The organism is Spirosoma validum, assembly GCF_014699035.1.
Taxonomy (GTDB): Bacteria; Bacteroidota; Bacteroidia; order Cytophagales; family Spirosomataceae; genus Spirosoma; species Spirosoma validum.
In genome coordinates this window covers 692,057-749,727 of the sequence record NZ_JACXAA010000002.1, presented here as the reverse complement: position 1 = coordinate 749,727, position 57,671 = coordinate 692,057, and the positions used below count along the sequence as shown (strand labels likewise).

The following is a 57,671-nucleotide window of genomic DNA, read 5'->3' as shown; positions in this document are numbered from 1 at the left end:
TTCCTACTTTACCCTGAGTCAGCGAGCTAATTAAAAATTGACCCGTTGTGGACGTAAACGCAATCCCTTCGGGATACTGGCGTGTGGCGGAGAAAGCAATACGTTCGGGAATGAGCGAAGCATTAAATTCAGGGTCATACGTATTACAAGCGGCAAGACATACACTTACGAAAACCAGTTTACAGGCCGACCGAATTGTATTTATCATAAGAGGTTATATTGGTTTATCTACGTAAGACTATACGGCATCGGAATGTTTTACAGGGCCAGGTCATTCACAAAACCAGGCAACGGTAAACCATCCGTCTGGTTTTGAGTTGTATGGCTACACTGAGTGCTTAATATTGCTACGATCATGAAACATTTCACCACCTTAACCGAAGCGATGGAAGACCTTCGGAGTCGCGGTTATACACACGAGTTCGGACCGAAAAAAGACTTTCTGGAAGAGAAAAGCACAGAGACCAAATTAAAGAGTGAAGAATTCAACGTCGATGAGTTCCATCGTTTTGAAGGCACCTCGGACCCCGGCGATGAAATGACGTTATATGCTATTACAGCCTCGAATGGCATGAAAGGTGTTTTCGTCTCTGCACAAGGCACTTATGCCAACGAAGTATCTTCTGAATTGATGGCAAAATTCAACGTTTCTGATCGGGCGCATGTTAACACCGATGGCGCCGTCAAGCCAATCGACCCCGTTGAAACGCACCAATAAGTTATTTTTACGATATTTGCAAGAAAAACAGCCCGGAGATGTACATTTTTCCGGGTTTTTTACTATATTTGCGGCCTTTATAAAAAACGCATTGTTCTTTTTCGTGCTGATATACCATGAAGTTATCCGAATTTAAGTTTGATTTACCCGAAAGTCTAATTGCCAAATACCCAGTTGAGCGGGGTGAATCGCGGCTGATGGTCGTTGATCGAAAAGCCAAGACCATTGAACACAAACAGTTTTCGGATATACTGAGCTATTTTGATAATGGTGATGTAATGGTTATCAACAATACTAAAGTATTTCCGGCAAGACTCTACGGCAATAAAGAAAAAACAGGTGCCAAAATCGAAGTTTTTCTGCTCCGTGAGTTGAACCGCGAAATGAAGCTTTGGGACGTATTAGTAGACCCAGCCCGCAAGATTCGCGTTGGCAATAAGCTTTATTTCGGCGATAGCGATCTGGTTGCCGAAGTCATTGACAATACAACCTCGCGTGGCCGTACCATTCGTTTTCTGTTCGACGGTAATCACGAAGAATTCATGAAAGCCGTGGACGAACTGGGTGAAATGCCGATTCCACGCGAAATCAACCGGGAGGCCGAAACAGCCGACCGTGACGATTATCAAACGGTTTTTGCGCAACATGTCGGTGCTGTAGCGGCTCCAACTGCTGGCCTTCATTTTACCCGCGCGATGATGAAGCGTATGGAAATTAAGGGTATCGATTTCGCTCCAATTACGTTGCACGTTGGTTTAGGTACGTTCCGTCAGGTGGATGTTGAAGACCTGACCAAGCATAAAACCGATTCCGAGAACTATCGTATTCCCGAGGAATCAGCTCAGATCGTTAATACGGCTCTTGATGCGGGCAAGCGGGTGTGCGCCATTGGTACTACGTCGCTGAAAGCGATCGAATCGTCGGTATCGGCTAACAGTCGTTTAAAACCCGTTGAAGGTTGGACGGATCGTTTTATTTTCCCGCCTTACGATTTCAAGATTGCGAATTCATTACTGACGAATCTGCACTTGCCGGAATCAATTCTGATTATGATAACCAGTGCCTTTGGTGGCCATGAACTGATTAAAGAAGCCTATCAGCAAGCCATCAAAGAAAAATACCGGTTCTTTAGCTATGGCGATGCTATGCTGATAATTTAAATCAGCCAGTTGGTTCGTCAGTGGATCAATGAGTACTTTTGAGGGGCTGGAAAGCCCCTCATTTTTTTAGAACAGATTGACTCGTGAACTCGCAGCCTGACCAATTATTTGCCATTATCGTTGCCGGAGGAAGCGGTAGTCGAATGAAGTCGGATGTGCCTAAGCAATTTTTGCTGCTCAACGGCAAACCTATTCTTCAGCACACTATAGAGCGATTTCTGGCAATCTCGTCCCCCGGCGATCAGCCAGGCCAGCGAACAGCGATTCAACTTATTCTTGTGTTACCGGCAAGCGATTTCACAACCTGGCAAGCCCTGTGCGAACAGCACAATTTCCACCCTCCTGTTCAGATGGTTGCTGGCGGAGCTACGCGCTTTCAGTCGGTACGTAATGGTTTAAACGCCATTGATGCTGTGAAGGGATTGGTTGCTGTACATGATGGTGTTCGCCCGTTTGTGTCGCCTACTATTATTCAAAGCAGCTTTGAGACAGCCGCCCGTACGGGTTCGGCGGTTACGTGCGTTCCGGTAAAAGATTCGGTTCGGGTGGTCACTGCTGACGGTGTGAGCCAGGCGGTTGATCGCGCTCAGTATCGCCTGGTGCAGACCCCCCAAACCTTCGCGCTAAATTTGTTTCGGCAGGCTTTTCAGATCAAGGAGCAACCTTTCTTCACTGATTGTGCGAGTGTTATGGAATACTCCGGGTTCCCAATTACCTTAATAGAAGGATCTTACGACAATATAAAGATTACTACGCCAGATGACCTAAGACAGCCCGGCGGTTCAGCAGACTATAGCTGATCGGTAGGTTAATCACATGTTTAACGAAAGCGAACGACGAAATCCAGTCAATCCATAAATCCGCTAAATCCCGGCTACGTCGGCAGTCCGATCTGAATGCGCCCCCGACTCTCTCTCGATCAGTACGTTAACGGTATTCTCAGTGGCGATCATCTGCTGCTGAGTCGGGCCATTACGTTGGTTGAAAGCCGCCGGGCAGACGATCAACGGCTGGCTCAGGACGTATTGAAGGCAATTTTACCCAAAACTGGCCATTCGGTACGTATCGGAATCACGGGGGTTCCGGGGGTTGGCAAAAGCACCTTTATTGAAGCGTTTGGTACGTATCTCACGACACTCGGTCACCGATTAGCGATCTTAACGGTTGATCCAACCAGTCAACGTTCCGGAGGCAGTTTATTGGGCGACAAAACACGCATGGAAACGCTATCCATGAATCCAAACGCGTATGTTCGCCCCTCTCCTGCCGGTAATTCATTAGGCGGTGTAACCCATCATACCCGAGAAACTATGCTTCTCTGTGAAGCAGCTGGATTCGACGTACTACTTGTTGAAACAGTTGGTGTAGGCCAGTCTGAGACGGTTGTTTATGATATGGTCGATTTCTTCCTGCTGCTCATGCTGGCTGGTGCTGGCGATGAGTTGCAGGGCATGAAAAGAGGCATTATGGAACTGGCGGACACGTTGGTTATCACCAAAGCAGACGGTACTAATCAGACAGCTGCCAACCGCGCCCGCGTTGAGTACCAGAACGCACTGCATCTTTTTCCGCCTACCGGCACAGGTTGGTTTCCGCCCGTATTAACCTGTTCGGCTTTAACAAACACAGGCATAACCGACGTCTGGTCAAGCATTCAGACTCATCAGCAGCTTACGAGTCAGAATGGCTATAGAAACCGCAGACGGCAGAATCAACAGTTAGCGTGGTTTCGATCATTACTACGTCAACAGCTTGAACAGCGATTTTATGCACAACCTTATCTCCGCAGTCAGCTCGAAGTTCTTGAAGAGCAGGTTCAGAAGGGTGATCTGTTGCCGGTCACTGCCGTGCAGACACTATTGAGTCTTGCACCAGATTCACGTTAGAGTCAGTACTTTTTTGCTTTTATAGATATGTGCAGATTTTTATGTCTATTGGGTGTACTGCTTTCGTCGCTAACCGTACAAGCCCAACGCGATACGTCCATTACCATTTCGTCGGTAGGTGGGTTACAGTTCGACCAAAAACGTCTGATTATCAAGCCGAACACTCGTCTGAAACTTATCCTTGAGAACAAAGACGACATGGAGCACAACCTCGTTGTAACGCGACCTAATTCGCGGCTACGCGTGGTTGAGTTTGCGCTGGCATTAGGGAGTAAAGGCCCGGCACAACACCACGTACCGATTATGGAGGAGGTGCTGGCGCATACGGTGAGCGTTGAGCCGGGTCGTACCGATTCGCTAACCGTTATGTTGCCTGAAGGTGCTTATCCGTTCGTCTGTACCTATCCGGGACACGGTTCCGTCATGTATGGCGTTATCTACGCCACTAACGAGCCCAAGCGTCTGCCCCCGCCCAAGCAGGATTTGAACATTCCTAACCCAAACCGCACAGCCGAAACGGCTCACGAACACCACCAACCGGCCGCATCAGGGCATCCCTACCCGCTGAAACTTCCGGCAGTTTATCGAACCTTCATGCCCGATTGTGGCCCGGCAGCTATTGCTGTAGGCTTACCCAGTGCTGACGGTGTCCAGTCGTATGTGTTCGATGCGGGCCAATGCCGGTTACGCTATGCCTGGTCGGGTGGGTTTGTTGATAATGCCGAGCAGTGGGACGGCAAAGGGCAGCGATTCACTAAAGTTGTGGGTGAGATTTATTTTCGGGATACGGATCAATTTCCGTGGCGCGTGGGTAAGACGTCCACATCGCCCCAGTTTAAAGGGTATCGACTCGTCAATCGGTATCCTGAGTTCCGCTACGTAGTGAATGGCGTTGACGTGCGTGAGTTAATCAAACCATTGGCTACCGGTCGTGGGCTTATTCGCACGTTTACACTCAGTGCGACAAAACAGCCTATTTTCTTCCTTGTTTCTGCACAACCTGGCATTCGCCTGAAATCATCGGTTGGGAATTTACAATATGGTGAAGTAAGTCTACCGCCTGGCACGCGTCAATTCACGTTGACCATGTCAACAAACTGATTCTTTTGGATTTAGAACGTAGTAGCCATACGATCGAGCATCTTTTCCTATCGTCATTATGTTAGCGTCCATTCTTCTTTCTACGCTCCTTTCCGTTTTTCCAGCCGATACCATTTCGGATTATTACGAAATCGAGACGATTCCGACTCCGCCTGGTTTGGTCGCCGAAACGGGTGGTTTGTCGTTCTTACCCGATGGGCGCATGGCCGCCTGTTTCCACCGGGGGGAAGTAATGCTGTATAATCCCAAAACTAAAACCTGGAAACTTTTTGCGGAAGGTTTACATGATCCACTGGGCGTATTAGCACTCAGCAACAAAGAGTTACTAATTGTTCAGCGTCCTGAACTGACTCGGGTAACCGACACCAACGGCGATGGCGTCGCTGACCTGTATGAAACGGTAACGGATCAGTTTGGTATGTCGGGAAATTATCATGAGTTTGCTTTCGGCCCCGTGCGCGATACAAAAGGGAATCTTTATTTCAGTCTCAACACCGCTTCTAATGGGGCGGGTATTCGCGATGAAGTGCGTGGGCAGTACGATGCACTGGGAAGACAGGGACGTATGTACGCCTGTGTACCCTACCGGGGATGGGTTATGCAACTCACAGTTGATGGCAAATTAAAACCCTATGCCAGCGGTTTTCGATCGCCTAATGGCATCGGCTTTGATGCAAAAGGACGACTGTTCGTTACGGACAATCAGGGCGACTGGCTGGGAACCAGCAAACTATATCATGTTGAAGAAGGGAAGTTTTATGGTCATCCGACCAGCTTGGTCTGGCGACCAGGTTTTCCGGCTATAGATCCCTTGACTTTGCCTGTACCAACTCTGGATAGTATGCGCACAGTAGAAAGTGTAGCGTTTCCACACGAGATCATGGCTCATTCACCAACCCAGCTTGTTGTTGATAATACCGGTGGAAAATTTGGTCCGTTCACGGGTCAGTTATTTGTCGGCGAGATGGACTTTGCGCACTTACTACGTATTCTGCCCGACGAGGTAGATGGTCAGATTCAGGGGGCCTGTGTTCCGTTTTTCGACAAGGCAGGTTCAGATGGGGTAGCGTTACGTATCGGAAACAATCGGCTGGCTTTCGCTCCCGACGGAAGTTTGTATCTGGGTCAGGCCGATCATGGCTGGCTGGGTGATCGAGGAATTCAGCGTATACGGTACAAAGGTGGCAACCCACTCGATATTACGGCAATGAAACTAACACCAACCGGTTTCGATCTAACGTTTACCCAACCGCTCGACGAATCTACCGCCCGCGACTTGGCTAATTATCGTTTCCGAAGCTACTATTATGAATATCATCAAGCGTATGGTTCTCCACAGAAGGATGTGCAGACGGTAAACGTCTCTGACGTTACGTTATCAGCTGACCGTAAAACAGTGTCGCTGAAACTGGCCGAGCTAAAACCCAAGCGAATTTACGAATTGACCCTGGGTAAGCTACAGGCCAATAACGGTCAGAAAAAAATTATGAATCACTTCGTTTGTTACACATTAAATCGTTTGGCAAAGTGAATCATAAGAAACGGGTTCTATCAATAGCCTGAAGCCACTAATAGAACCCGTTTCTTGTATTAATCAACTTAGTTACTACGCATTTCCGAGTGTACGTTCTGGCTCGTTTGCCCGAGTAGCGGGAACGTTTTCATCAGCCGAAAGCTGATTCCAGTTAGCATCAGTCGTAGTAGAGTCATCGTCGGTTACTGGAGCCTGACCCCAGGAAGCGCGTTTCGACTCCTCAATGTCCTCACTTGTAATGTCATCACCTGCCTCTGCATCGACCTCAGCTTTAGCAGCATCGCCTGGTACGTCGGTATCGTTGCTATCAGCGACCCGTGAAGGCAATTCGTTATCCAGATTCTTATCATTTAGTTGAGCCAGTGCGGGGGGGATACCCATCGTATTGTGCATGGCCTGAGCCGCAAACGACTCTGTACTTTCTTTGCGGGATTTGCTACTTACGCTCATAACGTTGATTTGTTAAGTGGTTGAGAATTAGTAAAAAAAGTCTTTTGGTCAATACGTAGGCTTATTGTTTAGATCCGTACCCGTTTCAGCGACATCATCATGCTCTTTCTGGGTCGTCTCTTCAGTCAATTTATCTTCGTTCTTTTCTTTAGCCGCTTCCTGCGCTTTGGGCGTTTCTACTTCATCAGCCGAACCATAATCGTCAGGTCCGTGGGTCGTTACATCTACCGTAGCGGTGTTCGTTTTTGAGTCACCAGCAACAGCGGAATCAAGCCCTTCCTGGGTTACTTCCATCGTGCTATTAGCGTTATCGCCCATGCGCAGAACTCCGTTCTTGCTATCCATATCCGTACTTCCTATACCCCGGTTGTTACGACCATCTTGGCCACCGCGTACCTGAGTGCTATCAAGACCATTAGCCGAATTTTCCTGTTCGAACCGATTTTTATTGTCTTCGTTCGGCCGATCAGCATCGGTATCATCTGAGCCAAAGGGCCCATCAGTCCGTCCAGTGATCTGGGCGTCATCGCGTTCTACATCGTTTTCGTCTTCCATGATTTTGAGTACGTTAATTATGTAGAATAACTGTCCTTGCGGCAAAAAGTTTGGGGTGTTATGTATATGGTTACTAATCCTATTTCTATTTACATACTCAATCTTGCACTCGTCTCTTCCATCAACCAGCAAGCCTTAGTCTGAGCTACTTTATCTACCGAAAAATCAATATATATACCGATAAATATACTTTTTACGCTTCCCTCGGGATAAACCCTTAGATTTCAATTCGAAATGATAGGTGTTGTATTACTATCGACTATCCTGTCACATGTGCATATGTCTACTTTTGTTTCTGATGCAAAAAATATAGACCCGCACAACTAATTCTTTTGAGATTTTACACCTTAATAGTTGGATAAAGCGTAATGCAGAAAGCGGACCGATCTTGTCGATCCGCTTTTTTTAATACGTAAAAAGCCCAACTCTCTCAAGCTGGGCTTTTTGTACTGTATGGTTCTGATAGGGCTTACTGCTTATCCCACCAAACACGCGTGTACTGATCGTCTTTCCCCTGGCTGGTTGTTACAGTGGCGTAGTTAGCCGCATTCAGGGTTGTTTCCGTAACCGGATACGCCAGACGACGGGGAATATCTGTTCCGCCATTCAATGGACTGGCAGCTGGTTTCAGCACAGGGAAGCCAGTCCGGCGCCAGTTATTCCAGGCTTCCGTTCCCTGGAAGAACAAAGCAATCCACCGCTGATTACCGATTACCTCAAGTGCTTTGGCATCCGTGTAAGCTACATCAGCTTGGGCAATGTATGTATTGAAAGCAGCGTCGGTATAAGCAGTACCTAACCACTGTTGCATCGACGCTTTAACCGCCGATTCATACAGGGTTTTAGCGTTACCGGTTGTCCAACCAAGTTTAGCCGCTTCAGCCTGTGCGAATAAAACTTGCGCGTAGGTAATGATATTCACCGGTGCAGTCTGCGCGCTGATTGCCGAAGCTGCCAATGAGTAATCCTGTGCTTTACCTGGTGCTGGGAATACAGCATAAGGCGCTCCTACAATGTCACCTTTCAGATTAGGTGCTGCATAAACCGGCAAGCGCGGATCGCTTAACTTCTTGAGATAGTCGACAAACGTATTGCTCAAGGCAAAATCTTTACGATTCGACCGAACGTAGTTTGTATACAGCGGATTCTCGTTGTTAGCGTCAGCCAAAAATTTGTACTGTACGTTATCAGCATTAGACGTTAAAACACCATCAGTCAAGGCAGCATTAAACTCAGTTTTACCCGTAGTTGGATCAACTTTAGATAATCGCAAGGCGGCAATTAAACGTAGCGAAGCGGCAAACTTCTTCCAGCGAGCGGCACTGCTTGACAGGATAATATCCCCTGCTACCGTTGAACCCGCGTCGAATTGAGCTGCTGCTTCTTTCCATTCCTTAAACAAATCGGTGTAGATCGCCTGCTGTTTATCAAAAGCGGGTGAAAAATTCTGATCTGCTTTTAATGCCTGACTATACGGCACATCCCCCCAGCGATCCGTTATAAACTGAAAAATATAAGCCTTCAGAATACGGGCAATAGCGATCTGGTTGGCATTCGAGCCATAGTTGGCGGCAAGTCCTTTTGTTCCTGTGTTCGTGTTTTGATCAATTACCTGCTGAAGGTTTACCAATGGCCCCGAATATAATCCATTATAGCTGAAGTTAATGGTCTTATACCGCGAATCTTCGATGTAGGTCACGTCGGAGAATTGCTGTACATATAAAGCTGGAGCTATATTAAAACCACCAGGACCTACTTGCGAGTTGATCGTACCAACAGCGCGCTCAGCACCCGTCAATAAACTAGCCGTATTAGGATTCAGAGCGCTATTGGGGTTTACGTTCAAATCCCCAAAATCATTACAGGCTGCAGTGGTCATTAACAGCCCTGCTACTAGCGAGTATGTATATCCTTTCATTATTTTATACTGTCGTTTAAAAGTTAAACACTAAAAAGAAGTCGTTAATTCTTGCTAATGGCTTCTTTTTAGTGTCTCTGATTTAGAAGCCAAACCGGACGTTAACACCAAACGAGCGAACCGGTGGCAACTGACCACCTTCGTACCAGATCGTCTCCGACTCTGAAATATCAATGCCACCGCCCACTGCACTGTAAATCAACACAGGGTTACGAGCGATCAACGAAATATTTACCGACTTAGCCCATTTACTGATCAGGCGATTGGGCAAATTATAACCGAATGACACCTCCCGCAGTTTAATGTACGTTTTGTCATAGATCCACCGTTCGTTAAGCGCAAACAACCAGCCTTCATATAGGGTCTGAGCATCTACGCGAGTTGTGTTTTGCTTACCATCTTCCGTGACACCATCCAGCAAGACACCACCACCCGTAGCAGGGTCGTCACGCAGAGGCTTGCCTAATTCATTCAAGCCAGCCGTTTCAGCGGACAGACCAGAACCCGCGTTGAACATTTTGGTAGTCGAGAAGAATTTACCGCCAACAACGAAATCAGTGTTCACCCGTAACGACAGGTTTTTATAGGTGAACGTATTCAACCAGCCCCCTTTGAATTTTGGTAAAACCGAGCCTAGTTCAACGTTATCCTGTTTGATATACAAACCTGCATTTGGACCGCTACCGTAAACCATATTCCGACCATTCGCATCTTTCTGAATACCCTGACCTACCAGCGTACCCCAGTCACGTGGCGTACCATCGGTACCTGTGCGGGCATTTAACGTAAGTGTACGCCATTGAGGCCCGTCAACCTGATAATTCGTCAGACCGCTGGCCAGTTCAACCACCTGCGTACGGTTTCGGTCGGCGTTAATATCGAATTCCCAGTTAAAGCCCGACGATGAGCGAATCGGATTAGCGTAGATGTGCAGTTCCAGACCCGACGTGCGAATCAAGCCAGCATTCACGACAGCATTTGTGTATCCGCTGGTTGGCGCAACCGGTAAAGGGATAATCTGATTTTTGTTGTTGTTCTGGTAAGCAGTAAACTCCAAGCCAATCCGATTATTCAGGAATTTCAAATCAATCCCACCTTCAACCGACTCAGACAAACCTGGCTTAAGGTCACTATTGGGTAACGTACCGGGCAAGAAGGCCGTCGCGCTATTACCATACGGTTGACCTGCTGTATACGCCAGTGATGTTTGATAAGGCCCTACATCTGTTCCTACCTGCGCATAGCCAGCCCGAATTTTACCGTACGACAGAATATTGCTCTTTGGCAGGAGTTCAGTAAAGATTAACCCGGCTGAAAGCGATGGATAAAAATAGGAGTTGTTCGCTTTAGGCAGCGTTGATGACCAGTCGTTCCGGATAGACCCCTCCAGGAATATAAAATCCCGGAAACCTAAACTTACGTTTGCAAATACGCTATTGACTTGGCGTTCAAACAAAAAGTTATTGGCTACTGGGCGGTTAATCGAAGCCGCAATGTTGTAGAAGCCTGGAGCAGATAAGCCACCCTGCGTAGCCTGGAATAGCCCATCAATACGGTTATACCGAATGTTACCACCACCGTTAGCTACAACTGACAGGTCTTTGAAATTTTGATTATAGTTCACCAAAACTTCGTAGTTATTTTCACGCGTGTTAGCACTCAGCGTAGAGAAGGCACCTAAACCACCTTCATTCAACGTACCAATAGCGACTTTACCCTGTTGATAGTAAGCGCTTTGGTCACGACGTATCGTAGCAGATGCTTTCAGAGCGGGCGTAAACTGATACGTCAGACCAATATCACCGAACAACCGATCACCCCGGTTTGTGTTGGTGTTCTCATAAGCCTGCGTAAATGGACTGTCCCAGTATTTCGGCTTTGGGTCAGTTGGTCCACCGATATTCCAGCTTCGGAACGTACCATCCGGATTTTTGTAGTTCCGTAGATCGTCCATGTTTAACTGACGCTGAAACCATTGATTGAACATCCCAATAGTCTGGTTATAGCCGTTCAGGGTTGAATTGCTTACGCCAAACAGGTTGTTACTTACACCCGTACCCCCTGACGAGCCATACCGGTCAGCAGGCTGGTTTTTCGTATTGGTCGACGTATAGTTAATGTTCAGATTCGCCGTCAGGTTCTTAGAGAACGTGATAGAGTTTTTAGCACTGATATAATCTCTGCTTTGTGATGAATTCGGAACAATCCCGTTATTGATGATGTGCGTATAGGAAATGCGGCTCTGAAAGTTGTCCGTTCCCCGCGAAAAGGCAATGTTTGTGTTATTGCTGATTGGTTTCTCGAAGAAGTCGCGCACGTTGTTGGGTTGTGGCGAAAACGGAGTCAACTGACCAAACTCCGATCCGGGCTGCCAGGAAAATGCCGAGCGGTGGGGCGATCCGTCCATACGAGGGCCCCAGCTTTCGTCAGCGGAATAATCCAGAATTTTCTGACCATTAAACGAAGCCCAGTTAGCTGGGTGAATTTTCGGATCGTACTGAAACGTTTCCCACTCCTGCGAATAACCACCACCGTACTCATTCTGATACTTGGGCAACAGCGCTACCATGTCCATCGTAGTGCTATGGTTAACATCTAACCGTGTTTCACCAGACTTAGCCCGTTTTGTCGTAATGACAATAACCCCAGCCGAAGCCCGGTTACCATACAGAGCAGTAGCCGAAGGGCCTTTCAAAACCGTCAGGTTATCAACGTCATCCATGTTTACCTGACTGATATCTGTTGGTGTACCATCCACTACGTATAATGGATCACCGCCCGTCAGGGAGTTAACCCCACGAATACGGATGCTTGGATTACCGAATTTGGCTGCTGACTGTCCCAAAATCTGTACGCCAGCGACCTTACCGGCTAAGGCATTTCCTACGTTCTGATCACGGGCAAAGTTCAGTTTGTCTGCTTTAACATCCTGAACAGAGTAGTTAAGCGCCTTTTTATCGCGCGAAATACCCAATGCCGTTACAACAACCTCCTGCAATTGAGAAGCGTCGGGATTTAGCACTACGTTGATGTTCGTGCGATTACCAATGGCAACTTCCTGCGTTGTAAAACCGATGAAACTAAGAACCAGCCTTGAATTGGCTGGAGCGTTAAGCTGAAACGAGCCGGTCGCATCTGAGCTGGTTCCGCGCGATGTGCCTTTTATAGTGATGTTAACACCAGGCAGAGGAGAACTATCTTCTGATGAAGTGACCTTTCCCGTAATGACCTGGTCCTGAGCCATCAACGGAATAGCGAATAAACACAGTATGAACTGCGTTAATAGAAATTTACACATAGAACATCGTTTAAGTTAAGAAGTGCACTATTTACGAAAATGCCACCAAATATACTGAATTCTTTAATATTACGCCTATGTTAAATTTTATGAGAGTGCCCTATTAAGGTATATCTTAAAAGGATGCTGGCCATTATTAAAATAATATATGCCAAAACAAATGTTTCTCACTGTTCGGCGCTTAAAAAACCAGGAGCGTATGTCATTTAGGATAACTCTATTTGAATAGAGTATTAACTGATGTGGCAGTTACTTCGCCTGTCAGGTAATCTCATCATTTCTATCAGTTCGCAGATTTGTATCTTACGATCAATTCGAAATCAGATTCGTTTATTGCTGGAGCCTATAAAAACACACCTATTTCATTTTATTTGTTTACGAATCCAGCTAGTTCAAAACATATGTCTTTGTTTATTTCTGGAACAGATCAATCAATATTTTTTTAAACAGACATAAACGATAGTTGCAATCGTATTTCGTTTCATATTTATCTACCTCATTACCAAATCTTTAAAACGATATCTAATTTAATATACTATACTTTCGCAAAACTTAAAATTCGCACGCATTGAAGCTCCGCAATGTGCTGACAGCCAGTACTTAAAAAAATAAATAATAAATAAAATTTCTTATACTATCACTTTTCCTAGATCAGATGTACTTAACACATTCTGAGAACTTTTAATAACAAATTAGTATTTTTACTCAGTCACGCTTTTATATAAATTGCCTGATTTCATTAAAATTAGGGTTGTCTTAACTGCATTACTATTAATTAGACAAGAAATTTATATTTTACTTGACAACGTCATGGTTGACTTGCTTATACAATCTAAATATATAGTCAGAAAAAGACTATCAGCAATATAGTAAAAATACTTAAGCAATTTTAATCTTGGTTCAGAATTATAGTTTTAATCAATATCAGAAAACTGACTGATTATTCTTGGCTATGTTTTTTAAAGAAGTTGCTTGTACGAAAAACAACGAACACTGTTGTATATATGTAAAAAATAGTAAGTTTGTTACTTCTTAACTTAATTACTAAGGCTCTTCCTTTACCATTGACGCTATAAGCGGTAACAGGAAGTGGTGCTCTGTCCGATCAAATAAAGCAGAACACACATGAATACAGATAAAGTATTGTTGTACTCATCCTTTCCGACTAAATGCCTGTGATTAATTCCTAATCACATTCTTCACTTCAGGTATTATTTCCCAATCATCAAGGCTATCTGGCCTTCTTATCAGGCATTTCTGCTGTTTCTAACTAGCCGAAGTGTTCTGCCAGCCTGTTCCTAAAGAATAAGTATGGCATCACCTGATAACTGGCTTTTCGGGCAAGACTATTCCATTATAGAGTGGTCTTTAAAGGTGTTAACATCGTGTTAACTGTTAATTGTAAAAAAAGTTGTGTGATCATTCATTAACAAAACAAATCAATTTATGAAAAAGCTTTTATGGGGACTAGTGCTGCTTAGCTCAATAAGCTTTGCTTATGCACAAGATCGGACTGTGACCGGAAAAGTCACAACCGCCGAGGATGGGGGTGTCTTGCCAGGAGCCAACGTCCAGATTCAGGGAACATCGCGAGGTACGAATACCGACGTTCAGGGTAATTATAGCATCAACGTACCTGACAATACCACGCTTATTTTTAGCTTTATTGGTGTCGAATCGCAGCAAATCAAAGTTGGCTCACAAACAACAATCAACGTTGCACTAAGAGCTGACACGAAACAGTTGAATGAAGTAGTGGTAACGGCTCTGGGTTCCCAGCGGGATAAGCGAACACTGGGTTATTCAGTTTCTAACGTATCAGGCGATGCCCTAACCCGATCCGGCGAGCCGAACGTCATTCAGGGACTAGCTGCTAAAACCGCTGGAGTCATCGTAACAAGTGCGTCCGGAACGCCGGGCGCTTCCAGCAAAATTGTATTACGTGGCCCTTCGACGTTTACGGGAGAACAACAACCACTTATTGTGGTCGATGGTGTCCCAATCAACAACGAAACCACTACGTCGTCGGCTGGTGATTATCCATTTAATGCCAACCTGGGCGGTGTAAACAACTCAAACCGGGCGCTGGATCTGAATCCTGACGATATCGCATCGGTAACCATTCTGAAAGGACCAGCCGCAGCAGCCCTGTATGGTGCCCGAGCGGGCAATGGTGCCATTGTTTACACAACTAAAAAGGGGCAGAAACGCAATGGAATTGGCGTAACGGTTGGCTATCGTGTGGAGCTTTCAGAGGTAAATAAGTTGCCTGCCTTACAATCGTCCTACGCACAAGGCACCGGAGGGCAATACGCAACAGCGGATGCCGGACCCGACCAGAGGCATGGTACGGACGACGATGGCCCTGCTGGTACCCCTAATAGCTGGGGACCACTGATTTCGAGTGTTCCGACGTTACAATCGTATGATAATCCGGGTAATTTTTTCAAAACAGCCGTATCACACACCACAAACGTAGCCTTAGCGGGAGGCAATGACAAAGCCAATTTCCGTATTTCCTGGGGCAACCTGATTCAGAATGGGATTATACCCAACACAGATTATAAGCGTAATACCATTCGGGTAACTGGTGAAGCTACGATGGCCGAAAATCTGAAAATTGGTGGAACCGTCAGTTATATCAAGTCGGGAGGTAACAAATCCCAGAATGGAAGCAACGTAGCTGGGGTTATGCTGAGTTTACTACGGGCACCAGCTTCCTACGATCTTCGGAATTATCAGTTTCCGAAAACCGGCTATAATGAGAACTACTATGCGTTCTACGATAATCCCTATTATAGCGCTTACAAAAACCCATTCACGGATGATATTAACCGGGTACTGGGCAATATCTATCTGAATTATCACCGCTCAGCTCATCTGGATCTAACGTATAAGATTGGTGTGGATGCTTATTCGGACGCCCGGCGGCAGGTTTTTTCGGTCAGCTCGAACGGAGACGATAATCAGCAGACGTACGGACAGGTTAATTACGATAACATTACCAGTCGCGATGTGTATGGTGATTTAATTCTGCGGGGTGAACACCGCTTCAGCGACAAATTCGGCGTCAATTATACGGCTGGTCATAATATTACCTCGTTCAATTTCACGGATAACTTCGCCCGGGGTCGGAATCTTTCCATTCCTAACTTCTACAACCTGGGTAATGCCGCTGAATTATATGCATCGAATAGTGGCAATTTACGCCGACTGACAACGGCCGTTTTTGGGCAGCTGGATTTTGATTACGCCAATCAGTTGTATTTGTCCTTCACTGGTCGGAATGAATGGTCGTCAACGTTTGATCGGGCAGTTAAAAATAACTTTTTCTATCCCTCAGCTTCGTTGTCGTGGGTGTTTACCGAAAGCGTCCTGAAAAACACGCCCATATCGTTCGGGAAAGTACGCCTGGCCTACGCCGAATCCGGGATTCCGCCTGTTCCGTACCGAACACGGACCTATTTTAGCAAACCATCATTTACGGATGGATTTACCAATGGCTTGAATTTTCCGTATGGTGGGGTGAATGGCTACGCTTTTTATAATGCTATCGTCGGAACGGCTGACCTCAGACCTGAGCGGGTAAAAGGGCTCGAAGCGGGTATTAATCTTAAGTTTCTCCAGAACAAAATCGATCTGGACGTAACGGCCTATCAGCAAACAACCGTTGATATTCTTCTGCAGCAACCTACCGCTCCGGGGTCAGGCTTTACAGCTAAATACATCAATGCGGGGCAGTTACGTAACCGGGGTATTGAAGTTATGCTGGGCATTAACGCCATCAAAACACCCGCTTTCTCGTGGGATATCAATCTGAACTGGTCGAAAAACGTCAGTAAAGTGCTGGCGCTTACCGAAGGCGTAACTGAGGTGAGTCTGGAATCAGCTTTCAACGGCATTGGCGGGTATGCGATCGTTGGCCAGCCCCTGGGCGTATTGTATGGTACGAAATGGCAACGTAACGACGCGGGTCAGTTAATTATTGGCTCGAATGGATTACCACAGTTGCAGGGTGCTCAGCAGAACATTGGCAATCCGTACCCAAACTGGCTTAGTAACATCCGGAATACATTCACGTTCAAAGGAATTACACTGACTGCCCTGCTCGATATTCGTCGTGGTGGCGCCATATGGAACGGAACTTACGCCCGTTTACAGCGGATCGGCCGTACGCAGGAGTCTGCCGACCGCGAGCATACCTACGTAATACCGGGCGTAACGGCAACGGGCGAAGCCAATACGAAAGCCATTTCAGCGCTGGATTATTACAGCAAGTATTTGGGCGATAATGGCGGAGCAGCCGAGCAGTTCGTAGAAAATGTGAACTGGTTCCGGGTTCGCGAGGTGTCGCTGAGCTACCGTATCAAGCTGAAAAAATACATCGATTACGTGGACGTATCGGTTTCCAGCCGGAACCTGTACCTGAATACGAACTACAAAGGCGTCGATCCGGAAACGAGTCTGACAGGCGCTGGCTCGAACCTACAGGGTTTTGATTACTTCAACAACCCTGGCACGAAATCATACATTTTCGGCATCAATTTCGGATTCTAACTTCTCAAAAAAACTGTTCATCATGAAGAAGACATTTTTTGCTGCTCTGGCCCTGGGTATCATTGCCAGTTCGTGCAGTAATCAACTGGATGAGTATGCCATTAACCCTAACTCACCTGAAGCAGCCTCAGCGCCTACGTTATTATCAGGCGCGGAACTATCTACGTTTGCTACGTATGGGGGTCAGATTGCCCGAATCAGTAGTGTATTGGCACAACAGGCTGCAGGAAATCAGTTTCAGCTGCAAACGTTCGGGCAGTATGTTATCACGGAAGCTGACATTACCAACGAATGGGCAACGATTTACAACGGAGCGCTCATCAACACGAAAACCCTTATGGATCAATACAGCACGGGTAACCCTTACTACGTGGGTATGACCAAGGTGCTGATGGCCATGAACTTTGGCATTGCAACCGATTATTGGGGCGATGTACCCTTTACGGAAGCAGCGCAGGCACTCCAGGGAAATTTTCAGCCTAAATACGACAAGCAGGAAGACGTTATCAAAGGGATTCAGACCTTGTTAGATGATGCCATTACCAATTTGAGCCAGCCCGTATCGGCCAATACGTTCGTACCGGGTACGGACGATATTATCTTTAAAGGAAATGTGCAGGCCTGGATCAATGCTGCTTATATTATCAAGGCGCGTTATGCCAACCGGCTTAGCCAGGTAGATCCAACGGGCAGCGCTACACAGGCCTTGGCGGCACTAAACAAAGTGTCGGCTGATCAACCCGATATGAACGCCATTTTCTATGATGTAGCCGGTAACTATAACCAGTGGTATGATTTTCTGTCTGTTCGGGCAAACTACATTAAGATGGGTAAGTTCTTCGTCGATTATTTGAAGACGACGAATGATCCCCGACTTCCTTATCTTGTCTCATTAGACGAAAAAAAGGGTTATTCAGGCCTGGCGCCCGAAGAGTCGGATAATTCGGCTGCATCTGACCCGGGTCCTGCCGTTGCTTCTTCAACTTCGCCCACTCCGCTGGCTACCTATTCGGAAGCCAAATTTATTGAAGCGGAAGCGCAGTTGCGTCTCGGTAAAAAAGCTGAATCTGCTGCTGCTTATAATACAGCTGTTGCTGCTTCCGTGAAACGGATAACCGGTTCCGACATTCCGACGGCTTTCAGGCAGGCATTGGCTAGCGAAACAACTACGTCGATTACCCTGGAAAAAATTATCAACCAGAAATACGTAGCTCTGTTCACTTTGCCGGAAGGGTACAATGACTGGCGTCGGACGGGTTTCCCAGCCTTAAAAGCGAATCAGGATTCTGACAAAAAAGCCATTCCACTACGTTTGCCAACCTCACAGGATGAACGGAATTACAATAAAAATGCTACCGTGGTCGATGATATTTACCAGGCTGTCTGGTGGGACAAATAAAGCTGAATCAATAGACAAACAAAATCGCCTGCCGCTACGTAGCGGCAGGCGATTTTGTTTGTCTATGCGTCTATTTTACCTGTACTTCTTCCGGAGCAATCACCTCTTCCAGTTTGCTTTTGCCGGTTAGTTCCGCCAGGAGTTCAGTGACATTTACCGTGGCAAAGCTGCTGGCGTAATCTGACATGGCATAAGGAATGATCAGTTCGCCGTTGTTGATAAGCCCTCCGCAACTATATACTACGTTCGGTACGTACCCTTCGCGCTCATTTTCATCCGGGCTAAGAATTGGTTCACTGGTACGGCCAATTACTTTGCTGGGATCATTCAGATCGAGCAGGAAAGCGCCGATCGCATATTTCCGCATAGGCCCAACGCCGTGACTAAGCACTAACCATCCTTCCTCGGTTTCGATGGGCGAACCGCAATTACCCAGTTGAACATACTCCCAATGATACGTTGGCTTCAAGATCAACTCTTTAAGCTGCCAGAAGTACAGATCGTCGGAATACATCAGGTAGATGTTCTCACCATCCTGCCGCGAAATCATGGCGTATTTTCCGTTGATTTTACGAGGAAACAACGCCATGCCTTTGTTTGACACTTCAGCTCCATTCAACGTGCTGACGCTGAAATGAGTAAAGTCCTTCGTTTCCAGAAGCTGCGGGAACGTTACGCGCCCGTTGTATGCCGTATACGTAGCGTAATAGGTCACTTCACCGTCATCGTCAGTAAATTGCACAAACCGGGCATCCTCAATCCCGTTCGTTTCGTTCGGCGACGTTGGAAAAATGCAGCGTTCGTCTAAACTCTGATCCTCTTCAAAGTGTATTTCGTAGTTTGATTTAGCCAGAGCTAACAGACCACTCGCAATTGTCTCATATTCAGCATTGTAACGATACTGAGCCGATACACGCTTGATCTGGGCTTCAAGTTCGGAAAGATTGAATTCATCGCCCAGGCCCATCATCATCTTCTCCTGGATGCTATTTTCTAAACGCAGCTCATACAACTTACGCTCAAACTGAGACCGGCTGAATTGATGATTCTGTACAATATCGGGGGAGGTTACGTAACGCGATGGCTTACGCAACACGATCTTCCCGGCTTCATCGATATAGCCCATTCGAAACGAAATGGACGATACGTGTCCCTCTCCCGTTGCCCGCAGGCTCAGAATAAATCGTTTATACCCCGGTGGTACGTTCGTCTGGTCGGGGTGCCAGATCATCGACGGGTTGAACAGCGCAGCCGACTCGAGTGAATATTCCATCGTGAAATACGCTCCCAGCAACAGTTTACGCTCTTCCGTTAAAGGCTCATCCGTCAACAGTTGCGATTTTATCTGATCGAACCGCTGGAGCAGGAATCGCTCCAGTTTATAGTGACGACCGCCAAACTCCCGAATGACTTCATCTAGTTTACGTTCAGCTTCTTCATCCGTCATGCTCCCAACCCGGGCAATGATCTTTAAGGTACGGGTTGTACTGCCCAGTTCAAACGGGCGAAACAAAACCCGAGTGGGATCGGGTCGAAGCACTATGCCGGTGCGGGTGGCTTTTATACTCATTAGCTGTCAAAAATTGTGTTTTTCGTCGACACAAAGTAGAACGAATAAGACGCCGAAAACAAGGTAATAAGGCAGTTTTATCCTTAAAATTTGTTTTCAGCGTCTTCTTTTAAGCAAATGCGTGATCCTCTGAGTAGTCACCGAACCAACGACTATCGGTAATCAATCAGAGTCTATTTACTAACTATCTTTATCCATTTGTTAGGGCTGGCAGTACAACTTTCATTGGCTTTACATCGGCACGCCGTTTCTGGCTCATGTATAGCTCAGCTAACGCAATTAAGTAAGATAGAGTCGATTCAGCACCCTGATTCTGGTTTACACGGTCAATGTGCAAACCATCCCGACAACCGCCCGTCTGCTGATCGTAGAGTGGAAGACCCAAATCATTAAGCCCTGAGAACCACTTGAAAATTCGGATTGCGGTACGTTGCCACTCGTCATCGCCCGTTATCTCGAACGCCGTTAAGCAGGCTGACATGGTGCTTTGCGCTTCCAGCGGTTGCTGATCAAAATACGCACGCGGCTGACCTCGCGTATAAAAACCGTTTGAACCGATCGGCTGGAAATGGCCATTGGGAGCCGTTTGCAGGTCAACCAGCCAACGTAGCGAGTTGATTCCAATGTTGATCAATTTTTCGTCACCGGAACGTAGCAGGCCATGAGCCAGCACGGCGTTGTCGTATGATAATGTATTTTCAAACCACGGCCAGTCTTCCGTTGCCGTTTCTGTATAGCGAAATATCAGTTTGTCGAGCAACTGACGCTGTATGTTTTTGGCCAAGCGATCATCGTTAAACTTTTTCTGATATTCATGAATACCCAGCAACGCAAACGCCCAGGCACGGGGCGATGACATGCTCGCCATAGTAGGTAGTACTTTCTCTAACAGGCTCATCGCCCAGGTTACCGTATTCCGTTCTGTAGCCCGACCAATGCACGTACCAAGCGCCCAGATCGTCCGTCCGGTGCTATCATCAGAGCCAATCTCTTCGAGCCAGCGACGGTCATAGCTCATGAAGTTCCGGAACCGCCGATACTCATCCGTGTAAGCATGGTTGATAAAAGCACAGTAGTTATCAGAAGCCTTCGATAGTTTCTGATCACCCAGTCCAGCTTCCTGCAGGATTTGGGTTAAAATAAGTGCTCTGGCGTTGTCATCGGTGCAGTATCCTTCCTCGTAATACGGCAGGTGATGGCGCGCATGCTGTACGATACCCGTTGAGTCTGTCAGTCGGAACAGATGATCCAGCCGAAGCGTAGGCAATTTAAACGCCAGAGTGCTGTGTGCGCCCATGCTATACGGAATCTGGCTGTTGATATTACTCATCCGCTCCTGACGAGCCTGTGCAAACGAATGGGCGTACGACTGAATGACTTGTTCCCAGATCATCTCACGACCCATTAAATACGCTTTCTTACGCATAGCGTGGCGCGTCGGTTCGTCTGTTAGCAAATGGATCAGTTGGTCAGCCGTAGCTTCTGAGTCGCCGAAAGGTACTAACACCCCCCGACCATCAGCCAGAAGTTCTTCAGCATGCCAGTAAGGCGTCGATACGACTGCTTTGCCACAACCAAACGCATACGACAGGGTACCCGACGTAATCTGAGCCGGGTTCATGTAAGGCGTAATGTAAATATCGGCCGAACCCAGATACTCCAGAAGGTCTTCTAACTCGACGAATTGATTATAAAACCGGACATTGTCCCGGACGCCCAGATCGGCCGCCAGCTTTTTCAGGCTGTTCCGATAGGTTTCGCCTTCGTGCTTTAATAAATGTGGATGTGTTGCACCCAACACCATATACACCACGTTCGGATGCTGTTCGACGATGCGCGGCAACGCTTTGATTACGTTCTCAATTCCTTTGTTGGGCGATAGTAGGCCAAACGTCAGTAAGGTCTGTTTGCCTTCCATGCCGAACTTATCCTTGTAGAAATGTGGATCAACAAACGGCATATCAGGAATTCCGTGCGGTATCAGATCGATTTTGCTTTCAGGAATTTCGTAGATATTGATCAAAAAATTTCGTCCCTTCTCCGACATACAGATCACCCGCGACGATAAATCGGCAATACTTTTCAGCACCAGCAGTTGCTCTTCATTCGGGTCTTTCAGAATCGTATGGAACGTAGTGACCACGGGCATGGTCAGGTTACGTAATAAGGTCAAGATATAACTACCCGCTGGTCCGCCAAAGATGCCATACTCGTGTTGCAGACACACCACGTCGACATCTTTCGAGTTCAGGAATTCAGCCGCTTTTCGATAGGCTTCCTGGTCGTGCTGGTAGAAATCGTACCGAACTTCGCTGGGGTAATCGTAGCTATCAATTGTATCATTTACGGATACAACTAACGGGTTAGAGTCAGGGATGAACGTATCGTAGGACTTATACAAATCAGAGGTAAACGTAGCGATTCCACATTGACGGGGTAGATAGTCACCAACGAATGCTACGTGTTTAGGATTGTGACCCCATACCGTTGACTCTGTTCTATCAGGAGTAGAATTTTTTTGCGGCTGAACGCCAACGCGGTTTACATTATTTGTCATATCTATCAAGTAATCAATATAGCTATTGTACAATCTACTACTCTATAAGCAGCTTACAGCCCCTTTTGTTTAGCCGAACGATGCAATTTGACTCTCTACGAAGCTACTCCACTTTTTTAGCAGATTATTGTCCAACTAAACCTCGCTTTTGCCCTATTATCGATTAGCTGTACGCTCAGACTAAGAGCATAAATTACTATCCGCATGGCTGCGTCCGATAACCGATTGTCAGGCAATAAATGGGTATCGAACCGTTGGTGACTGCTTTTAAAATAATACAACGCAAGTCCCAGACGAATGCGTTTCGGCAGGCATTACGGCAACTGGCTACGCGATTCGATAACAGTCCAATACGTTTCACCAGAACGTTTTTTACTCGACCGATTAACCCGATGAAAACCAGATCATGAATTCGCCCTTTTCTCACTCCCTGACAATGCCCGTCGGTACCACCCTCGACCGGTATATTATGCAACGACAACTGGCTTTTGCTTACGCAACCGGTGAGCTATCCCAGTTACTACGCGACCTTGCGCTGGCCGCTAAAATTGTTCACCGGGAAGTAAACCGGGCCGGGCTAATCGATCTGACGGGCGGTATGGGACTGCAAAACGTTCAGGGAGAGAGTCAGCAAAAATTAGATGTGGTTGCTGATATTCGGTTCCGGCGGGCACTCACCAACGGGGGCGAAGTCTGCGCCCTGATTTCGGAGGAGGAAGAAGACATTATCTACACCGGAAATAATCAGGGCAAGTACGTTGTCGCTATTGATCCGCTGGATGGTTCCTCTAATATTGATGTGAACGTATCGATCGGAACGATCTTTTCCATCTATCGACGCGTAACGCCCATTGGCACAGCACCGACGGTTGAGGATTTTTTACAGGGCGGCCACGAACAGGTAGCGGCTGGTTATATTCTGTACGGTTCCTCAACGATTCTGGTTTACACGACCGGGCATAGCGTAGACGGCTTTACGTATGATAACTCACTGGGTGAATTCATTCTCTCCCACCCCGACATTAAAACGCCGACCGACGGGGCTATCTATTCCTGCAATGATGGCAACGTTGATACGTATGAACCCGCTATTCAGACGTATTTGACGATGTGCCGACGAAAGGAGTACACGGCCCGCTACATCGGTTCTTTAGTCGCTGATTTTCACCGAAACCTGCTAAAAGGGGGCATCTATCTCTATCCGCCTACTTCGAAAAACCCGGATGGTAAGCTGCGGCTATTGTACGAATGCTATCCACTGGCTTTTCTGGCAGAACGGGCGGGAGGCAAGGCCATTACGTCATCAGGTTCCGTGCTGGATGTTCAACCTCAGTATCTGCACCAGCGCGCTCCCTTATACATTGGCGCCCCTTCGATGATGAACGAGCTGACTCAGTTGTTACGTGCTTAACGTTTTCATTCGTAGTACTTCTTCATGAAAAGAACCTTGTCCATAGTTTATTTTCTGCTGTTGAGCAGTCTGGTTTTAGCTCAAAAAACAGCCCCCGTTTATCTGTTTGCCTACTTTAAAGACAACGGTCAGGACGGGCTGCATCTCGCTTACAGTAACGATGGCTATCAATATCAATCCCTGAAAGGCGATAGTTCGTTTCTAAAGCCTACGGCTGGTAAAGACAGGCTCATGCGTGACCCGTGCATCATTCGGGGAGCTGATGGCAAATTTCACATGGTCTGGACGGTAAGTTGGAATGAGAAAAGCATTGGTTACGCATCATCTGAGGACCTGATCCACTGGTCGGAGCAGCAGACCATTCCGGTTATGGAACATGAACCGGATGCACGGAATTGCTGGGCCCCCGAACTGCTTTACGACAGCCGTACGAAGGACTACATGATCTACTGGGCAACAACCATCAAAGGGAAATTTCCGGAAACGCAGGACAAAGCTGAAAACGCTTATAACCACCGGATGTACTACGTTACCACAAAGGATTTCAAGACCTATACGCCAGCTAAGCTGCTCTATGAACCCGGTTTTAACGTGATTGACGCGACAATCCAGACAGACGGTCAGCAATACGTAATGTTCTTAAAAGATGAAACACGAACCCCTCCTCAGAAAAATCTACGCGTAGCGTTCAGCAAAACCAGTACGGGTCCCTATACGAAAGCCAGTCCGCCCATTACGGGTAACTATTGGGCAGAGGGACCAACGGTTGCAAAAGTTGATGGTCAGTGGGTAGTTTATTTCGATAAATACACAGAGCACACCTACGGCGCTGTAGCGTCAAAAGACCTGCAAACCTGGACTGATATATCGGACAAGATTCGTTTTCCTAAAGGCACCCGACATGGTACGGTACTGACTATTTCGCCAGCCGAATTAGCTAAGTTAAAACGGTAATTAATTTTCAGAAAAGCGATTCTGAGCAACTTCGACAAACTATACATCTTCCAGCAACGTATCAAACGACACAAACTGATTGCCGAAGCGGTGCTGAATGCGCTTACGTAACGTATCGGCGTGAAGCTCCTGATAGGCGAGGTAATCTTCCATCGCCGAAAAATTGAGCTGAACCGAATACGTGACTCCCCCATTATCGAGTTCAGTCAGCAGACGGAGAATTTTGTGTTCAACAGGCAATTCAGTAGCCATAGCAGCTGGCAGAAAGAATAATTTCATCCAGCGAAGCCAGTCAGTATCGATCTCAGTAGCTACGCTATACGTGGTGTTGTAAAGAATCATATAGCGCAAACAACAAACAAGCGGTGTAAGTTGGCTATTTGGTTGTTTCTTTGCCGATCAAATCGTTCGTTAAACATACCTGACTTATGTATTCTGGATTAGTACATGCTCACTCGGGGCTGCGCTGGATTGCCCTTATTCTGTTAGTAGCGGCTGTAGCAACAGCGATCAGCCGGTGGCAAGGCCGAAACAGCTTTACCGATGGCAATCGCAAATTGAACCTGTTCACCCTGATTTCGGTACACACGCAGTTGATCATAGGCTTGCTTTTGTTGTTCATCAGCCCAAAGGTTAATTTCGGTATGATGAGTGAAAAACTCTATCGTTTCTACAGTGTGGAGCATACGGCCGGCATGCTGATTGCCATTATACTCATTACGATTGGTTACTCACGCTCGAAACGAGCCAGCAACGACACAACAAAGCATCGGTTGGTCAGTATTTTTTATGGATTAGGCTTGCTATTAATTCTGGCCTCTATTCCCTGGCCCTTCCGGATTTCCGGTGCAGGCTGGTTTTGATTTCACAGCTGATGATCCGATAAAGGTGGTTGTTGGGCATAGACAACATCAATGAAGAGCGGCCTTTCTGGCGTGGTACCTATCGTGTGTACCATCCGAAAAGGCCGCTCTTTTTGTACATGAGGAATCAGTTAACAAATTAAAATCCAATAGTTTCAATCGGCATTTTTTGCTTTAAGCTCTTTTATAGTCAGTGACTTAGAGCGATTGGCATAAAAAATTTCCTTTAACATTGTAGAAAATTTTCCTCATATAATAGGTAGTATTAGTAGTAAGCGGTACTTTTATAAACGTAACTTGGATTTGACCCTTACTTTATGCTACGAAAAATGCTCCTGACAGTTGTCTGTACTGTCTCGTTTGGCATCATTAAAGCGCAAAACGTACCCACCGTACTTGAGGTACCCACCGTAACGTCAAAAAAAGAAAAGTTTTACGAAAGCATCCCGATCGTAAAAGAAGTAATCAGCTTCGCCAAGGACCATCTATCGACCCGTTACCGCTCTGGCGGAACGTCTACCCATGGGTTCGATTGTTCTGGCTTCACTCGTTTCTGTTATAAACATTTCGGCGTCGCGCTGCCTCATTCCAGCGCGGCTCAGGGAAATGTTGGCGAGGCCGTTACCAAAGGCGAAGCCCAACCCGGCGATCTGATCCTGTTCAATGGGCATAGTGCAGGCGGCAACCGAATCGGGCACGTAGGGCTGATTACAGAAGTTATCGGCGATCAGATCAAATTCATCCATTCAGCCTGGAATGGCGGAGTTCGTTACGATTACCTGCATGCCAGTTATTACCAGCGTCGATTTGTTGGCGTTCGGCGCGTTGCCCATTTACTGGCCGAGAAGTAACGCGACCGGTCGGCGTTACTTTCTCAACGTGGTTCCAGCGCCTTGGCTGACGGCAGTACCCACCTCGTCAGCGTGACAGATTATGACTTTCGATACGCCACTTTCCAGCGCCTTGAAGGCATTGTCTAATTTGGGAATCATTCCTTTGTTGATGGTGCCAGCCATTTTATAGTCAGCGTACAAAGCGGGGGTCAACTCATTGATGACACTTGTATCGTCATTGGGATCTTTCAATACCCCTTTTTTCTCGAAGCAATACACCAGCGTTACGTCGTTGTGCCTGACCAGATCCACCGCAATTGCCGAGGCCATTGTATCAGCGTTGGTATTGAGCAAGTCTCCCTCTTTGCTATAGGTAATCGGCGCAAAAACGGGTGTTAAGTCCTGACGAAGGAAAAATTGAATCTGCCCGGAATCTACCTCTTCTATGTCCCCTACCATGCCATAGTCAATGTCCTTAACTGGCCGCTTCCTGGCCAAAACGGTGCCGCCGTCAGCACCTGTCAGGCCAATTGCATCAACATCCAGTGCCTGAAGTTTAGCAACGATCTGTTTGTTAACCAAGCCGCCATACACCATCGTCACTACGTCGAGCATGGGCTGGTCGGTAATACGTCGACCATCGACCATGGTGGTTTCAATACCCAATTTGGCAGCCACCTGCGTGGCCACTTTTCCGCCACCATGAATAAGAATTTTAGCGCCGGATATAGTCGAGAAAGCGGTCAGGAAACGTTTCAGAGCAGCCGGATCATCAATAACGTTCCCGCCTATTTTGATTACAGTGAGTGTTTGCATGAGTGAGGGAGTAAAGAGAGGAGGGAAGAAAGGGACGAGAGGGGTTTCCTTCTACCCTGTCTTCCCTCCTCCCTTTACTCCTTATATGGTTGATAGTATTTCTTTCAGTACCGCCTGTGCCGACCATTCCCGGTTAGCAGCCTGTTCGATAACGAGCGAGCTGGGACTGTCGAGTACTTCATCGGATACTTTCAAATTCCGTCGAACAGGCAGGCAATGCATGAATTTACCGTCGTTCGTTAAACGCAGATCATCCATCGTTACAGCCCAGGATGGGTCCTGCGTGAGTACCTGCCCATATTGTGTATAGGATGACCAGTTTTTGCCGTAGATAAAATCAGCCCCTTTGAAGGCTTCATTCTGATCGTAAATCACCGGTGTATTACCGACAAATTCAGGCGCAAGTTCGTAGCCTTTCGGATGCGTCACGACAAAATCAACGTCACCTGACAGGGCGCGGGCGTTCATCCACTCGCAAAACGAATTAGCAACCGCCTGGGGCAAGGGTTTGAAATGAGGTAACCAGGTCAGCACAACTTTGGGGCGTTTTACCGTCTTCGATTCCTCAATGGTGATACAGTCGGCCAGAGATTGCAGCGGATGGCGCGTAGCAGATTCCAGATTAACGATCGGCACTTTCGCATACGTAGCAAATTGATGCATCACCTGCTCCCGATAATCCTTGTCCCGATCCTGCAATTCGGCAAACGCCCGAATCCCGATTATGTCACAATATCGACCCATCACGGCAGCAGCTTCCCGGACGTGTTCGGCTTTGTCAGCATTCATTAGTACGCCCTCTTCCATTTCCAGACCCCAGCTGTCCTGCCCGACATTCATTGTCATGACGTTCATTCCCAGATTCTGAGCGGCTTTCTGCGTACTTAACCGCGTCCGCAAACTCGAATTAAAAAAGATCAGACCGATGGTTTTGTTTTTACCAAGTTGCTGGTCGGCAAACGGGTTGGCTTTGGCATCGCGACCAGACTGAATCAGTGCGTCAACATTCGTGACGTCGGCGAGGGAAAGAAAATTGGTCATTAGTAGTTAAACGCAGAGGCACAGAGAATTGAGTAACAACCCCAGCCAGGGCTAATTCGTTAAACACCCTGATGAGACCATTATGATAAAACACTTATTTCTTTACGTAATGCTTCCAGGAATTGATCGGCTTCGTCGATACCGACGGCCAGCGAAGGCAGCAGCCGGATAATCGTTTTACCCGCCACGCCCGTAAACTGCTTGTGTTCGAACAACAAGGTTTTACGTAGTGAATCGACCGGAAAGTCATACTCAATACCGATCATCAGGCCCCGGCCACGCAAGTCTTTGTAGCCACCAATCTGCCGAATACCATCCATGAAATAGGTACCCATACGTGCGGCATTTTCCATCAGCCCTTCCTCTTTCATGATGTCTAAAACCGCAATACCGGCCGTACAGGCCAGGTGATTTCCACCGAATGTAGTGCCCAGCAGGCCATAACTGGCTTTAAATTTGGGGGAGATCAGGATGCCGCCAATGGGAAAGCCATTACCCATACCCTTCGCCATCGAAATAATATCCGCTTCGATGCCACTGAACTGGTGCGAAAAAAACTTACCTGAACGTCCATACCCACACTGAACACCGTCCAGAATTAATATGGTACCCGTTTCGTCGCAGCGTTGACGAAGTGTCTGCAAAAACTCATCCGTCGCAACCTGAATACCACCTACTCCCTGAATACCTTCGACAATCACCGCACAGGTATCTGACGTAATACCTGCTCGTGCGGCTTCTGAATCGTTATAAGGCAGGAACGTAACATGCTGATTGTAATTAACGGGGGCAACAATCGCGGGGTTATCTGTAGCCGCCACAGCCCCGGCAGTACGTCCATGAAAGCTTTTTTTGAACGCAACGACTTTTGTCCGTCCATTGTGGAATGACGCGAGTTTCAGCGCGTTTTCATTCGCTTCAGCCCCCGAATTGCACAAAAAGAGGGCATAGTCAGGTTGATCGGAAAGAGCGCCTAGTTTATCGGCCAGTTCCTGCTGCTGCGGAATCCGGACGGAATTGGAATAGAACGAAATCTTATGCAGTTGATCGGTCAGCGCCTGTACGTAACGCGGATGCGTATGACCAACGGAAATCACGGCATGGCCACCGTAGAGATCGAGATAGCGGGTACCGTTAGTGTCCCAGAGATAGCTACCCTGCGCCCGAACGGGTTCAATGTCGTATAGCGGATAAACGTTAAATAATTCAGCCATTCTTTTAAACGATAAATCGGCGGGACCCATTTCAGCCCAGCCAATAGCTCCTCATAAAATAAGATGCAAGTTTACGGATAATCCCTTGAAAAAGGGGTTAAAACACAAAAAGGAAGCCTGGTCCAGCTTCCTTCTTCTTAGCAACCGGTCAGCCTTAAAGCTGGTTGATAAATGATTTCAACACGTTTACAGATGCTTCCGGTTGTTCAACCATGCCTAAATGCCCGGCTTGTTCAATTGGCGCTACGCTTATCATAGGGGATAAGTCAGCCAGTTTGGCCGTTTTTTCAAAAGGAATCACCTGATCATCCCGACCCAATATCAGCAGCACCGGGAATCTGGCATTACGCAATACATTTGTTCGGTCAGGGCGGTTAGCCATAGCGGTCATACCGGCAATGAGTGCATCGGCAGACAAACCCAGAAAACGATCGATCAATGCCCGCGTTTTTTCAGGTGGGTAGCTGGACGCTACCATCTTGGGCATTTGTTTCTGAATGAATGGAATTGTACCCTCGTTTTTCAGTCCTTCAATGGCCTGACGACGTATCTCCCGCCGACTTTCGTCATCGGCAGTAGCCGTTGAATGAAACAGGACTAGTCCCTTCACCATCTCCGGATGCTGGTCAGCGAAAGCCAGTGCGATGTACCCACCCATCGAATGCCCAACCAATACAACCTTTTCAACCTGTGCCGACTGCAACTGCGCATACAACTCTTCGGCATAAGCCTCAACGGTTATATGGCTGGTAAGCCGGGAGAAATCAGGTTTCAACACGGTAGCATATGATGCTAAATCGGCGTAGATGCCATCCCAAATGGAAGCATCTACGCCGTGTCCGTGAATAAGAATCAATACAGTCCTATTCGTTTGCATTCGTATGTCTAGGTATTAACCAAGCCCAAAATGACAAGTACGATACCAACAATGAAGCCAATCAGACCAATTACGCCCAGAACCGTACCACCGCCCAATATCCAAAGCAGCAAACCAACGAGACCAATGATAAGACCTAAACGCATATTAGAGCTCATCACCTTTGTCTCCTCAGGCGCTACGTGGTTTTTAATTTTCTTATCAAGTTTCTTCAACATCATTCGCTGCATCAACGTTGTTTTTTGGGTCGATGCGGCATTAGGCGTAAGGGTCGCTTTAGTGCTGGTAGTCGTCAGTAACTGATTAAGTCGTTCCATGCGCTTGGTCAGCTTTTTGTTGGAGGCCAGTTTGCTGTCGTTACGCACATACGCTTCTACCTGACTGATAGCCTGCTTTGCCTGGGCAACTTGTTCTGCTGGGGTGGCGACTAGGGCGGGGGCAGGCGTTTCTACGGGCGAGGCCTCAACAGGTTGAACTGGTGTAGCAACCGCAACTGCTTCTACGGGAGTCGACTTAAATTGTTCCCGAGCCTGGGGTTGGAAATAAGCAACCGGACGGCTGCAGGAAGAGATAATGGCGGTACCCAGCAGGGCGGCAAAAAGATGCTTAGAAAGCGTGCTCATAGATATGGCGTTTAATGTGAAGAAATGAGTTACCAACCTCATCAACTACAACTCTGTTCGTTTGTTAGCACTCTTCATAAAAAAAGTATCAAAATTGTCCAGGCGTTTTATCGGCAGGATCGCCTTTTGTTAGCCCTTCTGTACCAAAATCGGCGTAGACACTTTTGTACCAAGTGTCTACGCCGAGGAAGGATGCAATAGTAAAAATCTCTGTTGTGGCTGCGATACGTAATCTGCCTCGCGACTTAACGTATCAAGTCGACCAGAATCAGCGCCAAGCCAACGATCAGAGCAATGAGACCAAGTGGCGCAGCAGCATTAAGAATTAATAGGATCAGACCAATGATACCGATAATCAAACCAATTGTCAGCAGTGACTTGGCCATTGGCTTCTCAGGCGACAAATGATTTTTGATCTGTTTGTCAATCTTTTTGAGCATAAATCGCTGCATCAGGGTAGTTTTTTGAGCGCCTGCTGTTTTCGTAGCCGACATTGCCTGTGGATTCGCAGTCGTTAACAACTCACTTACCCGACTCATGCGCTTGGTCAGCTTTTTGTTGGAGGCCAGTTTGCTGTCGTTACGCACATACGCTTCTACCTGACTGATAGCCTGCTTTGCCTGGGCAACTTGTTCTGCTGGGGTGGCGACTAGGGCGGGGGCAGGCGTTGCTACTGGTGCGGCCTCAACAGGCTGAGCGGGTGTAGCAACCGCAACCGCTTCTACAGGAGTCGACTTGAATTGTTCCCGAGCCTGGGGCTGGAAGTAAGCAACCGGACGGCTGCAGGAAGAGATAATGGCGGTACCTAACAAGGCGACCCAAACGTGTTTGGAAAACGTTCTCATAGACATGAATTTTTGTGTGTAGGATTGAGATATCACCTCATCAACTACGACGCTACTTATTTGTTAAATTAATTGATTAAAAATTCGGTGTTTTCGATGTGGTCCTCGCCAGATGAATGCACTATCGACTTATAAAAGCTCCAAAGCCATTCATTATGCGGAGCTACAATAACCCTATCAGAAGAAGTACTAATCCCCCTAGAATCGACACAACGCCGATGGTTGCGCCGGTGCCCGTTGTCAGCAGTAAAAGGATAATACCGGCCAGCACCAGTATAGCGCCAATTGCCAGAATTCCTTTAATAGCCATAGCCTTCTCTGGACTTGCGGGAGCTAATTGTCTGCTGATTTTTTTGTCAATTTTCTTCAGCATCATCCGCTCCATTAGATTCATCTTCTTTGGCGCGTTGGTCATGCCAGGTGTCATTGCTGCCCTAGCCGAATTTGAGGCTAAATATGTCCGAATGCGATTGAGTCGTTTCTGAACGGTTTTGCTGGCGGCTAATTTGCTGTCATTACGTACCATCGCATCGACCTGCTCCAGGGCAATATCCGCCTGAACCAATTGTTGAGTTGACGTATTCACTGTCGATAGTACAGGAGACACGGGTGCAGAAGTCGCTACTGCGCCAATCGATGTTTCTGTAACGGGTGTTGCATTAAAATGCTCACGTGCACTGGGTTGAAAGTAAGCTGTCGGGCGGCTACACGAGGCAAAAAGAACGATTGCCGAAAAGAAGAAGAACAGACACTTGAGAAGTGTACGCATAAACATAAGATTTAACGTGAATGACAGAACTATCATCCCTTCAACTACAACTCCACCAATTTGTTGACATTACCTGTTTAAAATGTGGTGCAATAAGTATCGCTAAAACGACAAATCCCCGCGGGCACTGTTTTGCCCACGGGGATTTTTGAATAAGGGTCTATCAACTAATTAAAGTAACCCGATGAGCAAACATACCAGACCGGCTACAATCATAATCACACCAATCGTTACGCCTGTGCCTGTTGTTAAGAGCGTTACCAAAAGGCCACCCAATACCAGTACGGCACCGAGGGCCAGAACGCCTGTAATAGCCATTGCCTTGTCCGGGTTCGCAGGTGCCAGCTGTTTGCTAATCTTCTTGTTCATTTTTTTCACCACCAACCGTTCAACCAGATTCATTTTTCTCGGTCCATTGGTTGCATTAGGTGTAAGACTTGCCTTGGCAGATGTAGTTGACATCAATGTTCGGATACGATTGAGTCGTTTCTGAACGGTTTTGTTGGACGCCAGTTTGCTGTCGTTACGTACCATTGCATCGACCTGATCGAGAGCGACTTTTGCCTGAGAAAGCTGTTCGGCAGACGTAGCGCTAATAGCCGGGGCCGGTGTTTCCGTACTTACAGAAGTAGGCGCTTTCGTTACGTTTTGGCTTTTGGCAGACGTGGTCGTGAAATGTTCACGGGCGCTTGGTTGCAGATAAGCCACCGGGCGGCTACAGGCAGCGAACAAGGCGATCATGAACAGACTGGCAAGAATTGGCTGTGTAGTAAATTTCATACGAAGCGATTGGTTAAATTAGGTGGAACAAATAAGTTATCAATCGGTAAACCGACTAAGCACATATTTGTTAGGACCCCTGTACTAAATTTCGATCAAACAAAAGCCGCCAACTTTCTGATTGAAGTTGGCGGCTTTTGTTTGGGTAGTTAGATTCTATGAATTCGACAGTTCCTTTACGTCGGCAAATGCGTTCTGTTTGAGTTAGAGCTACTTAATAGTCCTTTTTTATCCACTCGCTTAGGCTACAGAACGAAGCATATGCGTACTGGATTTGCCAAATTTTTCGCGGGCGTATTCCAGACTAACGGTCAACTCCTTAACAGCTGTTTGGGAAGGCATCTCAAACATGGCATCCGTAATGATCGATTCGCATATGGAACGCAGGCCGCGAGCGCCGAGGCCGTATAACAATGCCTGATCGACAATGTAGTTCAGGGCACTAGGGTCCCAATGGAGCGTAATGCCCTCCATCTTAAACAGCTTGTCATATTGCTTGGTGATCGCGTTTTTCGGTTCCGTCAAAATTTGCATCAGGGCCGAACGATCAAGCGGTTCGAGGTGTGTTAGTACAGGCAAACGACCAATAAGTTCGGGAATCAATCCAAACGATTTCAGATCAAGCGCTGAGATATAGCGCATCAAATGCCCTCGTTCGAACGTATCGTTCAACCGCCGATCGCCCGAAAAACCGATCGGTCGGGTGTTGATCCGCTTGGTAATGTGCCGTTCGATACCATCAAAAGCTCCTCCGCAGATGAACAGAATATTTTCGGTATTCAACGCAATCAACCGCTGGTCAGGGTGTTTGCGACCGCCCTGCGGTGGTACGTTCACAACCGAGCCTTCAAGCAGTTTCAACAGTGCTTGTTGAACCCCTTCTCCGCTTACGTCGCGTGTAATGCTGGGATTATCGGATTTGCGGGCGATCTTATCGATCTCGTCGATATATACGATACCTCGTTCGGCCGTTTCAACATTGTAATCAGCGGCCTGTAACAGGCGCGTCAGAATAGTCTCGACATCTTCACCGACGTAACCGGCCTCCGTAATCACGGTCGCGTCAGCGATACAGAACGGTACTTCAAGGATCTTAGCAATCGACCGAGCGAGATACGTTTTTCCCGTACCCGTTTCGCCCACCATGATGATGTTCGATTTTTCAATCGTTACGTCGTCATCGGTTTTTGGCTGCATCAATCGCTTGTAGTGATTGTACACCGCTACTGTGATGGCTTTTTTGGCATCATCCTGCCCGATAACATACTGATCGAGGTGCCGTTTCATATCGACGGGCTTGATCAGATTAATTTTCACCTCACTAGGTTCGCTACGTTTGGGGCGCATTTCTTCCAGCACCACCTGATGGCCCTGCTCGATGCAGTAATTACAGATGTGCGCGTCGATGCCCGACAGGAGCAACATTACTTCGTTTTTGCGCCGTCCACAGAACGAGCAACTAATTTGTGGCATGAAGGTTTGCAGGGTAATAAGCTGGTTTCGCCGGACTCAGAAGAAGTAACTCCCCTACGTCCGGACTTGGTTCAACAGTAGGTTACGATGATTTTACCTTAAACTTCGTCAAAAAAAACGACTCAGGCGAACCTGAGCCGTTGGTATGTTACAAAATTATTAACTGGTAGAGAAAGTGTCAACAGGTACCACGGACTTTAGTCCGTTCTAGTATTTTAAAAGAACGGACCAAAGTCCGTGGTACCTGTCTTATTTTTCCCGACGTAGTACTTCGTCGATCAGGCCATATTCCTTGGCTTCTTCAGCGCGCATCCATTTGTCGCGATCCGAATCTTTTTCGATCTGCTTAACGGATTTACCGGAATGAAGCGCCAGGATTTCGTACAACTCTTCGCGTAGTTTAACGATCTCACGAGCTGTAATTTCAATATCAACCGATTGCCCCTGCGCACCACCCGATGGCTGGTGAATCATAACGCGGGCGTGTGGAAGCGCCGAACGCTTACCAGCAGCACCACCAGCCAGCAATACAGCGCCCATCGACGCAGCCAGGCTCGTACAAACTGTAGCTACATCCGGACGAACGTATTGCATGGTATCATAAATGCCTAGACCTGCATACACCGAACCGCCGGGGCTATTCAGGTACATCAGAATATCTTTCTTCGGATCAGCCGATTCCAGGAACAGCAGCTGCGCCACGATGATGTTAGCAATGTTGTCGTCGACAGGCAGACCCATAAAAATAATACGGTCGGCCATCAGACGCGAGAACACGTCGACTTCACGGAAATTCATCGGACGCTCTTCAATGACTGAACGGGTCATGTTCTCAACCGTATGCTGATTGTTAACGGTGTGTTTCACGTAACCGTCTACCGTCAGGCCATTGAGGCCCATGTGGTGTACGGCGAAATTGCGGAATTCTTTTTCGTAATTCATAATTAGGTTTACTCCTTTGATTTGAAAACCAATATCACTTGGCGTAAGTTCGAGAATCGTTTTGATACAAAAATGCGTTATCATACCGAAAAACCCTGTCAGTTTTGCTTTAGAATTTATCACACTTACTTGATATGAGCATTCTCACCAATCGTGGCCCGGCAGAAAAAATACGCCTACAGCGTCTCCAGCGCGGTTTATCACAGGAAAACATGGCCGATCTGCTCAATCTGTCGACGACAGCGTATGGCGACATCGAGCGCGGCAAAACTGACCTGACCCTGTCCCGACTAACCCAAATTGCTCAGGTTTTAGACGTAGCACTCCTGACGCTCCTTACCGATGAAGCCATTCCGGCGCAGGTCATTGACGAAAAACCCGAGGCTCTGACGATTCATGAACTCGAAACCCTGCGTTTAACCGTCGAGAAACAACAGGTTGAGGTAGATAAACTGCGTTTAGAAGCCGATTACTGGAAGCGCAAATACGACGAACGTATCGCCATGGAAGTCCTCCGGTCAATGGGCGTCGAGCAGAAGCGGGAGCGGATTGGGTTTTAACGATTTCATTTTATTTTGCGACTAGAACGCAGTCAGACGGAGTTCGGATAGGTATATTCTTTTCCGTATGGATTGCGTTCAAACTATAATTAGCCCTACAGAATGAACGAACAGAGTAAAGAATTCCTGTACAAATACCTCAACAATGCCTCTCCCACCGGCTTTGAGTCATCGGGTCAGCAGATTTGGTTAGATTATATCAAGCCCTATACCGACGAATACATTGTCGATACGTATGGAACCGCCGTTGGCGTGATCAGGTCGAACCGCACCGGCGGACCGGCGACTCCGGCCGGCAAAGAATACAAAGTGGTGATCGAAGCCCACTCCGACGAGATTTCCTGGTTCGTCAATTTCATTTCTGATGACGGATACCTGTTTGTCCGACGTAATGGCGGCTCCGATGCACTCATTGCGCCTTCCATGCGCGTGAATCTGCATACGAAAAAGGGTGTAGTGGAAGGCGTGTTCGGCTGGCCCGCTATCCACGTCCGCGACCTGGCTAAAGACGTAGCACCCAAAGTGACCGACCTGTTCATCGATGTAGGAGCAGCGACCAAGCAGGAAGTTCTGGATATGGGTATTCACGTGGGGACCGTCTGTACGTTTGTGGATGGGCTTCGGGAAATGAATAACCGGTACTACGTTGGACGGGCGCTGGACAACCGCATGGGTGGTTTCATGATCGCCGAAGTGGCCCGACTTCTGAAAGAAAATAACGTTACGTTACCTTTTACGCTCTACGTGGTCAATGCGGTTCAGGAAGAAATTGGCTTGCGCGGTGCCGAAATGATAGCCCGCCGACTAAAACCCGACCTCGCGATCTGTACCGACGTAACGCACGATACGCAATCGCCCAAGTATGACAAAAAAGAACAGGGCGACCTTAAATGTGGCGATGGACCAGTGCTTTGCTACGGACCCGCCGTGCAGAACAACGTACTGGAATACCTGATTGCCGTAGCTGAACAAAAGGAAATTGCGTTTCAGCGGCAGGCCGTCAGCCGCTCGACCGGAACCGACACCGACGCTTTTGCCTATGCTACGGAAGGTATTGCCTCAGCCTTGATCTCACTTCCGCTCAAGTACATGCACACAACGGTCGAAACCGTTCATATGGACGATGTACAGAACGTAATAAAACTCATGTACGAGACGCTGTTGTCGCTAAAAGGAACCGAAGATTTTCGGTATATAAAATAGGCAGAAGCAAGAAGGCAGTCAAATGAATTTTGGCTGCTTTTGTGTACTTTGTACCACTTTTACGAGTACCGTCCATGAAAGAACTATTTTTTTTGGTTGAGGAAGATCCGGAAGGCGGTTACACCGCTCAAGCGGTTGGCGAAAATATTTTTACACAGGGCGAAACCATAAGCGAACTGAAAAATATGATTCGTGACGCCATTGATTGCCATTACGATAGTCCATCGCAATGGCCACAACTAGTGCGCTTACATTTCGTCAAAGATGAAGTATTTGCCCTGTGAAAATTCCCCGCCATTTAACAGGTATTGAACTGGTAAAACTATTGAAGCCCTTAGGTTACGAAGTGGTTCGGCAAACAGGTAGTCATATCCGGATTCAAACGATTGAGAACGGTCAGCATTATGAAACCATCCCACGACACGATCCGATTAAAATAGGTACGTTAAACAACATTTTGAAAAACATTGCCGAGCATTTTGGGCTGACAAAAGACGAATTAGTCAAACAGCTATTTGGTTGAGTTAATTATAACAAGCTCACATAGAACGCTACTGTGCTTAAAAAGCAACAAAATGAGAGCCCCCACTTACGAAAAAGTGGGGGCTTTTTTTATGCTTTCTTCACTATATCTCCCATAAACTGATTAAGCGTACCGCTCAGTCAATTGTGTCGATTCAGCGTCTACACAATTAACCTGTATAGTACTTTTGACCCTTGATGGGAGGTGTCATTTTCGACTTGTACCCTATCTCTTCATATCCAAATTCCACCAATCAATTTATCTCTTTATGAAACTATCGTTTATGAAATCGCTGCTGATGGTCATGCTGTCGGCACTCGGCTGGGCCTGTATGGATCACACGGTCCCGTCAGTTCCTTCACTGGAAACCTCCTGGATCAACGGCTGGGATTCTCAAAAAGTGCTGGCCATACAAAAAGGCCAACGCCCCGACCCGTCGGTGTACCTGCAAACGTCTTACATTACGTATCAGCTGACGTTGTTCAAGAATGGCGCATCTTACTTAGTTACGAAAAAGGCACTGGACGATTACGGCCGGGATTTACTGGGTTACCCAGACAATACGCAGTTCGTGATGGCGAAGCAGGAAATGGACGCCATGCTGCAAAAGACGGTAAAGAACGTAGCGGCTATCGAAGCAGAGCTAGGCATTCCGGCGGGCAGTTGGCAGGGAAAACCACTAGCCCGAATCGATATTCCAAATCCAGAAGAATTACACGTTCGTATACCATCAGGAAATGAAATGGGCGCGAATAATCTCTGGTTACCCGGTGGCAAATTGCCGACAGGTTATTCAGAAGCCGTAGTTGACCGGATTCCAAAAGGAAAATATGTTGAGTCGGATTTATAATGAATTTGTTGTAGTACGGGTGGAACTCTGCGTTTCAGCTAATAATAGCGGGGGTCAATCCGTACTACATGTAATTGATCTTTATGAAAGAATTGGCCAAAGAAAGCTGGAATTATACACTGTCCGAAACGGAATCGGGCGAATTAATTTTCAGGGTCGTGAGTGGCTCCGTCGGCTTATATGACATTAAGGTTCGCTTGACAGCGGACGAAATCAGCCATTACAAAAAGCAGGGAAAATCTTATCTGGCCACGCTGGCCAATGATATACGGACTCATGAGTCTCGCTTTGCTTCCAGAAAAATTGCTGATTAAAGCTCAGGAGTATCCGTTGAACCTTGTTCATTTTTCGGTACACAGGCCAGAATCGACTCTTTTAATACGTTAATCAATCGAGTCTTAACCTGTTCGCGGTTGACAGCCAGACACACCTCACGGGTAGGCTCCGGATACTGGAAATTTCGTATGTATTTCCGACGGTCTTCCGGCAACTCGCGTACGGCCAGCTCGGGCAAAATGGTGATCCCGCCGTTCCGCTCGACCATCCGCATCAGGGTTTCGATGCTTCCAGACCGATAATTAAAACTGGCACCTGTTGTACTACTCCGGCTTAATTCGCAGAGCTTCTGAATTTGCGTACGAAAACAATGACCTTCCTCCAGCAGCCAAAGTTCACTGGGTTCTATATCGCTGGGCAAAATATATTGCTTATTATACAGCCCTGTTTTCTCCGATACGTATACATAAAATCGCTCACTATAAAGCGAAATCTCCTGTAACGCCGAGTCGTCCGATAGTGAGGCTACAATGCCAACATCCAGCTTTCCGGTCTTCACTTCAGTAACGATTCGTTCGGTGATCATTTCTGAAATATGGAGCCGGATATCTGGATACCGATGGATAAACGACTGCACGAAGCGCGGCAGTAGGTACGGAGCGATTGTTGGTATGACACCAATGTTCAATTCACCCGATAAATCTCCGTTGTAATGTTTCGCCATTTCGCCCAGCCGACCCGTTTCCCGAAGAATGACTTTACTTTGGTCAATGATCTGCCGACCGATGGCTGTCGGAATGATGGGCTGCTTAGTACGATCAAAAATCTTTACGTTCAGTTCATCTTCCAGTTTTCGAATCATCATCGACAGCGTGGGCTGCGTTACGTTGCAATGCTCAGCTGCCTGTACAAAATGCCGGAAATTGTCTACAGCTATGATATACTCCAATTGCTGAATATTCATTAGATGATCGTATAAAATGTCAATAGAACCTTAATCTATTGCAAGATATATCAATAATACCTATTGGATTATAAAAACTATAAATTTGAGTGATAATACTAACTCTTCTATTATTGCGTGGGTAATTCGTTCTGAATTGACAGTACGTCATACTGAACCCATTGTTCTTTATGTCGGAACTTAATAAGGAAAGCAACGACGAGAATGGTCGAAAGCAGCATGACGCACGCTCTTTACTATTATAACTACACTTGATTGCGGAAAGGCCACATGATTTCGTGTGGCCTTTTTTAATACGTCTCGTAGGTATACGTCGTTACATCATCAATGTAATTTCCTTTTTTCACGCGCTTAACCAACAGACCACGCTCGTCATGAAAATGTGTCGTGCTGGTGTTAATCAGGTTGTTTTTATTGAAAGAGGTAATGCCGGGATAAAGCGCAAAAAAGTTTGTGTAAACGCCTGGCGCATTGTCGAACTGAACGTCATACTCAAAGAAAGTTGGTTCAGAAGAGCGCGCATTGGTTATGGTTAATTTCACATGAACCGCGTTACCATTCAGGAAGTTGTACACATACACGTTACGTTCCGATAAAGGCGCAACTCCCGAAATAATCAACGCGGCAGGCAGATTGTCAGGCCCATATTCATACTGAAACGTTTGCGTTAGCCGAAAGCTTTGAAAATTAGCCAGCGCTTTCAATTCACTGACAATGGCAATGCGACCCTGTGTATCATAGACAAACCGACGTCGGCTTCCATAAACGAGTTCTCCGCCATCCAGTTCGGGTTTCGTAAGTTTTCGGTCGGTGTAGTCGAGATAAGTCGGCGGGGTAGCGTCATAATGCACAATGTGTTGCGCCGTTGGAACTGCCTTTGCGAACGTATCGGCCACGACCGGATACTCGGTTACGGTACTGAGTCGATTCTGATTGTCGTATTGATACGTTGTTGTCAGGTTACCATCGAAAGCGGTCTGCACAGCTTTGACAACCCGATAGTGAGCCGAGGGCGTAGGGTCGTCTTTTTCCTGGCGACAGCTTACATGCACCAGAATCAGCAGGCAGATGAACAACCAACGATATAGGATGAGGCAGTTTCTCATCAGTCAAGAACAACAAAACGAATCCGATCTACTCAATTGAATCTACCCCGTCCGCTTCCCTGTCCCCGGCCTTCACCCCGATTGCGCTGTTCAAATGGATCTCGGGGAGTTGTAACGCCTGCCCCAAATCGGCGCAGGTTATACACGAAACTGACCATGAAATAGCGGTTCAGGACTCGGCTTTGGACTTCCTCAGTATACGTATCGGTTACGTTCCGGACAATGCTCTGGTTCTGATTCAACAGGTCAAATGCCTGAAACCGGATTTCTGCCTGATTTTGTTTAAACAACTGGCGCGATAAGGTCGCATTCCAGAGAGTATACGACTGATTATAGCTTGCCGAACTTCCACCGTAATGATTGTAATAAACATTGGTCGAGAAGGTAAATCGGAGCGGTAGTTGGTAAAACATATCCAACGTAACGGACTGATTCAGAAAGCTCGTATTCTGATTTGGTTGCAACGAGTAACGCGCCGATTGCCAGTTGATATTCGCCGACAGATTCAGATCGAGTTTCTCCGTAAAATTTGAACTCAGACTGACTCCCTGCCCGATCAGCCAGTTTTTCGATTGGTTAGCCTGCTCATTGATAAAGCTTGTTCCGCGGTTATGCGTTAGGTTCGTTGAGAGGTTGAGGTTTGATTTCTGAGCGCCTAATTTTACGGGCTGTCCCCACACCATCGACCCATTGATCGTATAGTATCCGTCAGTATTAACTGGTCTCGTTGTCTGTGCGCCTGCCTGCGTAAATGCGGTCGAATTAACGATTTTGTTATCCGTTCGACTGGCATTCACAAAAACAAACAGATTGCGGAACGTAGCGGCATCGAACCGGTTGAAATTTACGGAAAGATTATGGCTGTATTCGGGTTGCAGGTCCTGGTTACCAAGCTGAACATTAAGTGGGTTTGTGTTGTTCGGAACCGGCTGTAATTGATTGACTGACGGTGCATTAACGCGTGTTCGGTAGTTGACCCGTAACCGCTGTCCTTTACCAAAATTATAGGTAAAGAGCGCGTTAGGCAATAGGTTGGTGAACGTCCGGTTCAGGTTGATATCGCGACTCAGATTATCTGAATTCAGACTTGCCTGTTGACCATCAACCCCCAGGGCGTAGGTGTATTTCAACCGCCGGGTTTGCCAGGTCAGGCCCGCCCGGTTCGTCATATAATCATTGATAAAGCGATTCGTCAGCGTCTGGTTCGGTGTATCGTATTGACTCGTCGCTTCATTAAAATCATTCACAAATCGGTTCGACGTATTATGATTGTTCGAGAGATTGTAATGAAACTCAAGCGTTTGCCGAAGTGAAAGCGGTTCGGTATAACTTATGCTTACGTTATTGGTCATCGAACGGGTCTGCTGGTCATTCCGCTGGTTGATTTTCTGCGTAAACAATCCTGTTGTATCGACTTGTCCTACGGCGCTGGTTCCCGAGCTGACCGTTGTCGATTGCGGCAGGTTAGCCCGGTTAAACTGATTAATGGAGTTATTAAAACCCACACTATTCTGATCATTCACCGCTACGTTGTAATTCACCGAAAAGGTCCGTCCTTTCTTCTGAAATTTACGCAGCAGCAGCAGCGAATTATTTCCGTTAAAACCACTGCCGGTCGAATTATAGTTTGTCTGGCTGGTGTTGGTCAAAACGCCCTCGCTGTTTGTCGTCTGCGACTGGCTGTAATTGTTATAATTTGAATTCAGCCATGACAGACTCGGAATCACCCGAATGGTGGTTAACGTATCGAGTCGGTAATCGAGCCGGAGATTGACGCGATGGTTAGTATTCGTATTATCCGATCCGTTTTTCTGATTCCGCACGAATGATGAATCGCTTCGGCTGGTGCCCGAACCTGACGTAGTACCTGATGGCAAAACGTTTTCCCGACGGCTACTCTGGTCGGTGAGGGTGTTGGTACTGCTGGCGTTATAACTGCTGACGACGTCAATCTTTTTCCCCCAGCCATCGCGGTAGTTGATCCCGGCCGCCCATGACTGCGTGATAGCACTACTACCAACCTGTCCGCTCCCGTTGCCGTTCCCACCGCCAGCACCGCCCCTTACTACGTTACCGCCACCACCGGCTCCTCCACCCTGCCCTTGACCGGCGCCACCGAAGTTACTGCCAAGGCCCAGATCCTGCGCCGTAAACCCCTGCTGATTAACGTTATTGGCCATGCCCAGCACCGAAATCTGTCGACCATTATTGAAGTGGCTCAAACTAACCCGTCCGGAGTAACGCGCGTCATCGCCGGGTTTTGGACCAACGCCAATCGTCTGCTGGCCAAACGTGCCTTTACGCTTGTCTTTTTTGGTTGTGATGTTGATGGTTTTCTCCCGGTCGCCGTCGTCTACGCCCGAAAATGCCGACTGTTCCGAGGCCTGATCGAAGAGCTGTACTTTATCGATAATGTCGGCAGGGAGGTTTCGGGTCGCCATTTTCGGATCATTACCAAAAAACGGTTTTCCATCCACCAATACTTTCGTAATCGACTGACCCTGCGCTTTTACGTTACCATCGCGGTCAACTTCAACTCCCGGCAGTTTTTTGAGTAAGTCCTCTACCTGAGCATTCGGGCGGGTTTTAAACGAGCCCGCATTAAATTCAAGCGTATCGCCTTTTACGGCAATGGGTGCTCGTTCGCCCTGTACCGAGACTTCCGTGAGCGTTTGCGATTGGGCGACCAAATCAATCGTCCCGGTATTGACGCTCGGGTCATCTTTCGTTACGGAAACTTGCTTAACGCGCCCACGGTAACCCACATACGTAACCAGCACCCGGTATTTTCCTTCCGAAACTTTAGGAAACACAAACTTACCGTCGCCATCCGTAATCCCGAATGTAACGAGCGATGAATCGCGGGCCAGCAGCAACGATACGGATGCTTCCATCAACGGTTTACGCGTCAGTGAATCCACTACGTTGCCCTGGATACTCTGCGCAAAAGCGCTGTTTATGAATAATGTACAATAAATTATAATGAAGGCTACGCCCTGTAAGGATCGTTTCAGTATAGTCCGGGAAGTATTCATGTTACATTATCCATTCTTGATATTTCAGGTTTTCTATTCCAAACCGTCGCGCAGCTGGGAACAGAAAACCTATCGATTCATTCAATTTCTGGGCATTGGCATATTCTGCATCATGCGCTGCCGCATATCAGCCATACCTTTCCGACGTATCTGATCCATTTCCTCCGACGTAACGGTTTTGGCATCTTTGGGTGGCTGCACACTCGCTTCGGCAATGGCTTCCATCGATACGTTCGTAGCTTTATACGATTCGGTATCCGATTCAATCAGCAGCACAACACCTTTGGGCGGGGTCAGGTCGGCAACGGGCGAGTATGTAATCGGAAGATCCGTTGTGTACCAGATTGTATAAGGCATTTTGCGGTGCGTAGCGGTAGCTTTGTGGCAAACGTACCCGGCAATCTTTTTGGTTTTGCTGTCCTCTTTCCAATCCGTTACGGCAGGTAGCGGCCGTTCAGTTCGATACGTCTGACTGGTCACAGAATCTTTCTTGACAGTCATTACGTCGATCCGCTGCCGATTTGCTAAATCAAGAAAGGTCGTTTGTTCAAACGGGGGCGTCATGCGCTGCCCGTTCCCTCCGCGCCAGGGCCGACTTCCATTGCCCCCTCCACCAGGACCATTCTGCCCCGCGGCTCCGCCATCGCCCATATTCCGTCGGAACATCATATTTTGCGGACGGTCGCGTTCTTCCTTCGCCATTGGACCTGCAAAAACAAGTTTCTGCGTAAAGTTCACGACTTCAGGCGCTCCTTCGGGCGCATCGGATGCATCACCCGGTCGAACTTCCTGTCCGTTAATTACCCTACGCATCTGCGAGAAATCAATCTGGCGCATGCCTTCATACGTAATTTTACCGGAAACCGGGGCCGACGTTTGCGCCTGTGCGTTTGCCGCCAACAGGCCAGGAATGAGAAGAGTTAAAATAGATCGTTTCATGGTAGCAATGAGCTATTTTGCGTATAAACGTTGCACATTTTTTTTTACTGTAAGCTTAAATTTTCTTAAAAGCGGTTAAATCGATGCTGAGTCGGTTTTTTTGGCAGGTGAGTGCCTGACTTAGTAATCTGCTACGTATCCTTTCTGCCGCAAGAGCATGTGTCGTTACGACAATACCATTTTAATTCCGGCTTATCGGATAAAATTACTCATAAGATAACTAACCTCTTCATAACCAGAGGATAATTACGTATAAAACAGACTTAGTGAACAGAGTATCTTTCGTATAGTTGAACGAATATGGCGTCTACAAAAACAGCAGTCTATACCGCTTTAGCCGCAAATCTGGCTATTGCCATCACCAAATTTATTGCAGCTGGCGTTACAGGAAGCTCAGCAATGGTTTCTGAAGGTATTCATTCTCTGGTCGATACGCTCAATGAGGTGTTATTGTTGCTGGGCATGAAACGAAGTCAGCGCCCGCCCGATGACAAAAGGCCGTTCGGCTACGGACGGGAATTATATTTCTGGTCGTTTATCGTCTCGGTACTGATCTTCGCCGTGGGTGGGGGCGTATCATTCTACGAGGGTGTCACGCATTTGCAGCACCCAAATCCGATCGAAAATCCGACCTGGAACTACATTGTCCTGGGCGTTGCCCTTATTCTGGATGGTACCTCACTAGTTACGGCACTTCGCGCGTTTAACGAACAGCGCGGTAGTCAGCCATTCTGGTCGGCTGTGAAGAGCAGCAAGAACCCCGCTACGTTTGTGGTTTTATTTGAAGATGCGTCTGACGTATTGGGACTCATTATTGCTTTTCTGGGGGTGTTTCTGGGACATGAGTTGAACAACCCGTATTTTGATGGAGCTGCATCTATTCTGATCGGTATTCTCTTAACGGCTGTTTCTGTTTTGCTGACTCGCGAGAGCCGTAGTTTATTAATGGGTGAAGCGGCTGACCCAACTATTGTTCAGAATATTATTACGACAACAGAGGCTAATCCCGGTGTTCTTCGATCAATACGGGCGATTACGTTTCAGATGGGGCCCGACGAAATTGTGGTGATTCAGCAAGTAGCGTTTCGATTCGATATAAGCAGTAAAGACACTGTCCAGGCAATGGCTCAGGTTCGGCAGGCTGTTCAGGAATCAGAACCCTCCGTTCGGCAAGTTTTCATCGAACCCGTCTTTCTCTCGACTAGCAATGGTTGATCATTTTAACGTTAATCAATGAATTCACTACGTATCGTTTCTGTAGTCCCTTCCCAAACCGAATTACTCTTTGACCTCGGCTTAGATGCTGAAATCGTTGGCCTGACAAAGTTTTGCATTCATCCAGCAGATAAAGTAAAGAACAAAGCCATCGTGGGCGGTACGAAAACGCTAGACCTTGCTAAAATTCATGCGCTACGGCCAACGCTCATTCTCGCTAACAAAGAAGAGAACACGCGGGATCAGATCGAAGAGCTACAACGCCAATACGACGTTCACGTAACGGATGTCAACACGCTGCCCGACGCGCTCAGCATGATCCGGAATGTGGGTGTGCTGGTTGGAAAAAATTGGGAAGCCGAAGTAATGGCTCAGCAGTTGGAAGCCTCCCTCTGCCCCCTGCCCTCTGCTCATCCCCTTTCCGTCGCTTACTTTATCTGGCGTAAACCGTACATGGTTGCGGGCAACGATACGTTCATTCATTCGATGCTAGAAATAGCCGGTTTTCGGAACGCGTTCGCTAAGCAAACACGCTATCCGGAAGTGACGCCCGCTGATGTACAAGCCGTCCAGCCTGATTTGATTTTCTTATCTTCTGAGCCGTATCCATTTTCGGAAAAACATGTTGCCGAGTTACGAGCTATTTGCCCATCGTCACAGATTCTACTGGTCGATGGCGAGCTATTTTCCTGGTATGGCAGCCGATTGTTGCATGCGTCGCACTATTTCAGGAACTTGCGTAACGAAATCGCCCGTCATCAACTATGATCACCGACATCTCGCAACTGGACCCGAACGGTACGTATTCCTATGCTGATTATCTGAAATGGCAGTTTGAGGAGAGCGTTGAACTAATCAAGGGAAAGTTATACAGGATGTCTCCCGGCGTGGATTCGCCTGCGCCAAAGCGGAAGCATCAGTTAGCTGTCAGTCATTTGCTTGTCGATATAAGCGTTTATTTTGGTGAGAAAGGCTGCGATGTATATACAGCTCCATTTGATGTGCGCTTACCCGTTCGTAACGAACGTAAACCCGATCAGTTGCATACGGTTGTTCAACCTGACATTTGCGTCATATGCGACTTAAGCAAACTGGACGATGCCGGTTGCCTGGGTGCTCCCGACTGGATCATTGAGATTACCTCACCCCGAACGGCAAAGCAGGATTTTAGTGAAAAATTCAATCTCTACCAGGAATCAGGCGTACGTGAATACTGGATTGTTCAGCCGAAAGAGCAGACAGTCAACGTCTATATTCTTGAAGAGGGTCAGTACGTTTTAGTTGACGTTTACGAATCGGGCGATATTCCGAGTTGTATTTTTCCTGATCTGCTTATTTCTCACGACCGCATTTTCCGTTAGATGGTAACCAAAGACGATACACTTTCCGTTGCTTCCATCAACCTGATTCTGTTTGTAGCCCGGCAACAGGGAGTCGATAGCGATGCGCTGGCTCGTTCTGTCGGTATCACGCCCGAGCAGCTTCGTGACCCTGATGGGCGCGTGTTTGTGAAACAGATTCAGGCTCTCTGGCGCGAAGTCGTAGCCGCTACCGGCGATCCAAATATTGCGCTGAAACTCGGCGAACTGGTCAATCCGGTGGCGATTGGTGTACTGGCCTACGTTATGATGCACAGCCCTACGCTTGGTCAGGCGTTCGACAAACTCTGTCAGTATCAGGATATTGTCTGTGAGGGTATTTGTACGACCGGGCAGCTGACCCCATCGGGTACTCAATTTGTGCTGTCACTACGTATCATTAGCTCCGACATTATTTACCCAGAACACACGCTTAACTCTGAATTGTCGATTTATCTATCGGCCATGCGCGCCTTAACGGGTCTTCACGTTACGGCCGATGCGATTCGGTTTGCTTACCCACGTCCGGTCGATATACGTGAGCACGAACGTGTATTTGCACCGGCTCAACTGACGTTCGACGCCGATGTAACGGAAATGGTGCTCGACGCAAAATTGATTGACTTACCCGTTCTGAACGCTAGCCCGGCACTGTCGATGCTGTTTGAAAAACATGCAACGGATATGCTGACCAGACTTAAAGCGCCGTCGTTGAGCAGCCGGGTTAAGTCGGAAATTGTTTCGCTGATGAAGGGCGAAGAACCCACGCTGTCCACCGTCGCTGATCGGCTGGCTATGGGCGTTCGAACGCTGCAATTGCATCTGAAGGAAGCCGGTACGTCGTATCAGCAGTTGTTGGATGAATCACGGAAAGAACTGGCCGTCAGCCACCTTCGCGAACCGAATTTGAGCACAACCGATATTGCTTATCTGCTGGGTTTTGCCGAACCGAGCGTTTTTTTCCGGTCATTCAAAAAGTGGACTGGCCAAACACCGGGCGCCTTTCGGTTAGCGCAGGTAGCCTGACCAAGTACTACGGGTTAAACCCGTGGTACCTTTACTGTCTCAATCATATATAACCTATTCAATGAAAAAAGAGCTTACCCATCTCCTTATCAGTCTACTACTTTCTACTCCAATAGTTGCCCAGCAACATTCGGAGCAGAAGCACGATAAATACGTCTGGCCAAAAGACGAGCAAGTCAAACAAAAACTTCAGAACTGGCAGGATATTAAGTTTGGCCTGCTGATGCACTGGGGTACGTATAGCGAATGGGGTATTGTGGAATCGTGGTCGCTTTGTCCGGAAGATGAAGGCTGGTGCGAACGCAGAGGCCCGTATGCAGCCAATTGGTACGAGTATAAAAAGGCGTACGAAAATCTCCAGACGACGTTCAATCCGGTGAAATTCAATCCGGAACGCTGGGCCGATGCCGCGAAGAAAGCCGGGATGAAGTACATGATTTTCACGACCAAGCATCATGATGGCTTCTGCATGTTCGATACCAAGCAGACCGATTACAAAATCACCGATAAAAAGACGCCATTCTCGTCCAATCCACGCAGCAACGTAACGAAAGAAATTCTGGGGGCTTTCCGGCAGCAGGGATTTATGGTCGGTACGTACTTCTCCAAACCCGACTGGCATACCGAACATTACTGGTGGCCCTATTTCCCACCCAAAGACCGGAACGTCAGCTACGATCCAAAGAAATACCCCGAACACTGGAAGAAATTCAGCGATTTCACCTACAACCAGATTCAGGAGTTGATGACAGATTACGGCAAGATTGATATCCTCTGGCTCGACGGCGGTTGGGTACGTCCCTTCAGCACCATCGACTCGACCATCAGCTGGCAGCGTACCATTCCCTATAATCAGGACATTGACATGGCGCGTATTGCGGCTTCGGCGCGTCAGAAACAGCCTGGCCTGCTCGTAGTTGACCGTACCGTAACGGGTGAGTTTGAGAACTACGTAACACCCGAGCAATCCATTCCTGATCATTACATGCCCATTCCCTGGGAAAGCTGTATGACGATGGGCAATAGCTGGTCATACGTTCCCAAGGAGAATTACAAATCTGCCCGAAAGTGGGTGCAGACGCTGGTCGATATCGTCGCTAAAAACGGGAACTTATTACTCAACGTTGCCCCCGGTCCTGATGGCGAGTGGCACGAAGAAGCGTATCAGCGACTGGCGGAAATTGGCAAATGGGTGACTGTCAATGGCGAATCGATCTATAATACCAAACCGTTAGCCCCTTACCGCCAGGGCCAATGGGCCTTCACATCGAATGGTAAATCGGTTTACGCTTCGTATTTGCCTAAAGAGTCAGAACAACAAATTCCGGCCAGTTTATCGCTGCCAGCGCTCAATACGTCAGCTAAACCGAACGTAACGGTTTTGGGAACGTCGCAGGTTCTGAAAGCCACAAAGACGAGTGGTGGTCTGAACGTAACGATTCCCGAAAAGATCCGGCAGCAACTCGCCGGGCAACCGGTGTGGGTTCTTAAAATCAGTTGATTTATGACTGCTGATGGCGGATGTAGGTTTGATAAATATGAGCTTAGCAAATCATACGTCTGCCATCAGCAGTCATAAATTTTCCAGGCTGGTATGCTTGAAACTATCGAAGTATTTCAGGCCGTACCCCAGCGTACGGTCCATGCTCGAATGGGCGAAAAGAATAATACCCACTAACATCAGGTTCTGGTTACCCGTCATCAGACCCAACAGGCCAATCACGATGCCCAATCCTTTGTGATGAACGAGGTTGTACAGCACCGCTCCAACGGCCGGATTCACTACGTAACCAATCATACTCAGGTCGGGTAACAGGATCAGCGCAGGAAACCACCACCAGGCAAAATTCAGCCGGGAGAACAGGTAAATAGCTCCTAGAAATTGAATCAGTTCTTCGGTTTTCAATAGCGTTTTCATCGAATGGTTATTTTTTAATCTCCCAACCGTTAGCTCGATCAGGAAACGATTTATAGATTCTTAAGCCAGTGCAATTTTGTTTACCGGAATCGTTGGTGTAAATGACTGTTTCAGTTGGTGCTCGGCAAACCAGGTCAGGGTTTCGGTCAGTGCCTGGTTCATGGGTGTCGGTTCGAAATCGGGAAATAAGGCTAACACGTTGCTGTCATCCAGCACAATTGTATTGTCATAGAGGTAGAGCATCTCTTTAACCTCACGAAGTACGGGCATGAATAGTCCCAAAACACTAATCACAAGGCGGCTATACACCTGAACTTTCAGCGGTTTTCCGGTCAGCGCTGTTATCTGTTCAAACCAGGCCCGCATCGATGCTACGGTTGTTCCTCCGTAATTCCAGACTTGATAGGCAGCTGAACTTGCTTCAGACTGAGTTCGTTCAGCCCATTCGCGTACCATTAGCCGAGCAATAATTTCGGCGGCATCTTTCGTGTAGACGCTCTGATGCGGAATATCGGCGTTTACAATCCACGGCAGTGCCTTTCCTGTCAGGGCATTTTCGAAAATAGGTTTTATTCCTTCATTTAGTACGTTTGGTCCCCAGAAATCGGGGAGCCGAACATTCACGACGCGGCATCGTCCGGTAGTAGCCGCGTTTTCCAGCATAGCCTCTATTTCGACGCGCAGCCGACCTTTTCGGGAGCATGGGTTTGGCCGACTATCTTCCCGAATCGGCTCTTTTGTATTTCCGAAATTGTAGACATTGCCGGGAAGCACAATGGTAGCTTGATTTTGCGCAGCCGCGTCAATTATTTTCTGCGTAGCGGTATCCATGTTGCCGAACCACTGATTGTAAGGATAATTGATCCCGTGGAAAATAAAATCCTTATCGGCTGAAATTCGACTAAGTAACGCGGAATCCTGTACATCGCCCTCTACGATGGTGAGCGTAGATTGTTCAGAAAACAAAGCTTCGGCTTTAGCTCGGTTACGAACGAGTATCGTGACGGGCAATCGGCGGGCGAGCAGGTTAGCGGTTACAGCGTAGCCGATACTACCGGTTGCGCCCAGGACAAGTATTTGAAACGGATTTTTATCGAAGGTCGTGTTCATGACGTTTGTGCCTTAAAAAGTACACGACAAAGGTCAGGCTTACCCGCCTGACCGGCGCTGACAAACTACGCAATTCAAGTGACCAATTACGAAAAAATAAGTTGAAGCGTTGAAGTAGGCAGGTGCTACGTACCATTTCCGATTCGTTCCTCGGTTATTTTCTCATCCACTGGTTCGGCCTCCTTCGGCATCTTTGGCAGGGTATTAAATCAGTCATAATAACAATAACATGACTGATCAACGACTTGCTGACGAGGGAAACCTGTTGCAAAACTGAAACCGATAGGTAAAGTAACATAGTATCGAGTCCGCACAGGCAACATAGAGCAACGGATATAACGGAAGTCCTGCCCCTCTGAACTGAATCGCTCTGGTCAACGCTGATGGTACCTAACTTTTTTCTGATGAGGTTGTTGACACACAGTCCGGGATCTTCACCCTGACCGCAACGCTACTGAGAAAGTTTGCGTAATTGGTTTAGCCTTGTCTATGTTTCGATTAGATCAGCTTTCTACTATGAAACACGTCTCCATTTTTCTCTTTTTTCTGGCCTTATCCCTGTCAACACGGGCGCAGGAGATCGTCAGTGATACTAATTATTATACGCTTCCTTCACAACGACGGCCAGTGCTAACGGCCGATCCCGACCAGCGCTCCGGGTACTACCAGCTTAATGCGGACCAACCAGTTGGCCGTCGTCGGGCTGATCATCAACTGATTGATGAGTTTAAAGAAATGCAGACGTGGTACGCAGGAGCTGAAGGCGGCTTCCGAAGCGATATCAGTACACTAAGTAACACGTTTAACAGCCTGGTGAGTAATCCAACTCAGACAAAAGCCGTCTGGAGTATTTTGTTGGGTTATACGTATCGAAACTGTTGGGGAATCGAAACTGGTTATAGCCGCTCACCGATTCATCTGAGTATTAAGATCGCGAATGGTCAGAATCCACTGGATTTCAATTATCAGAACAGTGGCTATGGCATTCCGTTACGGTTGAAACGACGGATTGGATTAGGTAGTCGTTCTGCCAACGGCACAGGATTCTGGCTTACGGCCGGTGCCTGGTTTATCCCGAATGGAAATGGACAAATGGACAATTTTCGGCTGATTGGGTACAGCTCTCGCAGTCGGGGGAGCCGCACAGATACGTTACGGCTTACTAACAGCGCCACAGCCCCTAATCGTCTTACGGGCCTCGCCGAAGTCGGCGTTGAGTATGCCGTCCGTCTTTCTTCCTTTTTGGAATTAGGGGCTTACGCCCGTACCTATTGGGGCCTGGGCACGGCGCTACGTTCTGAGCTGACTTATACCATTAACAGCACTTCCGAAACGAAAGCGACCATGACAGCAGACGGCACAGGTTGGGGGTTCGGAATTGCGTTACGATACATTTACGGACGACAGCATGAGGCTAAACATCTTCTTTGACATCGGACCATTTTAGCCCTAATTCGTTGTGATACAGTAAGACCATCTTTACTTGTTCACGATGAGCTTTCAATCCCATAGGCCATCCGAACGACGATAACAAGTGGGTTACCTCACGAAAGCTGTTTCAAGGGAGTTTCTCTCGTAAAATTTGTAGAATAAGCTCCTGCCCAGTCATCAACTTCTCTTGGGTGACTTTCAGCTCTTCCTGATTAATTTTTAGTTCGTCCAGGCTAGCTCTAAAATCACCTAAATTAGTGTCAAAACTTTCTTGCTTGAGTCGTATCTCATTCTGCCCAACTCTTAATTCGTCAAATTGCTTTTGCGTCAATACAGTCAACTCAGCTATTCCTTTTGCAGTCATATCTGCTTTCTGGTCAGCACGCGTAGCTATTTCAATAATTTGGCCCTGTCCTTCAATCAGTCGGTCAATTTTTTGAAGCGAGTCAGCCATTAAAGGCTCTAGTTGGTCAAGTCGGCGATCAGGTGTCATGGAGCGAATATAATGATTATCCATTTAGGTTACAATATTCACTCTTTAACTCTTGGCTCTTCTTGTATCATATCCACTATAGCAACCTGCGCCATATCGTCCCAGAAACTAGGATATGATTTGGCCACAACGCCTGGCTCTTCAACGATGATCTCTTCCTGCATGGCCACGGGAGCAAAAGCCATCGCCATCCGGTGATCATCATACGTAGCAATGCGAGCTGGTCCTTTCGGTTTAGCATTGAGCTGTCGAACCTCATAGCGATGATTTGGCTCGGTTTCGATCAACTCAGCTCCTATTTTCTGTAATTCAGTCTGCAAGGCAGCCACTCGGTCCGTTTCTTTAATTTTCAGACTTTCGATGCCTGTCAGCGTTAACTTCACTCCGTTCACAGCGGCACAAACGGCCACGGTCTGGGCTAAATCCGGGCAGTCCGTGAAATCCCAGGCCAGCGACGGTTCAGCGGGGCGCTTGGTCAGACGAACGCCCGCATCCGTAAATGTGCTCTCGACACCCAGCGGGCGCATGATGTCAACAATAGCGCTATCGCCCTGTAAGGATTTGGCTTTTAGACCCAGCAGATTCAGTTCAGCCGTTTCGTCTTTCGCCAGAGCCGCCACGCTGTACCAATAACTTGCTCCCGACCAATCGGATTCGATAGCATAGGACTTTGGCGTATAAGGCTTCGCTCCCACCGTAATTATTTTATTCACCCAATCGGCCTGAACATGGGCGCCAAAATAAATCATTTGCTCCAGCGTCATTTCAATGTAGGGCCGTGAGCCAAGAGCGCCCGTCAACTCCAGCGTAAGACCGTTAGGCAAAACGGGCGCAATCATCAGCAGGGCCGAAATATATTGGCTGCTTACGTCACCCCGGATGCTTACCCGATTGGTTTCAGCAGCTTGAAAACCATTAAGCTGCAAAGGTGGGTAACCTTCTTTTTTCAGATACGTAATGTCAGCGCCCAGGGCACGTAGCGCATCAACCAGAATCCCAATAGGCCGTTCGCACATACGCGGGGTACCCGTCATGATCTTCTGCTGCCCTGTCACGGCGAAATAAGCGGTTAAAAACCGCATGGTTGTACCGGCGTCCAGTACGTCTGCGGTTTCCGGTCCAGCCGGTCCGCCGACGTACTGGACGTCGGACTTCAGCAGCCGGATCATGGTTTGTGTATCGCGGGCGGTCGAGAGATTTTGCAGGTCACAGCGAAAACCAGTTAACGCATCAATAATCAGCGCGCGGTTGCTTTCACTTTTAGAAGAAGCCAATGGAATCGTGGCCTGAATAATACCAGGCTGCGTCAGCGTAGCGAGGGGGAGTAAACGAACGGCGTTCAAGAGATAAATAGATAGGTACTGGCACGAAATCGTTCGCAAAAAAACGAAAAATCGGCTACATTCCGGCCATAATTAGCTTACTACGTGGTGTAAATGCCATTTCCTTCCATGAATCAGTTTATCAATGCTACCGTCTTTACCGGTGAAGAATGGCTTCCGAATGCGTCAGTACGTATCGACAACGGCCGAATTCAGGAAATCACAACGGCAACATTTACAGGTCCGGACGACGAAACCGTTGTTGATATCAATGGCGATTATCTTATTTCCGGACTGGTTGATCTTCAGTTATATGGTGGTTCACATTTATTCTTAAACGATCAGCCTACTCCCGATACGGTACGTCATATTTACGACTCCCACGCTCGAAACGGCACGACAACGCTCCTGCCTACCATTCATTCTACTTCGCTCGAGGTCATGCAACAGTCGATGGCGGCTGTAGCGACGGTACGTAACGAGAATCCATTTGGCGTGCCGGGCATTCATATTGAAGGGCCGTATTTCAATCCCATCAAACGAGGGGCGCACAGTATGGCTTACGTACGACCGCCCGCGGAAGGCGAACTGGAAACCTTATTCAGCACAAATGCAGACATTATCCGAATTTTGACGCTGGCCCCCGAAATCCTGACACCCGAACAATTCCAAAAGATCAAAACTCTAAAGCACGCCAACACATTGCTTTCACTGGGGCATAGCAATGCTACGTATCAGCAGGCTACAGCCGCTTTCAACGACGGAATTCCGCTGGCAACGCACCTGTACAATGCAATGCGCGGTTTTGAGAGTCGCGAACCGGGGATTGTCGGCGCTGTATTCGATCACCCACATGTCCGGTCCAGCATCATAGCCGACAGCTACCATTGTAATCCTACAAGTATCCGCATTGCCTACCGGTTGCTTGGTGAGCGCCTGTTCCTGATTTCGGATGCTTTATTCGCCAACCCACCCCGACCTGATTTCACGCTGGAACAATTTGTCGTCCATTTCGAACCGGATCCGAATGGGCCAGACCCATCCAGGCCGGGACGCTACATTAATAATGAGGGGAACCTGGCGGGATCAGCCATTACGTTGATCGACTGCGTCCGGATTGCGGTTGAACAGGCCGGTATCCCGCTGAATAATGCCCTTCGGATGGCGTCGGTCATTCCGGCCGAAATTATCGGTTTAGGTGATCAGTTGGGCAAAATCAAGCCGGGCTACGTAGCGAATCTGGTTCAGACCGATAAGTCATTGCAGACAAAAGCGGTCTGGGCATCAGGAGAAAAAATAGCGTGAGCAGTTGGTTTATCGCGCTCCTTTTGCAATAGCCCGTTCGTAGTTTTGGTTGAGCGTTTCCATAAACTTAGCCGTTACCCAACTAATGTCAGAATCACGAATAAACACGAATCGCTTCGAAATAGAAGTATTCGCGTATGCCCGAAAAACGGTCTGTAACAGCAAAGCGCCCGCAATGAGTTGCTTTTCGTTAAATTGATTCTGAACATTATTGACGTCAGCTTCGGCTTTTTTTCGCACGATTGGGTCCGTTAGATTCGTCAAATCCGGATGAATCAGCGATTGATAGTTGGTCAGGGCTAAGTTGGCAAATCGATCGACATCGCCAACAGTCAGGGGGACGGCGGTCGTTCCGGCTTTCTCAGGATGCAGATACACGGCCATCGCCCAGGCAATGCCACCACCTAATGCCACTGTTTTACGTTGGTGCAGGCCGGGGCTGCTTGTATTGAATTCGGGATTCACAGCCGTGTCCGCAAGCATTCTGATCACTCGTTGCGCTTCTGTTTTGTAGGCATCGATCGCTAAGGACTGGTTATTATCAATCAGGTTAGCCAGTGTTTTTGTGCCAAAAGGCCAGCTGACGGCGTGAAATCGACGGTTTGCATCGTAATAGCCTCCTTTTGTATTACCGCTTCCTATATCAACACAGGACGCCGTTGGCCATAATTTACGGGGAACAGAGCCAATCATGAACAGTTCAGCCTCACGGGCAGCAGTTAGCGTCGAATCGATTAGCAACTTATTTCCTCCAGTCATGCTGTTGGCAATGATCGCGGAAAATTGTTCGTAGAGCTTCTTTTTCTTCGTGGGTGTTTTGCCCAGCGTTTCGTTGATACCACTACTAAACGCTACGTAAATATGATCGGCGGGAATGCTGTAGTGCCGGATCG

52 protein-coding genes (2 of these 52 running past the window's edge) are annotated in these 57,671 nt (G+C 47.6%); 25 read left to right on the top strand and 27 right to left on the bottom strand.

Annotation, left to right across the window (positions count from 1 at the left end; all coding sequences use genetic code 11):
- Positions 1-208, bottom strand: the 5' portion of a protein-coding gene (locus IC230_RS07950; protein ID WP_191038434.1) for a gluconolaconase. 779 nt of this gene lie to the left of the window's left edge; 208 of the gene's 987 nt are visible here — the first part of the coding sequence; the start codon lies at positions 206-208; its stop codon lies beyond the left edge, outside the window.
- A gap of 147 nt (positions 209-355) precedes the next feature.
- On the opposite strand from IC230_RS07950, the gene IC230_RS07945 reads away from it, so the two are divergent.
- The 6 genes from IC230_RS07945 to IC230_RS07920 all read left to right on the top strand — a co-directional run bounded on the left by IC230_RS07945 (position 356) and on the right by IC230_RS07920 (position 6,396).
- Positions 356-718 (top strand): hypothetical protein, encoded by a 363-nt coding sequence (locus IC230_RS07945; protein WP_191038433.1) that lies wholly within the window; start codon positions 356-358, stop codon positions 716-718.
- Between the two features lie 116 nt (positions 719-834).
- Complete coding sequence (gene queA, locus IC230_RS07940) at positions 835-1,878, top strand: tRNA preQ1(34) S-adenosylmethionine ribosyltransferase-isomerase QueA (protein ID WP_191038432.1); 1,044 nt, start codon at positions 835-837, stop codon at positions 1,876-1,878.
- Positions 1,879-1,961: 83 nt separating this feature from the next.
- Positions 1,962-2,678, top strand: a complete 717-nt coding sequence (locus IC230_RS07935; RefSeq protein ID WP_317171776.1) for a 2-C-methyl-D-erythritol 4-phosphate cytidylyltransferase — start codon at positions 1,962-1,964, stop codon at positions 2,676-2,678.
- A gap of 96 nt (positions 2,679-2,774) precedes the next feature.
- A complete protein-coding gene (gene meaB / locus IC230_RS07930; RefSeq protein WP_191038431.1) occupies positions 2,775-3,764 on the top strand; it encodes a methylmalonyl Co-A mutase-associated GTPase MeaB in 990 nt (329 codons plus the stop codon).
- Between the two features lie 27 nt (positions 3,765-3,791).
- A complete protein-coding gene (locus IC230_RS07925; protein ID WP_191038430.1) occupies positions 3,792-4,865 on the top strand; it encodes a plastocyanin/azurin family copper-binding protein in 1,074 nt (357 codons plus the stop codon).
- Between the two features lie 58 nt (positions 4,866-4,923).
- On the top strand, positions 4,924-6,396 hold the full coding sequence (locus IC230_RS07920) for a PQQ-dependent sugar dehydrogenase (RefSeq protein WP_191038429.1): 1,473 nt from the start codon (positions 4,924-4,926) through the stop codon (positions 6,394-6,396).
- Positions 6,397-6,471: 75 nt separating this feature from the next.
- Here the strand turns inward: IC230_RS07920 and IC230_RS07915 are convergent, their stop codons facing one another.
- The 4 genes from IC230_RS07915 to IC230_RS07900 all read right to left on the bottom strand — a co-directional run bounded on the left by IC230_RS07915 (position 6,472) and on the right by IC230_RS07900 (position 12,620).
- The gene (locus IC230_RS07915; RefSeq protein WP_191038428.1) at positions 6,472-6,849 is read right to left on the bottom strand and encodes a hypothetical protein; all 378 of its coding nucleotides are present in this window, start codon (positions 6,847-6,849) and stop codon (positions 6,472-6,474) included.
- Between the two features lie 48 nt (positions 6,850-6,897).
- The gene (locus tag IC230_RS07910) at positions 6,898-7,404 is read right to left on the bottom strand and encodes a hypothetical protein (protein ID WP_191038427.1); all 507 of its coding nucleotides are present in this window, start codon (positions 7,402-7,404) and stop codon (positions 6,898-6,900) included.
- A 469-nt stretch (positions 7,405-7,873) separates the two neighbouring features.
- Positions 7,874-9,322, bottom strand: a complete 1,449-nt coding sequence (locus IC230_RS07905) for a SusD/RagB family nutrient-binding outer membrane lipoprotein (RefSeq protein ID WP_191038426.1) — start codon at positions 9,320-9,322, stop codon at positions 7,874-7,876.
- A gap of 82 nt (positions 9,323-9,404) precedes the next feature.
- Positions 9,405-12,620, bottom strand: coding sequence for a SusC/RagA family TonB-linked outer membrane protein (locus IC230_RS07900; RefSeq protein ID WP_191038425.1), 3,216 nt, complete (start codon positions 12,618-12,620; stop codon positions 9,405-9,407).
- A 1,446-nt stretch (positions 12,621-14,066) separates the two neighbouring features.
- Between IC230_RS07900 and IC230_RS07895 the strand changes: the two genes are divergently transcribed.
- Together IC230_RS07895 and IC230_RS07890 are read left to right on the top strand one after the other, a co-directional pair.
- Positions 14,067-17,177: a SusC/RagA family TonB-linked outer membrane protein gene (locus tag IC230_RS07895; protein ID WP_191038424.1), complete on the top strand. Its 3,111-nt coding sequence runs from the start codon at positions 14,067-14,069 to the stop codon at positions 17,175-17,177.
- Positions 17,178-17,199: 22 nt separating this feature from the next.
- Positions 17,200-18,576: a SusD/RagB family nutrient-binding outer membrane lipoprotein gene (locus IC230_RS07890; protein ID WP_191038423.1), complete on the top strand. Its 1,377-nt coding sequence runs from the start codon at positions 17,200-17,202 to the stop codon at positions 18,574-18,576.
- 70 nt (positions 18,577-18,646) lie between these two features.
- Here the strand turns inward: IC230_RS07890 and IC230_RS07885 are convergent, their stop codons facing one another.
- Together IC230_RS07885 and IC230_RS07880 are read right to left on the bottom strand one after the other, a co-directional pair.
- Positions 18,647-20,146, bottom strand: coding sequence for a glycoside hydrolase family 130 protein (locus IC230_RS07885; protein ID WP_191038422.1), 1,500 nt, complete (start codon positions 20,144-20,146; stop codon positions 18,647-18,649).
- 190 nt (positions 20,147-20,336) lie between these two features.
- Positions 20,337-22,703: a glycosyltransferase family 4 protein gene (locus IC230_RS07880; RefSeq protein ID WP_191038421.1), complete on the bottom strand. Its 2,367-nt coding sequence runs from the start codon at positions 22,701-22,703 to the stop codon at positions 20,337-20,339.
- A 406-nt stretch (positions 22,704-23,109) separates the two neighbouring features.
- Here IC230_RS07880 and fbp point away from each other — a divergent pair, with 406 nt between their 5' ends.
- A complete protein-coding gene (gene fbp, locus IC230_RS07875; protein ID WP_223860422.1) occupies positions 23,110-24,114 on the top strand; it encodes a class 1 fructose-bisphosphatase in 1,005 nt (334 codons plus the stop codon).
- Positions 24,115-24,138: 24 nt separating this feature from the next.
- On the top strand, positions 24,139-25,068 hold the full coding sequence (locus IC230_RS07870; RefSeq protein ID WP_191038420.1) for a glycoside hydrolase family 43 protein: 930 nt from the start codon (positions 24,139-24,141) through the stop codon (positions 25,066-25,068).
- A 39-nt stretch (positions 25,069-25,107) separates the two neighbouring features.
- On the opposite strand, the gene IC230_RS07865 is transcribed toward IC230_RS07870, so the two are convergent.
- The gene (locus IC230_RS07865; protein WP_191038419.1) at positions 25,108-25,410 is read right to left on the bottom strand and encodes a DUF4286 family protein; all 303 of its coding nucleotides are present in this window, start codon (positions 25,408-25,410) and stop codon (positions 25,108-25,110) included.
- Positions 25,411-25,496: 86 nt separating this feature from the next.
- On the opposite strand from IC230_RS07865, the gene IC230_RS07860 reads away from it, so the two are divergent.
- Positions 25,497-25,931, top strand: a complete 435-nt coding sequence (locus tag IC230_RS07860) for a cytochrome B (RefSeq protein ID WP_191038418.1) — start codon at positions 25,497-25,499, stop codon at positions 25,929-25,931.
- Positions 25,932-26,248: 317 nt separating this feature from the next.
- Positions 26,249-26,782, top strand: coding sequence for a C40 family peptidase (locus IC230_RS07855; protein WP_191038417.1), 534 nt, complete (start codon positions 26,249-26,251; stop codon positions 26,780-26,782).
- A gap of 15 nt (positions 26,783-26,797) precedes the next feature.
- Here IC230_RS07855 and argB read toward each other — a convergent pair whose 3' ends face one another.
- The 10 genes from argB to IC230_RS07805 all read right to left on the bottom strand — a co-directional run bounded on the left by argB (position 26,798) and on the right by IC230_RS07805 (position 36,144).
- The gene (gene argB, locus IC230_RS07850; RefSeq protein ID WP_191038416.1) at positions 26,798-27,580 is read right to left on the bottom strand and encodes an acetylglutamate kinase; all 783 of its coding nucleotides are present in this window, start codon (positions 27,578-27,580) and stop codon (positions 26,798-26,800) included.
- Positions 27,581-27,661: 81 nt separating this feature from the next.
- Complete coding sequence (locus tag IC230_RS07845; protein WP_191038415.1) at positions 27,662-28,621, bottom strand: N-acetylornithine carbamoyltransferase; 960 nt, start codon at positions 28,619-28,621, stop codon at positions 27,662-27,664.
- Between the two features lie 80 nt (positions 28,622-28,701).
- Positions 28,702-29,835 (bottom strand): aspartate aminotransferase family protein, encoded by a 1,134-nt coding sequence (locus tag IC230_RS07840; RefSeq protein WP_191038414.1) that lies wholly within the window; start codon positions 29,833-29,835, stop codon positions 28,702-28,704.
- A gap of 154 nt (positions 29,836-29,989) precedes the next feature.
- Positions 29,990-30,712: an alpha/beta fold hydrolase gene (locus tag IC230_RS07835; RefSeq protein ID WP_191038413.1), complete on the bottom strand. Its 723-nt coding sequence runs from the start codon at positions 30,710-30,712 to the stop codon at positions 29,990-29,992.
- An 8-nt stretch (positions 30,713-30,720) separates the two neighbouring features.
- Positions 30,721-31,335 (bottom strand): hypothetical protein, encoded by a 615-nt coding sequence (locus tag IC230_RS07830; protein ID WP_191038412.1) that lies wholly within the window; start codon positions 31,333-31,335, stop codon positions 30,721-30,723.
- Positions 31,336-31,580: 245 nt separating this feature from the next.
- Positions 31,581-32,180, bottom strand: a complete 600-nt coding sequence (locus tag IC230_RS07825) for a hypothetical protein (RefSeq protein ID WP_191038411.1) — start codon at positions 32,178-32,180, stop codon at positions 31,581-31,583.
- 163 nt (positions 32,181-32,343) lie between these two features.
- The gene (locus tag IC230_RS07820; protein ID WP_191038410.1) at positions 32,344-32,949 is read right to left on the bottom strand and encodes a hypothetical protein; all 606 of its coding nucleotides are present in this window, start codon (positions 32,947-32,949) and stop codon (positions 32,344-32,346) included.
- Between the two features lie 171 nt (positions 32,950-33,120).
- Positions 33,121-33,729 carry a hypothetical protein gene (locus tag IC230_RS07815; protein ID WP_223860419.1) on the bottom strand — a complete coding sequence of 203 codons (609 nt, stop codon included), beginning with the start codon at positions 33,727-33,729 and terminating at the stop codon, positions 33,121-33,123.
- A 240-nt stretch (positions 33,730-33,969) separates the two neighbouring features.
- A complete protein-coding gene (clpX, locus tag IC230_RS07810; RefSeq protein ID WP_191038409.1) occupies positions 33,970-35,202 on the bottom strand; it encodes an ATP-dependent Clp protease ATP-binding subunit ClpX in 1,233 nt (410 codons plus the stop codon).
- 249 nt (positions 35,203-35,451) lie between these two features.
- Positions 35,452-36,144, bottom strand: a complete 693-nt coding sequence (locus tag IC230_RS07805; RefSeq protein WP_223860417.1) for a ClpP family protease — start codon at positions 36,142-36,144, stop codon at positions 35,452-35,454.
- 134 nt (positions 36,145-36,278) lie between these two features.
- Between IC230_RS07805 and IC230_RS07800 the strand changes: the two genes are divergently transcribed.
- The 6 genes from IC230_RS07800 (at position 36,279) to IC230_RS07775 (ending at position 39,594) form a co-directional block, all read left to right on the top strand.
- A complete protein-coding gene (locus IC230_RS07800; protein ID WP_191038408.1) occupies positions 36,279-36,704 on the top strand; it encodes a helix-turn-helix domain-containing protein in 426 nt (141 codons plus the stop codon).
- A 102-nt stretch (positions 36,705-36,806) separates the two neighbouring features.
- Positions 36,807-37,907 (top strand): M42 family metallopeptidase, encoded by a 1,101-nt coding sequence (locus IC230_RS07795; protein WP_191038407.1) that lies wholly within the window; start codon positions 36,807-36,809, stop codon positions 37,905-37,907.
- A 74-nt stretch (positions 37,908-37,981) separates the two neighbouring features.
- Positions 37,982-38,191, top strand: a complete 210-nt coding sequence (locus IC230_RS07790) for a type II toxin-antitoxin system HicB family antitoxin (RefSeq protein ID WP_191038406.1) — start codon at positions 37,982-37,984, stop codon at positions 38,189-38,191.
- Entirely contained in the window at positions 38,188-38,430 is a 243-nt protein-coding gene (locus tag IC230_RS07785) for a type II toxin-antitoxin system HicA family toxin (protein WP_191038405.1), read from the top strand. Before IC230_RS07790 ends, IC230_RS07785 begins: the two co-directional genes overlap by 4 nt.
- 268 nt (positions 38,431-38,698) lie before the next feature.
- Positions 38,699-39,280, top strand: coding sequence for a hypothetical protein (locus tag IC230_RS07780; RefSeq protein ID WP_191038404.1), 582 nt, complete (start codon positions 38,699-38,701; stop codon positions 39,278-39,280).
- Between the two features lie 83 nt (positions 39,281-39,363).
- Positions 39,364-39,594 (top strand): hypothetical protein, encoded by a 231-nt coding sequence (locus IC230_RS07775; RefSeq protein ID WP_191038403.1) that lies wholly within the window; start codon positions 39,364-39,366, stop codon positions 39,592-39,594.
- On the opposite strand, the gene IC230_RS07770 is transcribed toward IC230_RS07775, so the two are convergent.
- The 4 genes from IC230_RS07770 to IC230_RS07755 form a co-directional block, all read right to left on the bottom strand.
- On the bottom strand, positions 39,591-40,520 hold the full coding sequence (locus tag IC230_RS07770; RefSeq protein ID WP_191038402.1) for a LysR substrate-binding domain-containing protein: 930 nt from the start codon (positions 40,518-40,520) through the stop codon (positions 39,591-39,593). The genes IC230_RS07775 and IC230_RS07770 overlap by 4 nt on opposite strands.
- Positions 40,521-40,810: 290 nt before the next feature.
- The gene (locus tag IC230_RS07765; protein WP_191038401.1) at positions 40,811-41,626 is read right to left on the bottom strand and encodes a hypothetical protein; all 816 of its coding nucleotides are present in this window, start codon (positions 41,624-41,626) and stop codon (positions 40,811-40,813) included.
- Positions 41,627-41,658: 32 nt separating this feature from the next.
- Complete coding sequence (locus IC230_RS07760) at positions 41,659-44,661, bottom strand: outer membrane beta-barrel family protein (protein ID WP_191038400.1); 3,003 nt, start codon at positions 44,659-44,661, stop codon at positions 41,659-41,661.
- Between the two features lie 81 nt (positions 44,662-44,742).
- Positions 44,743-45,600 carry a GLPGLI family protein gene (locus IC230_RS07755; protein WP_191038399.1) on the bottom strand — a complete coding sequence of 286 codons (858 nt, stop codon included), beginning with the start codon at positions 45,598-45,600 and terminating at the stop codon, positions 44,743-44,745.
- A 300-nt stretch (positions 45,601-45,900) separates the two neighbouring features.
- On the opposite strand from IC230_RS07755, the gene IC230_RS07750 reads away from it, so the two are divergent.
- From IC230_RS07750 to IC230_RS07730, 5 genes are all read left to right on the top strand, one after another.
- A complete protein-coding gene (locus IC230_RS07750; protein WP_191038398.1) occupies positions 45,901-46,815 on the top strand; it encodes a cation diffusion facilitator family transporter in 915 nt (304 codons plus the stop codon).
- Positions 46,816-46,833: 18 nt separating this feature from the next.
- The gene (locus IC230_RS07745) at positions 46,834-47,583 is read left to right on the top strand and encodes a helical backbone metal receptor (protein WP_191038397.1); all 750 of its coding nucleotides are present in this window, start codon (positions 46,834-46,836) and stop codon (positions 47,581-47,583) included.
- On the top strand, positions 47,580-48,176 hold the full coding sequence (locus tag IC230_RS07740) for a Uma2 family endonuclease (protein WP_191038396.1): 597 nt from the start codon (positions 47,580-47,582) through the stop codon (positions 48,174-48,176). Before IC230_RS07745 ends, IC230_RS07740 begins: the two co-directional genes overlap by 4 nt.
- A complete protein-coding gene (locus IC230_RS07735) occupies positions 48,177-49,199 on the top strand; it encodes an AraC family transcriptional regulator (protein ID WP_191038395.1) in 1,023 nt (340 codons plus the stop codon).
- A 61-nt stretch (positions 49,200-49,260) separates the two neighbouring features.
- Complete coding sequence (locus IC230_RS07730; protein WP_191038394.1) at positions 49,261-50,700, top strand: alpha-L-fucosidase; 1,440 nt, start codon at positions 49,261-49,263, stop codon at positions 50,698-50,700.
- Between the two features lie 72 nt (positions 50,701-50,772).
- On the opposite strand, the gene IC230_RS07725 is transcribed toward IC230_RS07730, so the two are convergent.
- Together IC230_RS07725 and IC230_RS07720 are read right to left on the bottom strand one after the other, a co-directional pair.
- Entirely contained in the window at positions 50,773-51,117 is a 345-nt protein-coding gene (locus IC230_RS07725) for a DUF4260 domain-containing protein (protein ID WP_191038393.1), read from the bottom strand.
- 60 nt (positions 51,118-51,177) lie between these two features.
- Entirely contained in the window at positions 51,178-52,227 is a 1,050-nt protein-coding gene (locus tag IC230_RS07720) for an NAD(P)H-binding protein (protein WP_191038392.1), read from the bottom strand.
- 516 nt (positions 52,228-52,743) lie between these two features.
- Between IC230_RS07720 and IC230_RS07715 the strand changes: the two genes are divergently transcribed.
- Complete coding sequence (locus IC230_RS07715; RefSeq protein WP_191038391.1) at positions 52,744-53,658, top strand: hypothetical protein; 915 nt, start codon at positions 52,744-52,746, stop codon at positions 53,656-53,658.
- A gap of 127 nt (positions 53,659-53,785) precedes the next feature.
- Here IC230_RS07715 and IC230_RS33925 read toward each other — a convergent pair whose 3' ends face one another.
- Together IC230_RS33925 and aroA are read right to left on the bottom strand one after the other, a co-directional pair.
- The gene (locus tag IC230_RS33925) at positions 53,786-54,151 is read right to left on the bottom strand and encodes a hypothetical protein (protein WP_223860415.1); all 366 of its coding nucleotides are present in this window, start codon (positions 54,149-54,151) and stop codon (positions 53,786-53,788) included.
- Between the two features lie 38 nt (positions 54,152-54,189).
- Positions 54,190-55,494 carry a 3-phosphoshikimate 1-carboxyvinyltransferase gene (gene aroA, locus IC230_RS07705; protein ID WP_191038390.1) on the bottom strand — a complete coding sequence of 435 codons (1,305 nt, stop codon included), beginning with the start codon at positions 55,492-55,494 and terminating at the stop codon, positions 54,190-54,192.
- A 108-nt stretch (positions 55,495-55,602) separates the two neighbouring features.
- Here aroA and nagA point away from each other — a divergent pair, with 108 nt between their 5' ends.
- Entirely contained in the window at positions 55,603-56,778 is a 1,176-nt protein-coding gene (gene nagA / locus IC230_RS07700) for an N-acetylglucosamine-6-phosphate deacetylase (protein ID WP_191038389.1), read from the top strand.
- Positions 56,779-56,787: 9 nt separating this feature from the next.
- Here the strand turns inward: nagA and IC230_RS07695 are convergent, their stop codons facing one another.
- Positions 56,788-57,671: the 3' portion of a tetratricopeptide repeat protein gene (locus tag IC230_RS07695; protein WP_191038388.1), read on the bottom strand. The gene runs 541 nt beyond the window's last position; 884 of the gene's 1,425 nt are visible here — the last part of the coding sequence; its start codon lies beyond the right edge, outside the window; it ends in the stop codon at positions 56,788-56,790.

Bases quoted from the DNA above. Each gene is read 5' to 3' on its own strand.
- IC230_RS33925 (WP_223860415.1), bottom strand. From the start codon at position 54,151: ATGACACCTGATCGCCGACTTGACCAACTAGAGCCTTTAATGGCTGAC.
- IC230_RS07745 (WP_191038397.1), top strand. From the start codon at position 46,834: ATGAATTCACTACGTATCGTTTCTGTAGTCCCTTCCCAAACCGAATTA.
- IC230_RS07905 (WP_191038426.1), bottom strand. From the start codon at position 9,322: ATGAAAGGATATACATACTCGCTAGTAGCAGGGCTGTTAATGACCACT.
- IC230_RS07760 (WP_191038400.1), bottom strand. From the start codon at position 44,661: ATGAATACTTCCCGGACTATACTGAAACGATCCTTACAGGGCGTAGCC.
- fbp (WP_223860422.1), top strand. From the start codon at position 23,110: ATGAATTCGCCCTTTTCTCACTCCCTGACAATGCCCGTCGGTACCACC.
- IC230_RS07795 (WP_191038407.1), top strand. From the start codon at position 36,807: ATGAACGAACAGAGTAAAGAATTCCTGTACAAATACCTCAACAATGCC.
- IC230_RS07900 (WP_191038425.1), bottom strand. From the start codon at position 12,620: ATGTGTAAATTTCTATTAACGCAGTTCATACTGTGTTTATTCGCTATT.
- IC230_RS07720 (WP_191038392.1), bottom strand. From the start codon at position 52,227: ATGAACACGACCTTCGATAAAAATCCGTTTCAAATACTTGTCCTGGGC.
- IC230_RS07800 (WP_191038408.1), top strand. From the start codon at position 36,279: ATGAGCATTCTCACCAATCGTGGCCCGGCAGAAAAAATACGCCTACAG.
- IC230_RS07755 (WP_191038399.1), bottom strand. From the start codon at position 45,600: ATGAAACGATCTATTTTAACTCTTCTCATTCCTGGCCTGTTGGCGGCA.
- IC230_RS07790 (WP_191038406.1), top strand. From the start codon at position 37,982: ATGAAAGAACTATTTTTTTTGGTTGAGGAAGATCCGGAAGGCGGTTAC.
- IC230_RS07885 (WP_191038422.1), bottom strand. From the start codon at position 20,146: ATGAGTATAAAAGCCACCCGCACCGGCATAGTGCTTCGACCCGATCCC.
- IC230_RS07750 (WP_191038398.1), top strand. From the start codon at position 45,901: ATGGCGTCTACAAAAACAGCAGTCTATACCGCTTTAGCCGCAAATCTG.
- IC230_RS07860 (WP_191038418.1), top strand. From the start codon at position 25,497: ATGTATTCTGGATTAGTACATGCTCACTCGGGGCTGCGCTGGATTGCC.
- IC230_RS07820 (WP_191038410.1), bottom strand. From the start codon at position 32,949: ATGCGTACACTTCTCAAGTGTCTGTTCTTCTTCTTTTCGGCAATCGTT.
- IC230_RS07715 (WP_191038391.1), top strand. From the start codon at position 52,744: ATGAAACACGTCTCCATTTTTCTCTTTTTTCTGGCCTTATCCCTGTCA.
- clpX (WP_191038409.1), bottom strand. From the start codon at position 35,202: ATGCCACAAATTAGTTGCTCGTTCTGTGGACGGCGCAAAAACGAAGTA.
- argB (WP_191038416.1), bottom strand. From the start codon at position 27,580: ATGCAAACACTCACTGTAATCAAAATAGGCGGGAACGTTATTGATGAT.
- IC230_RS07765 (WP_191038401.1), bottom strand. From the start codon at position 41,626: ATGAGAAACTGCCTCATCCTATATCGTTGGTTGTTCATCTGCCTGCTG.
- IC230_RS07725 (WP_191038393.1), bottom strand. From the start codon at position 51,117: ATGAAAACGCTATTGAAAACCGAAGAACTGATTCAATTTCTAGGAGCT.
- IC230_RS07895 (WP_191038424.1), top strand. From the start codon at position 14,067: ATGAAAAAGCTTTTATGGGGACTAGTGCTGCTTAGCTCAATAAGCTTT.
- IC230_RS07825 (WP_191038411.1), bottom strand. From the start codon at position 32,180: ATGAGAACGTTTTCCAAACACGTTTGGGTCGCCTTGTTAGGTACCGCC.
- IC230_RS07730 (WP_191038394.1), top strand. From the start codon at position 49,261: ATGAAAAAAGAGCTTACCCATCTCCTTATCAGTCTACTACTTTCTACT.
- IC230_RS07925 (WP_191038430.1), top strand. From the start codon at position 3,792: ATGTGCAGATTTTTATGTCTATTGGGTGTACTGCTTTCGTCGCTAACC.
- IC230_RS07780 (WP_191038404.1), top strand. From the start codon at position 38,699: ATGAAACTATCGTTTATGAAATCGCTGCTGATGGTCATGCTGTCGGCA.
- IC230_RS07775 (WP_191038403.1), top strand. From the start codon at position 39,364: ATGAAAGAATTGGCCAAAGAAAGCTGGAATTATACACTGTCCGAAACG.
- queA (WP_191038432.1), top strand. From the start codon at position 835: ATGAAGTTATCCGAATTTAAGTTTGATTTACCCGAAAGTCTAATTGCC.
- IC230_RS07770 (WP_191038402.1), bottom strand. From the start codon at position 40,520: ATGAATATTCAGCAATTGGAGTATATCATAGCTGTAGACAATTTCCGG.
- IC230_RS07845 (WP_191038415.1), bottom strand. From the start codon at position 28,621: ATGACCAATTTTCTTTCCCTCGCCGACGTCACGAATGTTGACGCACTG.
- IC230_RS07805 (WP_223860417.1), bottom strand. From the start codon at position 36,144: ATGAATTACGAAAAAGAATTCCGCAATTTCGCCGTACACCACATGGGC.
- IC230_RS07735 (WP_191038395.1), top strand. From the start codon at position 48,177: ATGGTAACCAAAGACGATACACTTTCCGTTGCTTCCATCAACCTGATT.
- IC230_RS07815 (WP_223860419.1), bottom strand. From the start codon at position 33,729: ATGAAATTTACTACACAGCCAATTCTTGCCAGTCTGTTCATGATCGCC.
- IC230_RS07945 (WP_191038433.1), top strand. From the start codon at position 356: ATGAAACATTTCACCACCTTAACCGAAGCGATGGAAGACCTTCGGAGT.
- IC230_RS07840 (WP_191038414.1), bottom strand. From the start codon at position 29,835: ATGGCTGAATTATTTAACGTTTATCCGCTATACGACATTGAACCCGTT.
- IC230_RS07870 (WP_191038420.1), top strand. From the start codon at position 24,139: ATGAAAAGAACCTTGTCCATAGTTTATTTTCTGCTGTTGAGCAGTCTG.
- meaB (WP_191038431.1), top strand. From the start codon at position 2,775: ATGCGCCCCCGACTCTCTCTCGATCAGTACGTTAACGGTATTCTCAGT.
- IC230_RS07835 (WP_191038413.1), bottom strand. From the start codon at position 30,712: ATGCAAACGAATAGGACTGTATTGATTCTTATTCACGGACACGGCGTA.
- IC230_RS07910 (WP_191038427.1), bottom strand. From the start codon at position 7,404: ATGGAAGACGAAAACGATGTAGAACGCGATGACGCCCAGATCACTGGA.
- IC230_RS07920 (WP_191038429.1), top strand. From the start codon at position 4,924: ATGTTAGCGTCCATTCTTCTTTCTACGCTCCTTTCCGTTTTTCCAGCC.
- IC230_RS07890 (WP_191038423.1), top strand. From the start codon at position 17,200: ATGAAGAAGACATTTTTTGCTGCTCTGGCCCTGGGTATCATTGCCAGT.
- IC230_RS07740 (WP_191038396.1), top strand. From the start codon at position 47,580: ATGATCACCGACATCTCGCAACTGGACCCGAACGGTACGTATTCCTAT.
- IC230_RS07865 (WP_191038419.1), bottom strand. From the start codon at position 25,410: ATGATTCTTTACAACACCACGTATAGCGTAGCTACTGAGATCGATACT.
- nagA (WP_191038389.1), top strand. From the start codon at position 55,603: ATGAATCAGTTTATCAATGCTACCGTCTTTACCGGTGAAGAATGGCTT.
- IC230_RS07880 (WP_191038421.1), bottom strand. From the start codon at position 22,703: ATGACAAATAATGTAAACCGCGTTGGCGTTCAGCCGCAAAAAAATTCT.
- IC230_RS07855 (WP_191038417.1), top strand. From the start codon at position 26,249: ATGCTACGAAAAATGCTCCTGACAGTTGTCTGTACTGTCTCGTTTGGC.
- IC230_RS07915 (WP_191038428.1), bottom strand. From the start codon at position 6,849: ATGAGCGTAAGTAGCAAATCCCGCAAAGAAAGTACAGAGTCGTTTGCG.
- IC230_RS07830 (WP_191038412.1), bottom strand. From the start codon at position 31,335: ATGAGCACGCTTTCTAAGCATCTTTTTGCCGCCCTGCTGGGTACCGCC.